Origin of the sequence: Shewanella sp. M16 (assembly GCF_018224605.1) — a bacterium.
GTDB lineage: Bacteria > Pseudomonadota > Gammaproteobacteria > Enterobacterales > Shewanellaceae > Shewanella > Shewanella oncorhynchi.
Genome location: NZ_JAGTUL010000014.1, coordinates 57,672 through 115,342 on the forward strand (window position 1 = coordinate 57,672; position 57,671 = coordinate 115,342).

The following is a 57,671-nucleotide window of genomic DNA, read 5'->3' on the forward strand; positions in this document are numbered from 1 at the left end:
TTGCTTTTGATGCGACTCATTTACCGCTTAAAGCGGTTGTACTGCTCTGTTGTTGATAAGAGAGGCGGGCTTAACAGTCTAGCTGCGCCCCTGATGAAATCCGTACCACTGTGCCTTTAAATGTGAAACACCCATGCGGATTATGGCTTACACTGGTTGGACTGAGTCATTTCTTCATCGTTTACAACAACCTTGGTGAGTATTGAAGGGGCTATCTTGCTGCTCTTATCACCCACTCGGGCTATAAGCCCTTGGCCCGACCGAGCTTGGCAAGATAGCGACAACAAGGTTAATCGTACGAAAGATGGGACAGGCACAACTCTATTCAGGATTTACAGATTACACAGTGGCTATCGAAGTTCACCATCCCCTCGGAGTTGCCGCAGGGCATTTGCGTTCGTTGCGTGATCGAGGCATGGATGCCGAGATAGCGTCAGTCGAATCAGGGACGAGCGTCTGACGCGATAGCATAAGGACGCTAAATGCCCAAGGGGCTTTCAACTCCGTTAGGGACGTCTTGGAGCATCCAAGGAGGATAGGACGAGCAGTCCTCCTTGGTCGGGTGTGGGGTGAAGCCCCACGACTTTGACTTTGCTTTTAAAAATTTAATGAGATTTGTGAATCCTTTCACATCAGACGGGGCGGCCCTACATCCACGGACTTGAACAACATCCATATTTAACAACCAGTTAGCCTTCCATGGCTCTCGTTCATAAGCTCAGAACCCCTAGATTTCTATTCACCGTGTCGGTGAGTGAATTCCATGGCGAGCCACTGTCGGAGGATGTCATATAGCGACAAAGCTTTACTCGCTCAGCACACTGCTCCAAAGCACTACCCCAACGCACTTTTCTAACTAACTTACCTGACAAGAATTTCTCCAAAACTGACTCTCACTAAGCAAGAGGCTTCAAAACCAATGTGAGCGGCTTCAAATTGTGAATAGGATGGATTTCAAAGTGATACTAGGGGATTGCGCATAAGAGATAAAAACCTTCATAATCAGCCTTCAATCGATTGATTAATTTTCACTTTATCAAGGTCACTTTCTCAAGGTAGCTATGACATTTTCGTTGTTAGATATTTCTGCATTGGTGTGGTTTATCGTTTCTTGGGCTGGCTACACCGCCTTTGCCCGTAGCAAGGCGAGAGATACCGACTGTATTGCCCGTGGTCTGCATAAGCATAGAATTTACTGGATGCTTGAGGTGATGACCCGCGGCGTGCGCGTGGGTGATGCGGCACTACTGGCCAACCTTGAGCGCAATATTGCCTTTTTTGCCTCAACAACCCTGTTTGTGCTCGCGGGTGTGCTGACCTTATTTGCCCAAGTTGAGCGACTAGAAAGTGTTATTGCGACGATTCCCTTCGCCACGCCACCGAATCATGCGTTGGTGCAAGTCAAGTTAGCTCTGCTAGTCGGCATTTTTGTGATGGCCTTCTTCCAGTTTACTTGGTCAATGCGCCAATACGGTTTTGTGAACGTGATGATAGGCGCGGGTCCTCTGGACACCGATGGCTCAAATGACAATCTCAAAGCCTATGCAAGACAAATGGCAACAGTGCAAGATCAAGCGGCACACTCCTATAACTATGGTTTACGCGCCTATTACTTTTCAATGGCGGTATTGTGCTGGTTTGTACACCCGATACTCTTTATCTCGGCCAGCTTATTTGTGGTCGCAACCTTATATCGCCGCGAATTCAAGTCCCGTGCCGTTCTGGCGATCACAGCGGCAAAAGGCCATCTGCAAATAGAGAGCCAAGTGCGGGAAACCGCCCGCAACCACAAAATAGAATCATAGCCTTGGCGGTTTAGGCCGCTGGCGTCATCTTGATTGGAATTATTGTTCTATACTCTTTGGGTTATGTTTCTATTGAATTACTGGGAGAGTGCCATGAGCGATAACTTATTAACCTTAGATGAAGTGTGCAAAATGCTAGATAAAACACCAGCGACCATCAAACGCTTCGCTCGGGAGAATTTACTCTCAAGTGTTCAAGATGGTGACGAATTAAAATTCCCCGAAGCGGAAGTTAAACGCTACCTCGCCTTTTCACAACGCTTAGGCTAAAACGCATCAAGTAACTAACGGCAAATAAAACTGAATAATCAGTATGTAAGCCGTTTGAGTTTGTGAAGGTGGCTTGAATTGAAATGTGATACTCGAATTTAAGTACACTGCTTAAGTTTAAGTCGTTGATAGCGAGTTCAAACAGACAGTGAATGCGATATGGACAGTGAAGCTCAAAGGGATTTGAACTGAGCCATAGCGGTTTGTTGCAGTGGATTGATTAGCCGAATTTAGCAGTGCAAACCATAAAACTTAAACTATGGAACTTTAAGTTATTAAGTCTCAAGCTGCTAACCCAAAAGATTCAATCCATTACTTATTATTCAAAGCCTGCTGCAACTGCCGATAAGATAACCACTCCCGCTGTGTTTCACTTAAACCCAAATCGGCGGCGAGTTGTTGTAATTGCACTTCATATTTAGGCAATAGGGTTTCATCATTGGTCATAATCGCGAGTTCAGCAAAATCCCCTAAACCTTCGATATGATCGATTGTTAGATGAAATTCACCCAGAAAATAGATACTGCGGCGCTTTTTAATTTCCAGTACACACTCATAACCTAAGGTATGCAGCATACTTTTTGCTTTTGTTGCTTCAGTGATATTCACGGCTTCACAGCGGTCTTTTTCTGGCCCTTTCACTATCCACAGCATTATCCCCGATGGCTGCATCTCACGGATACACAAGCTCTTGTGCTCACCTTTAAGTGACTGTGATGGCAGATCAAAGTAACAGTCATGCTCAAGGTTATCTTCGAGCATGACCTCGGGATTTCTCATTTGTAAGGCAGCGAAAAAAGCGTAGCGATCCAGTAAGCGATATTTAAGCTCGACCTCAAACTTACCATTAAAATGAGCATTAATTTGTGGGGCTAATGCTTCTGGCATCGCAGGGTTCATAGATTCATATCCGCTTTTAATGGGTAAAATATATCGCTATTTATAATATTGAGCGCCAACATCTTAATTCCAAAAGATTAAATCCAAAACCTTAAGCGAGTCTTTGGTACAAGGCCTGATACTCTGCACTGTCTTCAATTAAGCTCTGGTGAGTGCCAGACGCAATAATCTTCCCCAGACCGAGTAAATGAATTTGATCCATCTTCGCCATAGCAGTTAAACGATGGCTAATCATCAGCAAGGTTTTATCTTTTGCAAAATCAAACAGTAAACTTAAAATCTCTCGCTCGGTGCGTTTATCTAGCCCTTCGGTTGGCTCATCGAGCAATAGCAGCGGCGCATTACGCAGCAGTGCCCTAGCAACACCAATACGGCGCTGCTCGCCGCCCGAAAGCTGACGTCCACCTTCACCTATCCACATATCCAGCGGCTTATCACCCGTGAGTAAAGCGCTAAGCCCAACCCGCTGTAACACATCAATCAAGCGTGCGTCGTGGGCCGTGCGTTTCTCGCCTTCGATAACAGGTAGCGCTAATACTAAGTTTTCCCGCAAAGTACCTGCAAACAAATAGATGCGTTGACTAATCACAGTAATCGCATCCCTAAGACCGCGCTCGCTGTACTCTGAAAGTGCATGACCATCGAGCTTGATGTGCCCTTGCTGCGCTTGCCATTCTCGGGTAATCAGCGTCAATAAGCTCGACTTACCGCAACCCGTTGGCCCAAGTAACGCGACTTTTTGCCCCGCTTTTATCTCAAGGGACAAACCTTGCAGCACGTTTTGATCGTCTCGATAACCAAAGTGGATATCTTCAATCTGTAATGCGCCAGACTTTGCCCTCAAGCCAGTATCGACAGCAAATTGAATATCGGCCTTTTGTTCGGTGATTTCATTAATTCGCGTTGCGGCCAATACGCAGCCTGACAAATGCTGAAACGCGCCCGCGATCGGCATCATCATCTCAACGCAGGCCATAGTGGCAAACACCATAAGCGCAAACATGGGGCCCGGCGGCACGGCATCACCCACACCTTGAGCGGCTAAATAAAGCATCATGATCAAGGCTGAGCCCGTGGAGAGGATCAACATGGCTTGGCTGAGTGCAGTAATATTGGCCATCGCGCTTTGGCTGCGAAAAAGTGCAACTTCAGCATCATTCAGTTTTTGCCTGAATCTGTCGTTCGCGCCAAATAGACTGAGTTCGGCTTGGCCTTGCAACATATCCAGCAACTGCACCCGATAATGACGCTTGGTTTCGAGCATAGTCCGGCTCGGCCCGTGTCCAAGGCGATAAAATAGCAGTGGCATCACCAGCCAAACAGCGACTAAGAATAAGCAAAGACTGAGGGCAAGTTTGGCATCGAACCAAGCAAGAAACAGATACAAGAGCCCCGTCATCAGAAGGGATGCTGCCATAGGCGTGAGCAGTCGCAGGTAAAGATGATCTAGGGTATCGATATCGGCCACTAAGCGATTGAGCATGTCGCCACGGCGTAGCCCCTGCAGATTTTTAGCACTGAGCGGCAAGAGTTTACGCCACGCCCAAACGCGAAGTTCGGTCAGCAACTTAAAGGTCGCCTCATGGGTCGCTAAACGCTCGCCATAACGACTAGCGGTTCGGGCAATTGATAAGAAACGTACCCCGCCAGCAGGAGTGAAAAAGTTAAAGGACTGCGCCGTGACTATCGTCAAACCTGCAACAGCAGTAGCGGAAAGAAACCAGCCCGAAAGTGACAGTAAACCTATGCCCGCCATCAAAGTAATAATGGTCAGCAGCAAGCCCACGGACATCATCAGCCATTGACGCGAGAACAATCGAATAAAGGGGATCAGCACTTTCATTGGGCATCTCCTTTAGTGGACTCGGCGGCACTGTCGAGTGGAGCATCACTATCAAGCTGCGTCTCACTGGCGCTGGCCGATAACGGTACAAGTTCAATATCCGCCACGGACTCAACATTTTCACGCAGTAAAGTTTGGAGTAAGCCGTGTGTGTCAGACAAAGTGGTAAAGTCGCCCCGCTGTACTATCAAGCCTTTATCGAGCACAAGAATAGTATCCATTTGATCTAACTGATCTAATCTGTGGGTCACCATAATGCACATCTTACCCGCCATGGCGCGATTCAGCGCAGAACTCACCGCCTGCTCACTCTGGCTATCTAAACTGGCTGTGGGTTCATCAAGGACAAACAAACTCGCCTGCTGCCCAAGCGCCCTTGCTAAAGCAATACGTTGAGCTTGGCCAACGGATAAACCGGAGGATTGTTCACCGACTGGGGCATCTAAACCCAATGGCTGCGCCTTAACGAAGTCACTGATATTGGCCTCAGCCAGTAAGTGCCACAGCGTATTGTCGGGCAGAGTTGGGTCGGCTAAGGCAACGTTATCCCGCACAGTGCCGTGAAATAACTGTGGTTCCTGTCCAAGCCAAGCTAAGTGCTGTCGCCAATGGGCTAAGTCTAATGCGGATAACTCATGGCCATTAATCAACAAATGGCCCTTGTAGGGTAAAAATCCCAATAAGGCGTTGAGTAAACTGGTTTTACCCGCTCCGCTCGGACCAACTAAAGCTAAGCGTTCCCCCTCTTTTAACTCAAAACTCAGCGGGCCAAGTAAACGCGTGCCATCGACACTGAACACCTCAAGATTGTCGGCACTCAGCGTCTCTATGCTATTGATACGGACGTGGCCGGCAAATTCAGGTTCCGGATGTTCGAGCAAGGTAATCAAAGCTTCTGCCGCGCCTATAGCCTGCGCCTTAGCATGGTAATGAGTCCCCATGTCGCGCAGCGGTTGATAAAACTCAGGAGCTAAAATCAGAATAAATAGCCCAGTAAATAAGCTGAAAGGAATACCGCCCATGTCAGGATCTGTACTTGAACTAATATTGGCATGGGCGCCATAATAGCCAAAATCTAAGTGACCTAAGTAACTGAAACCAAAGTAAACCGCCAATACTGCAATCGATACCGCGGCAAAAAACTCTAAGACTGCCGAGCTTAAAAATGCCATGCGTAGCACCGACATAGTGCGGCTACGAAACTCTTCTGAAGCACTCGCGATCACCTTAAGCTCGGCATCACCACGGTGAAAAAGTTTCAAGGTGCTTAAGCCTTTTAATCTATCCATAAAATGGCCGCTCAATCTTGCAAGCGCACTGAAGTTTTTGCGATTAGCATCGGCAGCGCCCATGCCAACTAAGATCATAAACATAGGGATTAATGGCGCTGTGAGTAACAGGATTAAGCCTGCCGCCCAGTTAATCGGGAATACCGCCGCTAAAATGAGGATGGGAATAAAACCAGCAAGGCTGATTTGCGGAAGGTATCTGGCATAAAAATCTTGTAAATCTTCGACTTGCTCTAAGACTATGCTTGCCCAACTCCCTGCGGGTTTACCTTTAATAAATGCAGGACCTAGCTTAGTCAACTTGTCCATCACTGCCGCGCGAATATGGCCACGTAGACGCTTACCCGCCTCAAAACTGGCGCGCTCACGCCCATAAGCCAGCAAGGCACGCAGTAACATCAAGGCAATTAGCGCAATAAAATGAGGTGTATAGGTATCAATATTCACGCTGGAACTGATCGTTTGGGCATTGTCAGTTAGCGGTATAACTTGCCCTATGATCACGCCATCCAGAATCGTCGCGATAATATAAGCCTGCGCCACCATAGCGACGGCGCTTATCATCCCAAGCCATAACGACAATTTAAGGAACAGGCCACAGGCTTTTTTCTGGGCTTTAAGCCAAACAAGAAGGGATTTTTCTAACGACTTATCCATGGTGCTCCAACAAGAAAACAATTAAGCGACTCGTAGCGGGGGTCAACTATCGATAACAATTCAGTTTAAGGGGCTTGCAACAGCTAAAAAGTTCCGATAGGGACGCAGTATCGCAGGCATCTACAACAGATGAAACCCTATCACAGACTTTTGCTAGCGGACTCACAAAAACGAGCTAAAGATAAATAAATCTAGGAGTTAACGGAACTTTACCTAGTACTAGCCTGATTTTAAAAACTTAGGTAGCATGAAGCTCTTTGTATTAAATGTCCTCTATCTATGCCAAATAAAAATGCTGGTTTCACCCTGATTGAACTCGTTGTGCTTATTATTATTCTTGGCGTATTAGCCGTAGTAGCTGCGCCTAAATTCATTAATTTACAATCAGATGCCTATAAGAGTCAGCTCTCAGGTGCACTGGCTTCGATGAAATCCGCCGTCACCCTATTCAAATCAAAGTCGGAAATTGCTAACAGCGGCACCACGAATAGAGTCGTTTACGACGAAATCCGTGGCGAAAACTATCAGCCTTGGGCTGCCAGCACCATCGGTATAACGCCAAGTACAGCTTACACGACTCCGCCAGAAATTTTTAAAGCGGCAGGGCTAAATGTGAATGAGTGGTCCTATCGAATTTACACCACCAACGGCACCTATGAAGTTATCGCCACACCAAAACAAAAACTGAACCTTGCCACACCCACAGAAGCGCAAGTCGAAGCGACAAATTGCTATATCGACTATAAATGGGAGACAACGGGCGTTCCCACTTATAAAAAAGTCGACACTGGTTGCTAGGCGACCTTAACGATAAAATATCTATATAAAAACAGTGAGTTAACCTGAGGTTATCTCGCTGTTTTATTTACACACTAAACTCACTTTGTTGTTAATGCTTACGTTTACAATTAAGCATTTTTACAGAGTTAGCGCTTATTGCACTCCACCGTATTTCACTAGCACATGCCAGAGCAACTTAAGTTCATGGGCGACTTGCGCACGATTACCGCGGTCACGCCAATGCTGGGGAGAATGGTATAAATCCCGCGCCGCCACGCCTATGGCATAGGCATCGACTCTGTCTTCTATGGCAATCCGATTAGCCAGCGATGGCATAGTCGGCCCACGGAAATCACTGGGGATCTGTGCCGTATGCAGGCTAAAGCCACCATGATATTGCAGCTCAATATCATATTTATCGCAAATTTTACTTAAGCTTGCGCCAATATCAGTACCCTTAAAACTGGGGTCCGCCACCAGCATGGCGATATCTTCATCGAGGGAAACATCACCATGGATCTGCGCCTCTATATAATGGTCAAGATTATTCGATAGCGGCCGCTCGAAACGTGACAGCAAGGAAGCATTGAGCTGATGCCCCAAGTAATGGATCACATTCAGCGGCTTAAAATCGGTTTTGCCTAAGGCATAGTGACGCTCAAAACTCTCAGTCAGCAGCGCCGCTAAAATATCATCGAAACATGACAGCGTGCCCTTCTCTTTCGGATTACGATACGAGTCGAGATAACTAAAGGTTGAGCGCGCCATCGCACTCGTATGAGTCAGAAAATAGCAGCTACCAAAGCGCGGCGCAGGGCCGTCCTGCCACATCCCCAGATCGAGTGCACCGTATTTAGGCCGAGATTTAGTGCCCTTGTATACATCCCCAAAAAGCTGATTTTCCCAATGATCCCGCGGGCCACCTAACTCAGGTGACAACTGACCATTGGAAATATGCGTCTCAAACTGGCTACGGTATTGACCATCGCGCAGTAAACCTTCGGCAACCGTCATACCACGGCTATCGATTCTATCGGGGTGAAAATGCAGCGCAATTCGGCCACAGTTGAGCAATTGTTTAAGCGCGAGTTGCATCTCATGCATGGGGATATTTGACATCTGCTGCACATTTTTAATCACAGCGACGGCTTGTTCACTGCGTCCTCGTGCAAGGCGTTCAATATGCTGTATCGCTGTCATAATCCACCTATAAATGAGAGGCGTTTAACCGTTCCTACAATGCCTCATCCTAAAATAAACGTGAGATAAATCGCAAGCATGCAGAGAACTGCTCTTAAGCCACTCCATCTAAATGACTAAGTTAAACATGAATGACTCAGTTAAACGTGACCGTGAAAACACTCAATAATGCTTTCGCTCGGTTCATTGTTAAAAATTCAGCGAATAACATCAATCACGAACTGAACAGATAGCGAAACCAATTGCGTTATTAGTTAATTCTACTCCAATCGACTTTAGTTTATACCACTCTCATTATTGTAGCGTGATCTACCGCTAACTCATTCTAACTCTAGATAAAAAATGCCTATGACTTCAATTGATATTATGAAATAGGCCTAATAGTCATCTTGTTCCTTGAAATCAATTAACTTCCATAACCTCAAACTCTGCCATCTAAACTTGCGCCTAAAAGATAAGCGAGGCCGAGTGAAAGCCGCCGACAAGCGATTTATGTGCCAATATGAATGAAACCCAGCCCAAAAACCTTTATTAGATGGCACTTAAAGCCCTGATCCTGTAAGCTGCACGCCCGCCAGCAGACCTGGCTATTGACCATAAATGCAGCACAGTGTTGCCACAAGAGACCAATCTATGAGTTTTACCTCCCTGGGCTTATCGGCCCCGATACTTAAAGCCGTTGCCGAACAAGGCTACGACACACCTTCGCCAATCCAAGCTCAAGCAATTCCGGCTGTGCTTCAAGGCAAAGATGTGATGGCGGCCGCCCAAACAGGAACAGGTAAAACAGCAGGTTTCACCCTACCTATGCTCGAACTCCTGAGTAAAGGTAACCGTGCCCAAGCAGGCCAAGTGCGCGCATTAGTGTTAACTCCGACACGCGAATTGGCAGCTCAGGTTGCAGAAAGTGTTGAAACCTATGGTAAGAATTTACCACTGCGCTCAGCGGTGATATTTGGTGGCGTGCCTATCAATCCACAAATCGCGAAATTGCGCCACGGTGTCGACGTATTAGTCGCAACGCCGGGTCGATTGATGGATTTGTACAATCAAAAAGCGGTGAAATTCAGCCAGCTTGAGATCTTAGTGTTAGATGAAGCCGACCGCATGCTCGACATGGGCTTTATCCGCGATATTCGTAAAATTTTGGCCATTTTACCTAAGCAACGTCAAAACCTGATGTTCTCAGCCACCTTCTCCGATGAAATTCGTGAGCTGGCCAAAGGCCTAGTCAATGATCCAGTCGAAATTTCGGTCACGCCGCGTAACGCGGCAGCGACCACAGTAAAACAATGGGTTTGCCCTGTTGATAAGAGCCAAAAATCGGCACTCTTGATCCAACTCATCAAGCAAAACGATTGGCAACAAGTGTTGGTATTCTCGCGCACTAAACATGGTGCTAACCGTCTGGCGAAAAGCCTTGAAGAGGCAGGTATCAAAGCCGCCGCTATCCACGGTAACAAGAGCCAAACCGCCCGTACTAAAGCCTTGGCCGACTTTAAAAATGGTCAAGCTCGCGTACTGGTAGCAACCGATATTGCTGCCCGCGGTTTAGACATAGACCAATTACCACAAGTGGTTAACTTCGACTTACCGAACGTGCCAGAAGATTATGTGCATCGTATCGGCCGTACTGGCCGCGCTGGCGCATCGGGTCAAGCAGTGTCACTGGTAAGTAACGAAGAAATCAAACTGTTGAACGATATCGAGCGTTTGATCAATCGCGTATTAGACCGAGAAATGGTTGAAGGCTTTAACCATGAATTGCCTGAGTCACGTTTGGGCGGCGGGAAAAGTAGCGGTAAATCAGTACCAAGTCGTAGAAATACCCGCAGCTCAAACCAACCTAGCTCACGCGATGGTGCCCCAAGAAGCGCCGAGCATAAAGACGGTCAACGCAGCGGTCACAAGCCAAACGACAAGAACCCAAGACACAGCGGTGAAGCCAGTAGCGCCCCCCGCAGTGATGCCAAACCTCGTCCACCACGTTCAAACGATGGCCGAGCCAATAGCGCAGGCGCTAGTCGTCCAACTGAAAGCCGTTCAGGCGCTGGCGAGAATCGTGGCCAAGCGGGTGAGAATCCTTACGCCAATGGCCCAAAGAAAAACACCCGTCGCCCAAATAACGGTGCGAGTCGTCCAAGACATTCACAGGATTAATGCAAAAGCTAAGCGAACTTGCTTAGCGATTTAGCCGTATTAAGTCCTAAACAGAAACGCCCAACTCCGTATGGAATTGGGCGTTTTTGTTTGTCTTAGTTTGTCTTTATCGATGCTTAGCTCGTTATCTACGCTTTGAACAATCACTGCCTTAAACAACCTAAAACGGCAACCTAAGCTAATTCGCCTTTGTATCTGGCAACTGCTGCAGGACTTCATCCGTAAAATAGGGTTCATCTTCAACCCAAAAAATGTAGTCTAAGCCTAGGTAGTTTTGCGCAAAATCCAACAGCTCAGGCACAGTATTCTTTTTACCCGTTTTAGGATTAATCTGTCGCAAATTACCGTCTTGCACCGCCATACCTTTCACCAGTGTCGCTGGGTAATCTTTAATAAAGGCATAACTTTGTGCCATATGACTTTTACGGTAAGGCATCAGATCTGGGCCACCCACACCCATGTTGAGCGATTTGGCTTGTGCAAATAAGCCTCGCATATAGCCTTTGTCATTCCATGGCAGCCATTCGTCTGGCAAAAAGTTCAAATACACCATAGCAGTTGAATGCTGAAATGACTCAGCTAATACCTGCATATTCTCGCCAATCGCATCGATATAGGCTTTAGGATTAAAATCACTGGGGAAGGTGGTTGTTCCATCGGCGTTTTCAGTCCCCACATCAATTGAGCTTTCACTAAAGTTAATGCCCGCAATTTTCCCATCAAACTCTTGGCCAAGCTGACGCACCAATTGTTGATAACGTGCACGCACTGAGGGCTCCCACATTTTGGCTGACCAGCCATACTCATCATCCGTCACCGGTTTATTGGGATCACGCTCTGGTGCACTCAACATGCTTTGCTTCAACACGCCGCCTTGATAAATAGGATCATCGAGCAAATAGCGCGGCACATTGACTCTGGGCGTAAAGGATTTCTCTTGCAGCTGGATCCACAATTTTTTGCCTATCGAATCGAGATACGCAATATCGGCCCTAATCGTGCTGAAATCATATTCGCCCTGCTTAGGCTCTAAACTGCGCCAAGTATAAACAATCTGGGCGCCACCAAAGCGGGGATCGTGCAGCGCCTTGTCGGCACGAATGTTTTCTCCGTTAGCCTCACGATGGTTAATGTAGATGAAGTGCTGTAACGGTTGCGGCTCTGACTTAGACTCCGGTTGCGGCTCTGGCAGAATTGATGCAGCGCTCGCTGCGCTCAAAAAGATGCTTAGTAAAATAGTCCATCGAAACATAAATACTCCAAACCGATGCACGCCTTATCACCTGACAAAGCCGTTTATCTGCTCATTTATTTTTTACTCAGAATCACTTCTAACACAGGCAAGCTGAGGGACATATCAATTAAGCAGACAAATACAAAGTGTTACTTAATCGCCCAATAAGATTAGCGGTGACGTGGACAAAAGGCACAGTAACGGCGGTAATAAAACCCAACAAAAAAGGGAATAAACCTGAGTTTATTCCCTTTAAAAATAGAGCGAATTAAATCGAGGTACGATTCAACTCAAGCTAGGCCAAACTTACTTCATTGGCCAAGCGCGGTAAGATTTTCCTTTGATCCGGCCGCCAGTAATTTTGTTCAGTGCTTTCTTGGCAACCTTACGATTAACGGCCACATAGGCGCGGTAATCTGTCACTTGGATTTTACCCACCTGTGAGCCTTCGATACCGTTTTCGCCCGTCAGCGCGCCTAAGATATCCCCTGGACGCAGCTTTTCCTTCTTACCACCATCGATCTGCAGAGTGATCATGGTTGGCGCTGCAGGCGTGTTGCCGAGCAGGCTTTCAGATGGCAGTGATTCGCTGGTGATTTCGCGCTCTAAATACTCTTCTAACAAGGCAATTTTGTAACCGTCTTGGTCGTTATAGAAGGTATAAGCGGCGCCTTTACTGCCCGCACGGCCAGTACGACCGATGCGGTGAATGTGGACTTCGGTGTCGTAGGCAACGTGATAGTTAAACACGGCATCCAGTGCATCGATATCTAAACCACGGGCAGCAACGTCGGTCGCCACTAATACACAGGCACTCTTATTAGCAAATTGCAGCAGGGTTTCGTCCCTATCTCTTTGCTCTAAATCGCCGTGCAAAGCCAATACGCTAAAGCCTAAGCCTTCAAGCTCATCGGCCACTTTTTGGGTTTCGCGTTTCGTGTTACAAAACACCACAGCGCTTTCAGGCTTATGTTCTAACAACAATAATTGCAGCGCTTGCATACGCGCCTTGTCATCGTCTAAGTGATAAAAATGCTGGGCTATGCTCAAGCTGTCGTGATTACCCTCAACTTTAACCATGCTTGGGTCATACATGATTTGCTTAGCAATCGATTGAATTTGCTCTGGGAACGTCGCGCTGAATAGCAACGTCTGACGCTCACGTGGCGCTTGTTCGATAATCGCATCAAGGGCGGGTTGGAAGCCCATTTCTAACATGCGATCGGCTTCATCGAGCACTAACATGTTGAGATTGCTTAAATCTAAGCGATTGCGATCTAAGTGATCGACGATACGACCCGGCGTACCCACAATAATGTGTGCACCGTGCTCCAGCGAGCCAACCTGTGGTCCCATAGGTACACCGCCGCAAAGTGTCAGTACTTTAACGTTATGAATACCACGGGCAAGGGTGCGAATTTCCTGCGCCACTTGGTCGGCCAACTCGCGGGTTGGGCATAACACTAAGGTTTGAATGCGAAAGCGTTTAACGTCTAACTTGTTCAGTAACCCTAAGCCAAAGGCGGCCGTTTTACCCGAGCCAGTTTTACCCTGACCTATCACATCCTGCCCCGCTAAAATGGGTGGCAAACTTTGCGCCTGAATTGGCGTCATCTCGTTGTAGCCCATAGAAGAAAGGTTCTCAAGCAGTTCGGGTTTTAGCTTAAGAGTCGAAAAAGCCATTGATGGATTAGGCTTAGTATCAGAGTTGCTCAAGGTGAATATCCTGTGGTGGGTAACGAAGCGGCTGCTAGGTTACTGAAATTGCGTTACTTATCGATTAAACTGGTCTATCAAGATTCAGGTTAGTTTTAGGCTAGCTTGAGTTTAGATTTAAGCTCTAGGCTCGCTCAACCCAAAAGCACGGCTATTGTAACAACAAAGCGCGGCTTTTGCCTCAAGTCCTTAAGCAATAGACATAGCAGGCGTAAACAGCAACAAAAAAGCCCTGTAGGAATACAGGGCTTAAACTTAAATTGGCTTGGATTTAGAATTAGCTCAGCACGGCTGATTTAACAAATTACGCGATCTGGCCGAAACGCCCTTCTTGGTAATCGCGAATCGCCTGCTGAATTTCCGCTTGGGTGTTCATCACAAAGGGACCCATCTGGACGATTTTTTCACGGATAGGTTTACCCGCAAACAGTAACATCCCAGCGCCGCGCTCATCGGCTTTAAGCTTAAGCACACTTTGGCTATCGATCACTAAAAACTCGCCCTGATGATGTTGATTTGAAGCAGATGACCACTGCGAATCTTCGCCTTTACTCGAATCGCTTTTATATAAGTCACCTTGGTACAAGTACAAGGCGACAAACTCGTGTTGAGACAAATCCAACTTGGCCTCAGCGTTTGGCGCTAGGCTCAAATCAGCAATCGCAGCGTCGCCCGCTAATCCTTGGATAGCCGCACTAATCAGTGGTTGATCTTTAAAGCCCCAATCACCCGCTAAGGCTTTCAAGGTTGCACCCGTGTTATTGGTCACTTCAACGCTCGCGCTACCCGCGGTATCTTGATACTTCGCTGGACGCAGCTTGTCTTTGGCGGGCATATTGACCCAAATTTGGAATCCATGCAGACCATCAACTGCATCGGCCAGCGGCATTTCAGAGTGTACTACTCCGAACCCGGTGCTCATCCACTGCACATCGCCGGTACGAATCGCCTTCACATTACCCATTTGGTCGCGATGCTCAAAACCGCCCTTACGAATGTAAGTGAAGGTCTCCATCCCGCGATGGGGATGTGCGGGGAAGCCGCCAATAAAATCTTGTTCATCATCGGATTTTATTTCGTCGATCATCAAGAAAGGATCAAATTTAGTCGTCACAAAATCGGCGACACGGCGAATATTGACCCCATCGCCATCCATCGCGGCTTTGGCGGAAAACTGACTTAATACTTTCATTGCTGTTCTCCTATCGGTTGAGCAAAGCGATACATGAAACGCCAAGACCGTACGGCTAACACAAGACGCAAACGCTTTGCTGATGAAGGCAGAATAACAAGGAAGTTTACAAAAGAATAACGCGAAATCACGGCCTAAACATTCGAAAAAATAGAACGGTAGGCTGTTGATATCCACTCACACAGGTTTGCCATCGCATTGACTCGTCAACTTGCAGCCAGTCCGCCCATGGGGTGGACGGTCGTCTGGCTAATCACCCTAGCTCACCGTTTTGGCTTTAGCGTAACCTGTAGATTTAAAAGACATACGCAACACACTTTTTGGACAAAAGCTTCTTAGTGCGAATACTCTGATTTGTAACTTTCGGATTAAAATTTCTATGGGTAACGCTCGCCATCAGCCGAGCGAGGTATGAGCGTTGGTTGCATGGCATTGTTATAGCGCAACCGGTTCATCACGCATTTTTTCCCATGTTTGTACCATCAGCTTCTTGGTTGGTCCCCAGCGATACCCCCCCAGCGCGCCACTTTGCTGGATAACCCGGTGGCAGGGGATCAGCAAAGCAACTGGATTTGCTCCAATAGCGTTACCAACAGCCCTTGCAGACCTGGGTGCGCCGAGGGATCTGGCGACTTCGGCATAGCTGGCCACAGCGCCCGGTGGTATTTTCAACAAAGCACGCCACACAGCGATCTGGAAATTTGTTCCTGTCACATGGAGCGACAGCGGACCTTGCCGGGAAGCTGTGCCACTGCTAAAAAAGGCATCAATAACATGACGCGTAGATGCCAAATTTTCTCTGATCGAACTGAGAGGCCAATCGTTATGCAAGTCATCCAACAACTCCTCCATGCTATTGAAGTCCATAAACGCTGCCCGGCAAACACCACGCAAGGTTACGGCCACAAACATGGGCCCCAGTGGGGTAGGATGTACGCCATACTCGATTTGTACCTCCTTACCTCGATTTTTATACTCGCCGGGGGTGACTGCTTCCAGTTGCACAAAGTGATCATGCAACCTTGAACTGCCGCTTAGCCCAAGCTCATGTGAGACATCAAGCAAGGAGCGGGAATTATCCAGCAATCCTTTGCCCCGCTCCAATGTCAGCACCTGTAAAAAGCGCTTCGGCGTAGTACCAGCCCAGCGACAAAACAGCCTTTGAAAGTGATACGGACTCAAATGCACATGGGCCGCTATCTCTTCAAGGCTGGGCTGATCAATTGCCCGATCAACCAAATAGGCCATAGCACTTGCGATTCGGTCATAGTCTGACATGGGGCGGCCTCTCAAACACGATTTACAGATACACCGCCATCGACAAGCATCGCAGACCCCGTGGTGAAGCTGGAGGCATCGGAGGCAAGGTACAATGCAGATTGGGCAATTTCATCTGGTGTAGCCATCCGCTTAAGAGCATGCAAATTATGCACAAATGCCAATGCTTCTGGCGTATTGGCAAACTCACGTCCTGCCGGCGTATCAGTACCACCGGGCAGAAGGGCATTGACCCGGATATTCTGAGGCCCATGCTCTGACGCCAGCACTTGAGTCAACCCAATAAGGCCAGCCTTACTGGCTGCGTAGGCTGCCATGCCTGGCATACCTGCAGTGTAACCAACGAAGGTAGAGGTGAAAATTAACGAACCTCCTTTTCGGGCAGCCATGGCGGGCAGTTGGTACTTTGCGCCCAAAAATGCGCTGGTTAAATTGGTGGCAATAACCTGATTCCAGTCCGTGAGCGACATCACCGGGACAGGGCCCATAGCACCCAGGATAGCCGCATTGTTAAAAGCGATATCCAATCCACCAAAGTGGCTTACCGCCTTATCTACCAAAGCTTTGGCAAAAGCTTCTTCGCCAACATCACCGGCTAGTGCCAGTGCCTGCCCGCCTTCCGTGTTGATTAAGTCCACAAGGTCATCAAGCTCCTTCTGTCGCCTTGCAGCCACCACTACGGCAGCTCCTTCTCTGGCAAAAAGCTTCGCGGCTGCGTAACCAATTCCGGTGCTGGCGCCGGTAACAATAGCGACTTTGTTGGCAAGTATAGTCATCGTTATTCCTCTGGGATCTGTTTACTATAAAAGGGCATATGCCCGAACAGATGCTATATTAGGAGGCCGAACGACTACTGCCGACCCGAATCTTGCTGTATTTCAATTGCGCTATAACGCCTCATTAAAAGGCAAAAATAGTTGATTTAAATAAGCGACGCAGGACAAAAACCAACTGTTGTTGTCCTGCTTTAACGACTAGTTAGGTTGCATTTTTCTCATAAATTTGACCATTGCTGTTTTAAACCAATGAAGTGAATAATACCAAAACTTAAACAAATCAATGAACTCCACATCCAAAACTCAGGAGAACGCCCCATAGGAGAGCTGACTAAAAAGAAACCGGCAACACCGCGAAGTAAATAAATAAAAGTGATGAGAATAAGAGCTAAACGAAGTAAAGGTAAACGAACAATTACACCTGCCGCAGAAAATGCGTAAATCGACCAAATAGAGAGAACAAGAACAATACCACTGGTAATTAATGTAGGTTGAATACTACCGCGCTCAGCAAGCAAAGCCATTTGTTCACCCGCACCAAAAAAACGATACCAAGGAGCGCCAAAATAAATACAACCTATATGAAGAATGGCTACAACGGCACTTAATGCACCTGCAATAATTAAGAATACATTCATACTGCGACAGAACCTCCGTGTTAACTAACGTCCCAAGCAGGGCAACTTTTAAGCCGGCTAAAATAAGGAGCGAAGCGACAGGACCAGCTTAAAATTGTCCCGTTGACTTGGCTTGTTAGGGTTACATTGAACCTAAATTAGATTCGATTTCGTTCTTGATTGTAAAGGGATCTACCTTTTCTGGAATGAAAAAGTAATGCTCGCTGTTATCCAAGAGTTTTAAACTTAACTTGTTTAAACCCTCTAGCCCAACAATTTGATAACTAGTAATTTGGTTCCATGGAATCAATACTAGGCTCCCTCCTTTCTCACGAACAATTCCATTTGGCCCAGAGGAGATTTTTACCGGTGAAAGCCAAGTAATTATGTAGATTATCCAACCAAGACCAAACCCAAATGTTGGCGCAACCCATAAAACTTGAATAACAGCTTGAATAACATTATCTCTGGCAGCTAATGAAACTAAAGTTAAAATGAATAAGCCAACAGTCCATTTTAAACAACTAAGTAGTACAGGTCTTGAGACTAGATTTAAATTTTTCTGATGCTTAATGGAAATGCCCCATGGCTCAGTCCACTTCATAACTTTCCTATAACCCTTCGCCCAATTATGGGGCGGAAAATGCTTGGCTAAAATGAGCAACGAAGAAGCGCAAGCCAAGCTTTTTTGCGTTCCAACCATAAACCGCTTGTTATAACTCCTTGCCATCTTCGTCATTGATGATTGCTGCGAGAGCAGGGCGAACAACAGCAAGAATTAGGACTATGATCACCAGTGCACCCATAATCAATTTGACTAATTTAAAGAACCAAGGTTTTTGCCATATTTTTCCAGTTTCTTCTTCTAGTTTCTTTTGTTTGATGAATTCATCATAAGCTTTATTCAAATCAGAATGTTTAGTAACTTCGGGATACTCAATAACAATACCAATTTTAGCCAACGATACACGAGCTAGTTCTGATTGTTCTCGGTTGACGTAAAGCATATGGTTTTTAACATCGGCATAGTAATGAATATGCTCTTGATCCAATACATCTGCGATTGTAACAGAGTCAACCAAACGCATATCCTGAATTAATGGCCTATAAATTGGATCATCTTCATTTGTCCATTTAAGAACAAAAATTGCAAGGAGTACTGATATACACAAAACTACCAGTAGCTTGTGTTCTTTTGTGATTAGTTTATTAATTTCATCTCTCCCTAACATCAAAACTATAACCGAGCTTATGAGTAGTTATAACGCCGCCAACACAAGCCGAGCGTCAGCGAGGTCCAACACATGCACTTTTTATTTTGGTTTGTTTACACCTTCACAAGTAACTCCCATACAGGTTTCAATTGTTTTTGTAGATATATCTATTTGGCAGCGCTGGCTAACAGAGTTTTCAATCTGAATCATCATTGGTCTGATCTTATCAATTTCAGATTGGGAAGGATGACGATTGATATCGATGTATGTATGTCGAAACTCAGCTATGCCTTTGTAATTAGTCCGAAAATAGTAATTCCCATATAAACCATCGTAGGTATAGAGAAACCTATCAATAATTTCTGGCTGCTGTATACCACCGAAAGTTAACTCACGACCGCCTTCCTCTATTCGGTGCTCCACATCAGAAACACCAGCAACTAATTTGGTCGCCTCTAGCATACATTCAATCGGAAGGCTTACAACGCCTACGGGGGAGTATCGAGAGACACCGTATATAGTGTCACAGCCCCCTAATATAAATACACTAAAAGCAGTATAAGCTAAGGGGCAGGCTTTAGCCCATCCCAGCGAACGAAGTGAGCGATTTGAGCGACTTTTTAGGAGCTGCATACAAAACCGTGATCTTGTTTATAGCGCTTCACCAATTCTTGATCCATAAACTTAAATAGGGCGCAGACAGTGAAGCTCCCATGCTGCACCCCAGCTTGCTCATAACCCCAGTCTGTGATTTGGTCTCTCTTAAATGCGTATACATTTCCTGTCTGAACAGACGTTATAACTGATGGTTCGTTTGCTAACACCCCAGCAAACCCACCGTCAATTTCTTTAAATGGTGTAAACCAAAAGTGTTCAACACCGCTTTTGTCAGAGAGCATAACTTTAAGCTTGAAATTCTCTGCTCCTTCAGGTGGATTTCGGAAAGTTATTAAAAACTGATCAAGTGTTTGCTGAGCCTGAACTATTGCTTTATTCATTTCTTGATCTTCTTCACTGACATAAACCACTCTGTCATCAACTTTGTTTTCATCTGCGATCGTATATCCAGCGATGAGAGCGAGTGCAAAAGCGAGTTTTTTCATGGAAACCCTAACGTCTTAGTATTTATGCGCTGCGCTGTTTGCAGGGCATAAATCGCTTGTTGGACTTGGCCGCTGCCATATCCGTGTAAATCGGTATGAATGATGCTATAGGAATTTGCTTTTTTGCGGTAGCGGTTTTTTATACAGTTTGATGGGTAATTACTTGATATTGTTTTAGCTTTCTCATTCTTTTACGCTCACTTTCGACTGATTGTTGACCTTAGTTGACAGCATTTTGGCCCCACATTCAGGCTGACACTCACACCCTATCCCCTCATCGGCTTAACCCCATAAGGCTGGCTGCTGTCATTCCGCTTCGTCTTGAGGGTGTGGTTATCCTGACATGCGTACTAGCTGACTTTGGTTGTTAATCATCACTAATCCCTGCGGCCTTAACAGCCCAATAAACTGCAAATGACCTAACAGGCATTTAGGGCAGAGCACGAGCATTACTCCTTGACCAAAGAGCCATCAAATTTTGCCTACGGTTTACGTAATGACTGATGGATATAAGGGCTGACTTTTTATGGTGACTGACATTGGTAAAAAACAAAGTGCCTAACACACATCAATCCTTTGAGGAGAAAGTTTAAGTACATATGTACTCAGAAATGAATCGAATTAAGCACTGGCATGGAAGTGACCGTTGGCGGCATGGATGCCGCCGTCGAGCCTATAGGGATAATTCTTTTGAAACCAAAGGCGGCGTGTCACTGGAATGCGAGTGGTTAATGAGTTGCACACCTTTACTCGCAAAGGTACAAACGGAAAAATAAGACATAGGACAGAGGCGTCCTCAGCCAAAGCGATCCAATTGAATTGAATCTTCAACCTAGTCAGGTTTAAATACGCCAATCACTGCGCCGGTGGCTTTTTCTGTCACCTTTTCATCGGTTTGCTGTTCACGGTAATCACACTCAGTACATTCAATGGTTTCGATGCCGTTTTCCTTGTAGAGTAAAATGCTGTCTTTGGCACTGCATTTTGGGCACTTAGCACCGGCTACGAAACGCTTTTTGATTTTAGTGTTTGTCATAATAGATAAAGGACCAGATAGCAGGGCCAAGGGACTCGGCCGAAGAAATTGCCGCTATTTTGCCACACTGATGATTGAATACCAGTGTTACCTGAAAGTATGAGGCCTTAGGTCGATGTGATGCGATTCGCTAAAGATCATCCTGAAAAGTCGAATAATTGTCCGAGTTATCGGGTCAGGCTGTGGTTTGAAACTGGGTTGTACGCTATTATCTGTGCCCTGACGAATTTACGTTCTAACCAAGTTGTAGTTAATGATCAGCATCAACCAAGCGCAATTAATCCGTGGCAGCAAAACCCTGCTAGATGAGACCTCTCTCACGATTTATCCCGGCCATAAGGTCGGTTTAGTCGGTGCTAACGGCACAGGCAAATCCTCACTGCTCGCATTAATTTTAGGTCACTTAAGCCTAGATAAAGGTGAATTTAGTCTGCCTTCTGGCTGGCAAATTGCCACTGTGGCCCAAGAAACCCCTGCGCTCGACGTCTCGGCACTGGAATATGTGATCGATGGCGATAGCGAATATCGTCAATTAGAAGCCCTATTACACAAGGCCCAAGAAGATAACGACGGCAATGCCATCGCACTCTTACACGGCAAAATCGACGCTATCGGTGGTTATGCGATTCATTCGCGCGCGGGTTCATTGTTAGCGGGTCTGGGCTTTAGTGAAGCCGAGCAAAGCAATCCGGTGAAAAACTTTTCAGGTGGCTGGCGTATGCGCCTCAACTTAGCCCAAGCGCTGCTGTGTCGCTCTGATTTATTGCTCCTCGACGAACCGACCAACCACTTAGACTTAGATACCATGTACTGGCTCGAAGGTTGGATTAAGTCCTATCAAGGCACGCTGATTTTAATCAGCCATGATAGGGATTTTATCGATGAGATCGTTGATGAAATTGTCCACGTTGAAAATCAAAAACTCAATTTCTACAAAGGCAATTACAGTGCCTTTGAGCGCATTCGTGCCGAACGTATGTCGCAACAACAGGTTGCCTTCGAACGCCAACAAAAAGAACGTGCGCACATGCAGTCCTTCGTTGACCGTTTCCGTTACAAGGCGAGTAAAGCCAAACAAGCGCAGAGCCGCTTAAAGGCGCTAGAACGCATGACTGAGTTGTTGCCGTCTCAAGCCGATAGCCCATTTTATATGGAGTTTCGTGCTCCAGAAGCCCTACCCAATCCGCTGATTAAGATGGAGCAAGTCGCGATCGGTTATAGCGATAAGCCAATCCTTAGCAAGGTGCATTTAAACTTAGTACCGGGTGCGCGTATTGGTTTGCTCGGCCGTAACGGCGCAGGTAAATCGACATTAATCAAGCTGTTATCGGGTCAGTTATCGCCAATGACAGGTTTGTATGAACCTAATCCTGGCGTCAATATCGGTTACTTTGCCCAGCATCAAATCGAATTTTTGCGCCTCGACGATACGCCGATGCAGCATTTAGTGCGGCTGGCGCCTAATGCCAGAGAACAAGAGTTGCGCAACTTCTTAGGCGGTTTTGGTTTTAACGGCGATATGGCGCTCTCACCTGTGCGGCCCTTTTCTGGCGGCGAGAAAGCCCGTTTAGTGTTGGCGCTATTAGTTTGGCAACGCCCTAACCTATTGCTGCTCGATGAACCCACCAACCATTTAGACTTAGAGATGCGCCATGCTCTAACGATGGCACTGCAAACCTTTGAAGGTGCTATGGTTGTCGTCTCGCATGATAGGCATTTACTACGATTAACCTGTAGCGATTACTATTTGGTGGATCAAGGTGAAGTACGCGCCTTCGACGGCGACTTAGACGATTATCACCAATGGTTGCTCGATGCGGCGAAAGCCAACTCGAATCAAAACAGCACCAGCGACGAGATCAAACCTGCCGCTGATAAAAAGCAGCAAAAACGCCTCGAGGCCGAAATCCGCCAAAAGGTATCGCCGCTCAAGCGCAAACAAACTAAGTTAGAAACCGAGCAACAAAAGCTGAGTGAACGCCTCGCCGAGCTAGAACACTTGCTGGCCGATAGCGAATTGTATGATCAAGATAACAAAGCCAAGCTAACCTCGGTATTAACCGAGCGAACGAGCTTGACGCAAACCTTAGAAGACAGTGAAATGCAATGGCTCGAGTTGCAAGAAGAGATAGATGCAATGGAGCAAGAGGTCATGGAGCAACAATAACTCCAGCGTTCTTTTACATAAAAGTCAGTAGCAGCGGCAATACAAGGAAATAGTATGGCGGTTTTAACCCAGTTCGACAGTCAACTCTGGCAATGGTGTGATATGAGCTATGCGCAAAACAAAGCGCTCTGTCTCGAATTGCAAAATAGCTGTCAGGTGAACGTCAATCTACTGCTACTGGCACAATATTTAGATATCACTATGGATGTGTCTGGGCCGCAGCAATACAGCACGGACCAATGGCAAGCACTGATGACTGCTGTAGGTGAATGGGATGAAAGGTTTCTCACGCCCTATCGCAAATTACGTAAACTCGCTAAATCCAGCCTGAATGAGCAAGAGTATCAGCAGATGCTCGCCGTTGAGCTGATGATGGAACGTAAAGCGCAGCGAACCATCTTAAATAAACTCAATGAACTCAGCCCAAACGGCCAAGCGACAAATCTAGTGAGCTACTTAAGCCTGTTTGGACTCAGTGACATTGACGCCAACGAAATCGGCCTCATTGCGCCCTGATCTAAGTTAATCAAGTTAAAACAAGCTCAACCATGTTAGCTCAAACTCAATCAAATTAACGCTATGATCATCTGAGCCGCTAACAGCTGCGGCCTTGCGGATAGCGTTCACAGTCATCCTCGATCACCAACCAGTTCAGCTGACTCTCAGTATAAATATGGTACTTAGGCTGAACTTGATTAGCATCGTCCAGACTCGCTATGCTCAAGGTCGAATAATCAGGATATTGAGTATGTCGGTAAGTTAACGATGTACCGCACTTGTCACAAAATCCACGGCGAATAAACTCGGACGATGCAAACTCAGTCACCTGACCTTTAAGCCAAATCACTTGGCTGAGTTTAAAATCCATCCAAGCCCCAAATGCAGAGCCCGTGCTTTTTTGGCACGAACGGCAGTGGCAATAATCCGCATCAAAGGGTTCACCTTCTATCTGATAACGAATCGCGCCGCATAAACAACCACCTTCCCGTAATGTGTTTTCAGACATTCACACCCCATCAAGCTTTATCAAGCTAAGCTGCATTTTGATAAGATAACATCACCCTTTACCGTCAGTGAGCTTTTGCGCAAGTGCTGTGGCATTACGTGCCGTGATGCCATAAATAGACAGTTGCGGGTTAGCGCCAAGGCTGGTCGGGAAGATAGAGCCATCCATTACAGATAAATTCTCTAAATAGTGCGACTGTCCATAACTGTTAACCATAGAAAGCTTTTCATCTTCTCCGAAGGGACAACCGCCCATCACGTGCGCCGATGCGACGATAGTGCACAGTGGCGCGAGTGACATCTGCGCAATGCTCTCTTTGGCGTCTTTCCACGAGGACAAGTAAGGCATACCATCGCTGATCGGCAACACTTTTAAGGCGCCCGCCGAGAATTGTAACTCCGCCATACTAGCAAAAGCGCGTCTCGCGGCCCGCCAAAAGGCATCGGTCAGCGGATAATCTAAAGCAAAGCCCTTATCCGTTAAGTGTACTTCACCGCCTTGACTGTCGGGATGATAGCCATCGCGGATCAAAGCGATAGTCACTTGCAACTGATTGAATTGTGACATTAACTCAGCATGACTCGTACCATAACCTAAGGTTTTAGAGGCAATTAAAATCGGATGCACCGGCGGCACTTCGAGTTTATAACCCAGCTCACCATCGGCGCCATTGTTCCAAACAAACTCATCGGAATAGATAGATTGCGGCGCACCGCTATGGCCATTGATCGAATCGGCAAATACGCCGCCGGATAACAAAGTAGGATGTAAAAAGGTGCGTTTACCCAAAAGTTGGTGGGGATCGGGCACTTGCGAACGCATCAAAATCGTCGGTGTATGGATAGCACCCGCACTCAAAATATAATGTTTAGCCTTAAATAACAGCTCAACGTCAGTGGGTCGTAAATTCACATCCAACGCCTGCGCCTTTAACGCAAACACTTGGCCATTATGGTGCTCAATCTTAGTCACTTTAGCGCGACTGATCAGCTGCGCACCTTTCTCAAGTGCCGCGGGAATCGTGGTGACTAACATAGATTGCTTCGCATTGACCGGACAACCCATGCCGCAATAGCCAGTATTCCAGCAACCCGCCACATTGCGTTTAATCACTGTGTATTCCCAGCCAAGATTGATACAACCTTGCTTCAGGGCGGCATTATTGCGATTAGGCTCATAATTCCATTCATGAATGTTGAGCCGTTGTTCCATTTGCTCAAACCAAGGATCTAAACTCTCGCGATTAAGCCCAACAACTGATTTATGTTGCGCCCAAAAGGCTAACGCCTCGGTCGGAGTGCGAATAGAAGTGGTCCAGTTAACTGTGGTTGAGCCACCGACTGCGCGGCCTTGAAAAATTCCAATCGCCTTATCGGCGGTTTTCATCGCCGCAGCTTGTTGATACAAGTTGGGGTACGCGACCCGCTCTTCCATATTAAAATCGCTGGAGGATTTTAGCGGTCCCGCCTCAATCATGATCACGCTTAGCCCTGCTTGGGTGAGGATTTCAGCCGCCACACCGCCACCAGCACCTGTGCCGACAATAATCACATCGGCTTCAAACTGCTGGTTTTCTTGCAATTGGCTCGCATCAGTGTGCAACCAACCAGAGTTTAAACCATTCACTATAGGATCTATGATTGCCAACTTGAGTGCTCCACTGTCGCGGGTAAGATGCTTATTATTCGGCGTTTGATTAGGTTAAAAATGGACTCGCTATTTGAACAGTTCAGGCTTGGCATAATGCAGGCGGCTCCAGTGCTCAGGACAAGCGTAGTAACTTGCCATCACTAATTCCCGCAATCCGAGATAAGCCGTTTGTAACAAAGCAAAATAACTGTGGCGCCAGGTTTCTAACATATCAGTTAACTCGGCGGGAGAGCGCATCAATAGCGGCGTCATGCTCGAGGTGAGTACCAGTAAACCAAGACGATTTTCGAGCATATCGAGCAGCTCAAACAATTCGGTCTGCTGCTCATCGGGTAACACAGCAATCGACTGTTTGATGGCATCTAAAGTGCGGTTTTGCGCCGCCAACTTATGGATGGCAACATCAGGCAAGGCGCCGTCGAGCATCACAGGCAAAAGCACGCTAAACAACAAACGATAATCTTTGCCTTCGCTATCCTCGGGCAAACTAAACTCAGGAGAATAGAGATTAACCCCTAAGGCTAACGCCGCCGTACCGGCAAACGCGCCCATTATAAAGGTTCGTCGCTTCATCTCTATCTCCTAATTATCAGCCTAAATGTCGGCCTAAATATCAGCATAAAAAACAATTGTGCTACAATGGCCGCGAGTTTATACCCAAGCGACCTCAAAATACGAATTTCAGCATTTTGAGTTGGTTTGGGTATAAATTAAACACACGTTTTAATTTTCAGCAATAGCCGATACCAAGATAAACATCTATGCCAAATTCCTTTATGCCACCTTGGTGGGCCAAGAGTCCCCATATACAAACGATTTTACCCGTATTCACTAAAGTGGCCAAACCAGCATTACAGCGGCAGCGCTTAGAGTTACCTGATGGCGATTTTATCGATTTAGATTGGCAGGATGTTCCACAGTCTGGCAAACCGATCGTGGTGATCATCCACGGCTTAGAAGGAAGTGCTCAGTCCCATTATGCGCGGCGGATACTGCAAGCCTGTAAAGAACAGCAACTCGCAGCCGTCGTGCATCATCACAGAAGTTGTTCGGGTGAGGCCAATCGCCTTGCCCGCAGTTATCACAGTGGTGACACGGACGATTTACAGTTTAGTCTATCGACACTGAAAAGCGCGTATCCACAATCGCCCTTATTAGCCGTAGGTTACAGTTTAGGCGGCAATGTGCTGACTAAGTATCAAGGCGAATATCAGGATGATAGTTTATTAGCCCGCGCTGTGGTTGTCTCTGCGCCGCTGCAATTGTCAGCCTGCGCTAAACGCTTGGAAAATGGCTTTTCAAAGGTGTATCAAAGCTATTTAATCAAACAGTTACAACAGAAAATCAGCCATAAACTGAATGATCCCGACTTAGCCATCTCTATGCCGCTAAGCCAGTTACAGGTAGACCGTTTAAATACCTTCTATGATTTTGACGATAAAGTCACAGCGCCATTACACGGCTTTGACGGCGTAGACGATTACTATACGCGTGCCAGTGGCTTACCCTTTGTCAGCCGTATAACTAAACCGACGCTCATCATACATGCTAAAGACGATCCCTTTATGACCGATGAAGTGATCCCCCAATCAAGTCAATTGTCGGGCTATGTGGAATACGAACTGCATCCCTATGGCGGCCATGTCGGCTTTATCGAAGGCGGTACACCTTGGAAACCGCGCTTCTACCTTGAGCGACGGATTTTACATTTTTTACTAGGCGATCAAAGTGTTCACTCGCTTACTGCAGACCCAATCAACGGCGACAATATTACCCAAGGAAACACCGATGCTCATTCCCTATGAAACCCTGTTACAACTCCCCAAGGAAACGCTCGCCAATGTGATCCGCGAATATCTCTTCGGTCAAGTGGAGGATGGCAGCTTTGCCAGTCTCGATGAACAGGAGCTTGCTCAGGCGATAGTCCAATGTCAACAAGCACTTAAACAAGGTAAGCTGAAATTAGAGTACAGTGAAGACGATGAGTCCTTCGCGATACGCTCAGCGGATCAAATAGCACAGCAGCAAGATTGACCAGTCCTACCTCTGTACCGTATAAATAGTACTCGCGTTTTTATCGCTTCCCCATAAGCGGCTCTTTTGGTTCCTAGCTAGGTAGAAAAAATGTCAGCAAAACATCCCATTATTGCAGTTACAGGCTCATCAGGCGCGGGAACCACTACGACGACCACCGCCTTTAGCCATATTTTTCGCCAACTCGGGATCAACGCCGCCTTTGTCGAAGGCGACAGCTTTCATCATTTTACCCGCGCTGAAATGGAAGTGATGATCCGCAAATCCCAAGCTGAAAACCGCAATCTTAGCTATTTTGGCCCAGAGGCTAATAACTTTGCTCGTTTAGAACAATGCTTTCGCGATTACAGCACCACAGGCCAAGGTGAAACCCGCAGCTATTTACACACCTTCGATGAGGCAGTGCCTTTTAACCAGATGCCCGGCACTTTTACCCAATGGCGACCACTACCTGAAAATACCGATATGCTCTACTACGAAGGCTTACATGGCGGTGTGGTTACTGGTGATGCCAATGTCGCCCAGCATGTAGACTTGCTGATCGGCATGGTGCCCATAGTCAACTTAGAGTGGATCCAAAAAATTATCCGCGATACTTCAGAACGTGGTCACAGCCGTGAAAAAGTCATGGGGTCAATTGTGCGCAGTATGGACGACTATATTAAGCACATGACGCCACAGTTCTCCCGCACTCACATTAACTTTCAGCGAGTACCGACGGTCGATACCTCTAACCCATTTAGTGCCAAAGATATTCCGAGCTTAGACGAGAGCTTTGTGGTGATCCGCTTCCGCGGTATCAATAATGTCGACTTCCCCTATTACCTCAATATGATCCAAGGTTCATTTATGTCACGGGTCAACACACTCGTCGTCCCCGGCGGCAAAATGTCGCTGGCGATGGAGCTGATCCTTACACCTTTGATTAAAGATTTGATGGAAAAACGTCAGCAACTTAATACCCCAGAAGCGAACTGAAACCTTGAGGATTTGTGGGCAAGTTTGACTAAAGGCTAAGGAAATAAAGTCTTTTTTTGCAATGGATTAAGTTTTATTTAAGCCACTAGCGCTAATCTTGTCGGCATCGGGATTTCAGGCGAAAGAACGATAGTTGGCATACTCTTGGGAGTTAATTCCCCCATCTTGATCTGTTGATTTCCTTGAGTATGTCAACAACCTCTCAGAAAATAGGTTCTAGGCTTTAGATTCTAGGAAAACAGAACGTTCGTAAACTCACTCATAGAACGCTGCACTTACCGAAAGGGCAAAGCCTGTTCCGTAAATCGTGAGTCAAAAAGTGACGTTATGTAGCAGTTTGCTGCGTGCCGTTATCCGTAGCCGCAACGTGGCGTTCTAGCAGCAGCGTTTTTTGCTGCGCCCTAACAGGCCAAAGACCGCCCTAGATTTTTATACATCACCATACACTCTAAGGCTATTCCTCTGGGCGAACAGTAGATAGATTCCTCCTCTAAACCTTCACCACCAAAACCACAGTGGCGATAGAAATCCACCGCATTTAAAGTTGACTCCAATCTGAGTTGGGCTATCCCCTGATTAAAAGCCATCGTTTCAATAAATTGTAGCAATACCTTGCCGACACCTAACCCCATAGCATTGGGGGAAACAAACAAGGCTTCTAACTGGGCATAGGGTTCATCCAACATGGCCGTGCCGACCACAGTCTTAAGCTGCGACTCGTCAGAGGACAACTCTGCCACATAAAAATGTGCATCGACGATACGGCTAAATTGCTCGGTCAGTTCGCCCTCGGTCCAAATCACCAGATCGCCCGCATCATAAAATCCAGCGCAGCCCTTATTAATAGCTGCATTACGGATATCCCAGCAGGCCTGAGCATCCGCTTTCGTTGCTTTTCGTATAGTTATCATCATGTTTTCCAATTAAAAATGCTCAGCCATAACATGCCATGAAGCCGCTAAAACGCCAAGTAAACGAGTGATCTCATCTTTCAACCAATAAAAAACCGCCCGTAGGCGGTTTTAATCAAAGCCACAGAACCTTAATGGATCTTTAGCTAACATATCTGATTTAGTCTTAGCGCTAGACTTAAATCTAGGCTTAGCCTTTAATCAATTCACTAATAGTCAATACGCCATGGGTCGTTGCACCCGCGCCCCACATGGCAGAAGCTGAATCTTCAAAAGCGCCTGCTAAATCAACGTGTAACCATTTAGCTTCGGGTGACACGAAACGCCATAAGAAACCAGCGGCATTAGAAGCACCACCTGCACCACCGCCTTTCATTGCGCGGCTGTTTGCGGTGTCAGCATAGGCAGATGGACACATTTCTTTGTGCCAAGGATCCAGCGGCAGCGGCCATACGCGCTCGGCAACGCTAGTGGCTTTTTGCTGGGCCAGTTGCAACACATCCGCCTGTGGCGAGAAAATCGCGTTGTAGTTAGAACCCACCGCCATCACAGCGGCGCCTGTAAGGGTCGCTGCATCGATAATAAAAGGTGCGCCTGTAGCAGAAGCGGCTTGTAGGCCATCGGCCAACACTAAGCGCCCTTCCGCATCTGTGTTCACCACTTCAACTGTTACACCATTTTTGTAGGTCAGAATATCACCTAACTTATAGGCGCGGCCGCTGATCAAGTTTTCAGCACAACATAAGAAGAGTTTAACGCGTTTGTTGAGGCCAGATTTGATCGCTAAACCAAGTGCTGCAGTCACAGTCGCCGCGCCGCCCATATCGCATTTCATGCCTAACATGCCTTCAGAAGCCTTGATGCTGTAGCCGCCAGAATCAAAGGTAATCCCTTTACCCACAAGCGCCACAGACACAGGTGCATCGGCGGCTAATGGGTTAAAGTCTAACTCTAACATTGCCGGTGGACGCTCACTGCCGCGACCAACGGCATGGATACCAATCCACTGTTCTTCAAGCAGCGCTTCGCCTTCGATAATCCGATAACTCACCTTGTCGCCACCAACGTCAGCCAACCATTTTGCCGCTTGTTGGGCAAGCTTCACTGGCGACAGGTTTTCAGGCGTATCGTTGATCAGTTGACGGGCAAAGGTTGCCACATCGAGTCGACGTTGCAATTCTGCTTGCACAGACTCATCACCACACCAATGGATTTGATAGCCTGGTTTTGCCGTCGCGAAACCTTGGGCAAATACCCATTGGCTATTGAGATCCCAAAACTGCCCAGCTAATTCCACACTGCTAATGCCTTGACTGCGCAGTTTACGGGCCGCCATTTGAATTTGACGCAGCTCATCGCCACCCGCTAAATGAATTTGCGCACCATCGGCAGTATAAGTCACATCAGCCTTGCCCCAGTGCGCGGCGGGTGCTTCTTTAGTTAATTGCACTTTCATCAATTCAGTTACTTTTAGTTCACTCATTAGGGATCCTTATTTTTCGATTCGTTTTAGAATAATCAATCAGAACAATCAATCAGCAATCAGAACAAACTTTATGGCGGCAGTTTACTGCTAGCAGGCGATGACGCAAAGCAATTGGCTAAAGTAACTCAGGTAAAATCTGTAAACATTTGCGAAATTTGCTAGGCTTTGCGACCTAGAACAGCCGAGATAGGTCTACCTATGGAATTTACACCGCCACTACAACAGGGCATTTTATTGCGCCGCTATAAGCGTTTTCTGGCCGATGTGCAGCTAAGCGATGGCAGTGAGATCACCCTACATTGCCCCAATACGGGTTCTATGCGTAATTGCCTGTATCCCGGTGAAACCGTATGGTTTTCTACCTCTGATAACCCTAAACGTAAGTACGCCCATACATGGGAACTGATGACCACGCCAGATGCAGGCTTAATCGGTATCCACTCGGGTCAGGCCAACACCTTAGCCGAAGAAGCCATCAATAAAGGTATCATCAAGGAGCTCACGGGTTATGACAGCCTAAGCCGCGAAGTTAAATATGGTGATGAAAATAGCCGCATCGATATTCTGCTACAGGGTGCTCAAAAACCCGCCTGTTATATAGAAGTCAAAAGTTGTACTTTGCTCGAAGATGGCCAAGGTTATTTTCCCGATGCTGTAAGCCTACGCGGTCAAAAACATTTACGTGAATTGATGCACATGGTGAGTCAAGGCTACAGAGCCGTATTGCTGTTTGTGGTGCAGCACAGTGAAATATTCAGTGTTGCCCCCGCCGCACATATCGACCCTGAATATGCTAAGTTACTGAAAATGGCTGTGTTAGCCGGCGTTGAAGTGCTAGCCTATCGCTGTAAAATCTCCCCTACAGAGATTCACCTAGCCCAAGCCTGCGATGTACGAGTATGATGTTAAGGCTGAGTTAAATTTGATTTCATTTGAATTAGCGAACATAGTCAAAAAATTCAATCAAAGCAGAATGAAAAGTTTGCCTCGATGTGAAGATTCTGCTATAGATAGCGGCCGTTCTTAAGGACGCCCTACAAACGCAAATGATTACAGGAGATGCGTTATGCCTGAAGGCACCAAAAAACTTGGCGTACTCGCTATCGCAGGTGTAAATCCTTACCAGGAAAAGCCGGGTGAGGAGTATATGAACGCTAAGCAACTGGGTCACTTCAAGACAATTCTTGAAGCTTGGCGCAATCAGTTGCGTGAAGAGGTCGACCGTACTCTTAGCCACATGCAGGACGAAGCCGCAAACTTTCCCGATCCTGTTGACCGTGCAGCACAAGAAGAAGAGTTCAGCCTCGAACTTCGTGCTCGCGATAGAGAACGTAAGCTGATCAAAAAAATCGAAAAAACACTGCAAAAAATTGAAGAGGACGATTTCGGCTTCTGTGATTCTTGCGGTATCGAAATCGGCATCCGCCGTCTCGAAGCGCGTCCAACAGCCGATCAATGCATCGACTGTAAAACGCTTGCAGAGATCAAAGAGAAACAAATGGCTGGTTAATCAAGCATACTGGGCGGGGATTTCCCCGCCTATTTGTTTCTAGCAACTCGTAAACTCGACGAGCTTAAGCCAAGCTCACTCCAATTTACCCCGATTCGCTTTTCTCTTGGTATCCCTCTAAAATACATCCACTTTTACCGTCGCGACTTTAAAACGCCATCTAGTTGTTATGTCAAAGCCATTACATTCCGATTTATCCAGCCAGCCCTATGTCGGCCGCTTTGCGCCTTCGCCTTCGGGTGCCTTGCACTTTGGCTCGCTTATCGCCGCCCTTGGCAGTTATCTGCGTGCCCGCTCGCAACAGGGTAAATGGCTAATTCGCATCGAAGATATAGACCCACCGCGGGAAGTCAAAGGCGCCGCCGATGATATCTTACGCACCTTAGAAGCCTATGGATTTGAGTGGGATGATGTGCCTCTGTATCAAAGCCAGCGCACAGCGGCTTATCAAGCGCAAATTGACTCGCTACTCGCCCAAGATAAAGCCTATTTCTGCCAATGTAGTCGCAAGCAAATTCAAGCCATGGGCGGCGTCTACGATGGCCGCTGCCACCGATTGCCACAAACCCAGTCTGCAAATCTTGTTAGGTCGGGTGCGGTGCGAATCGTCAACACGGCGCAAGTGCAAGAATTTGATGACAATCTAATGGGCCATATTTGCGTTGATAGCCATTTTGCCGCAGAGGATTTCATAATCAAACGCAGTGATGGTCTGTACGCCTATCAATTGGCCGTGATACTCGACGATGCTTATCAAGGGGTCACCGAAGTGGTTCGAGGCTGCGACTTAATCGAGGCCAGTTGTCGCCAACTGAGTTTGTATCAAAGCTTTGGTTTAGCCGCACCGCAATGGCTGCACTTGCCGCTCGCCTGCATAAGTAAAGGCTTTAAGCTCTCAAAACAGAATCATGCACAGGCAATTGATACGCTTAATCCACAGTCGAGCCTTAATGCGGCACTGGCATTTTTAGGCCAAACACCCGTCGAAACCCGCGGCTCTGTGGCACAAATGCTCGCTCAAGCCGTGGATCAGTTTCAATTATCCACTATACCGCAACAATCTGAGATACTGATCGAGCCCTGATATACTCATTAGGCCGCATTTGGTATATGATAGCCGCCAGATTTTTAATCAAATAACAGATCATATTTCGAGGTGTCCCATTTTTCGCCGTATCAGCCAATTCTGCAAACAGCTATTTGAAGACGCGCCTAAAACGACCGCTCCGACTCCAGCTCAGATTGAACCAACAACGCCAGAACAAAATTCCGGTGCTTTGAGTTTAGAGTTAGTACCAAGAGATGCCCATACCATCTCGCGCAAACAAATCAGCGAGAATGCCCTTAAGGTATTATACAGACTGAATAAATCTGGCTTTAAAGCCTATTTAGTCGGCGGCGGTGTACGCGATTTACTCTTAGGGATTGAACCGAAAGATTTCGACATAGTGACCAATGCAACACCGGAAGAAATCAAAAAATTATTCCGTAATTGCCGTGTTGTCGGTCGCCGTTTCCGCTTAGCACACATTGTTTTCGGTCGCGATGTGATTGAAGTCGCCACCTTCCGTGGTCACCACGGCGAAAGTAATGAGAAAGTATCTAAAGCCAATGCCGAAGGGCGTTTGCTGCGCGATAACGTCTATGGCGAAATCGATGAAGATGCCGAGCGCCGCGACTTTACCGTCAATGCCCTCTATTACGATATCAGCGATTACTCGATTCGCAGCTATGGCGGCGGTATGGCCGATCTCAAAGCTGGCACCCTAAGATTAATCGGCGATCCTGAAACCCGTTACCGTGAAGATCCGGTGCGTATGTTAAGGGCGGTGCGTTTCGCCACTAAGCTCAACATGGGTATCGAAACAGTCACAGCAGCGCCGATTAAACAATTAGCGCCACTGCTCAAAGATATTCCGGCAGCACGCATGTACGAAGAAGTGTTAAAACTCTTCTTTGCAGGCAAAGCCTTAGCCAACTTCGAATTAATGCAAGAATACAAGCTATTTGCGCCGCTGTTTCCGCAAGTGGCCGCTCTGCTAAAAGATGATCCTAAAGGTACGACCATGAAAATGGTGCAAGCCATCATGAAGAGCACAGATCAAAGAGTTAACGAAGATAAGCCGGTCACACCTTCATTCTTCTATGCTGCGCTTCTCTGGTATCCACTGCGTCAACGCGCCGAGGATATCGCGGTTGAAAGTGGCCTAACCTTATATGATGCCTTCTTTGCCGCCATGGGCGATGTGATGGAGCAGCAATGCCAAACCATTAGCATTCCACGCCGTTTTAGTACACCGGCAAAAGACATTTGGCAGTTGCAGTTACGCTTCGATCGTAGCCAAGGCACCCGCGCCTTTAAACTGATGGAACACCCTAAGTTTAGAGCCGCATACGATTTGCTCTTGCTCAGGGGCGAAGTCGAAGCGGGTAATGTCGCTAAAAGTGCCGCTTGGTGGCAACAATTTGTCGAGGCCGATGAAACAGAACGTTTAGCCATAGCGCGTAGCGGCAGTAAATCGCCAAACCGCAACCGTAATGCCACCCAACGTCGTCGCCGTCCTCGTGCACCTAATGCCGATGGTTCAGCGCCGACGAGCGCACCTAAAGCGAGTGGCACACCTAAAGTTAAAACGGCTGAATAATGCCCCGCGTCTACGTCGCATTAGGCGCAAATCTTGAAGATCCCAAGGCTCAATTGGACAATGCCGTGACGGCATTGTCCGCCTTAGCCTTAGGCAATAGTCTCGTCGTTTCTCCCTATTACCATTCGACGCCCATGGGCGATGTCGTGCAACCCGATTATGTTAATGCGGTAGCGAGTTTCGATACTGATCTTGCGCCATTAGCTTTACTCGATGCACTGCAGCATATTGAAAACACCCAAGGACGAATCCGCCTAGAGCGTTGGGGGCCTAGAACCTTAGATCTCGATTTACTCTTGTATGGTAATGAGAACATTGACATTCCTAGACTCAAAGTGCCCCACTACGGCATGAAAACGCGCAGCTTTGTGCTCGTGCCTTTAGCCGCAATTGCACCGGATCTGATTCTGCCGTGCAACACTGCCATCGACAGTCTTATCGATACAAAAATGTTGGCCGAGTTACAACAACTGGGCATTGATCATTGAAGTCCGTCCTCAGTTAGCTTATAACACCACTTCTATTTGGTTTGAAGATCATCCATATGTCTAAAATTACTAGCTCAACCCTGTTGAAATACAAACAGGAAGGTAGAAAATTCACGGCACTGACAGCCTATGATGCCAGTTTTGCCAGCGCGTTCGATAGCGAAGGTGTCGATGTGCTGCTGGTCGGCGATTCTTTGGGAATGGTTCTCCAAGGCCATGACGATACCCTGCCCGTCACTACTGCAGAAATCGCTTACCATACTCGCTGTGTTCGTCGCGGTATCGAACGTGCCCTGCTGATCGCCGATATGCCCTTTATGAGTTACGCCACGCCAGAACAAGCCATGGTCAACGCCACTGAGTTAATGCAAGCTGGCGCGAACATGGTCAAAGTCGAAGGCGGCCACTGGTTACTCGAAACCGTCACTAAGCTCACCGAACGCGGTATTCCTGTGTGTGCCCACTTAGGCTTAACGCCTCAGTCGGTTCATGTGTTTGGTGGTTTTAAAGTGCAAGGCCGCGATGCCGAAAATGCCCAGCGCATCCTCGACGAAGCTAAGGCTTTAGAAGCCGCGGGGGCTCAACTACTCGTAGTGGAATGTATCCCTGCGCCTCTCGCTGCGGCGATCACTCAAGCCTTAACGATTCCAGTCATTGGAATTGGCGCAGGCGCATCGACCGACGGTCAAATCTTGGTGATGCATGATGTGTTAGGTATTTCAAGTGGTTACATTCCACGTTTCTCGAAAAACTACCTAAAACAAACCGGTGAAATTCGTTCTGCGGTACGTGCTTATATCGACGAAGTTGCCCAAGGAACTTTTCCTGGCGAAGAACACACTTTTAACAAATAACAGATTTATGCAAGGTAAGGCTCAATGATCACTAGCGCCCATATTGATGATATTCGCACTCAAGTGCGTGCATGGCGTGCCAAGGGCGAGACTGTCGCTTTTGTGCCGACCATGGGCAATCTCCATCGGGGACACATCACCTTAGTGAAAGAAGCGGCTAAACGTTGTGATCATGTGGTGGTATCGATTTTCGTCAATCCAATGCAATTTGGTCAGAACGAAGATCTCGATGCCTACCCACGCACACTCGCCGCCGACAGCGAAGCCCTCACCGCCGCTGGCGCTGAGTTGCTGTTTACCCCAACGCCAGCCGTGATGTATCCCAAGGGCTTAGCGCAACAAACCTATGTTGAAGTGCCAGGTATTTCAGATCTGCTCTGCGGCGCTAGCCGTCCGGGGCATTTTCGTGGCGTTGCGACAATCGTCTGTAAACTATTCAACATAGTACAGCCCGATGTGGCACTCTTTGGCAATAAAGACTATCAACAGCTATTAGTCATTGAAACTATGGTTGAAGACTTGTCATTACCGATTGAGATTATCGGTGTTGATACCATACGTGAGGACTCAGGTTTAGCCATGAGTTCGCGCAATGGTTATCTCACCACCGCAGAAAAAGCCGCGGCACCAGCGTTAAAACAGGCAATAGATGCTATGGCTGCAGGGATCAAACAAGGTCAGAGTGTTGATGCTGTCACCGAGCAAGCGAAAATCAGTTTAGTGGCGGCGGGCTTTACGCCGGATTATCTGGAAATTCGTCATGCCCACACGCTTGAGAAAGCGCAGAGCCAAGACCAAACCTTAGTCATTTTGGCCGCCGCCTATATAGGTAAAGCGCGACTTATCGACAACTTAAGGTTCGATCGCTAATCTCTTAAGCGTTATCAATAAATAAAAAGGAGCAGTCGCTCCTTTTTATTTACCTAATGCTCGACCAGAAGCTATTTTCTTCTTTAGAATCAATCCAAGCGCCAAAAATTTGAAGCGTCAAAAAACTGGTTTTATCCCTAAATTTACGCCATAGTATGATGCAGATGTTAACTTAAGGTAAATGATTAGCGGCAGACATTGACGAGTGAATTTGACCTTATAATGATGTATGGCTAATCCTTTAATTTATTGGGCTTAACAGCCCGTCGACCTAACAATAAACGGTTAAAAAGGCATAATAATATAAACGTCATAATCACTATTTATCATGCTTAATCAAACAATTAAATCATAATAGCTATGCAAGTGTACAAAGGATTTGTGGCCTCATGGCAAGACTGATACTCACCCTAATTTGTGTTATTTTGCCCACTGCAATACAGGCAAATACCATTTATAAATGCCGTAAAGATGACAAAATTGTCTTTAGCCAAACCGCTTGCCCGCAGGAATTTAGCCAACATAAAATCGAATACCAGTTAGGGATAACGACTGAAGTAGACTCTGATAAAAGGGATATTCCTGTCGATCCCTTACACACTCTACTGAATAGTCGAACCATTTCTAAAGAAAAATTATTGCAGTTACTCGATGGCGAGATATATCGTCTTAAGCAGGAAAATAGCTATTTTGAAATTCTGCGCGCCAGTGAATTGCAAAAATTAGAACGTAAACGTTATTGGCAAAATAAAGAGAAAACCGATCCTGAATACATTAACGAAATGGACGATATCAATACTCGCTTCAATGCGTTAACTGTGAGTAATAACAGTGCGATGCAACAACTGAAAGACCGTAAAAGCCAAATCAGTACCGAAGCATTCCATGAAGAGTTAAAAGAACCAGAAAAGCACTGATCTCGCATAAAACAGTAGTATTAATCTTCTCTCTACCCCATTAAGGAATTCAATCATAATAATGGTTAATTTTCCGCTCACAGTAATGTCCCTTTGTTTAACCTAGAATTCATTACCTCAAGGACAAGAAGCCTGTTGTTGCAAAGGGTAAATGACATAGGTTGCTACAGTTAATTAAACTCCTCACCAGTTTCTCGCTGGCACAAACGCATACTTTTTTATCAAGAAAATGCAAACGCGATAGTCGATGTATTTCCCTTCACTTGTTATTGCATTGTTTAAAAATCAAATACTCGCTTCACAACAAATACGACTTAACTACTAGGACAACTAGACTAGACCCCTTAAATAAAAACACGTCAATAAACATATAAAATCTATTTAATCAATACGATATAAATACAGCTATCATTTACCTTCCGTTAATCCTTTCTAGAATAAATACCCGTTTGGCCAATTGCGACATATTAACGGGACTCGTATCTTCAGGTCTGAATTTGGGATGCAAGTTGCTTTAAGCAGCCCAAGATATTTGATGCAAGGAGTCACCCGTGCCAAATACCTCTATACGCTTTTTGGTGCCGCTGATCTTGCTCTGTAGTTGTATGACTTCAGCACAAGAGCTGAATGTCAACGAGTTACCCGTAACCCTTCAGGCATTACTGGAACGTTCCGGTCGCGATAACCTTATCGAGCTGGTTCAACAAGGCACTGCCAACCAAGGATTACTGTTCCAGTCAGGCAGCGATAACAAGGCCGATGTAACACAAGTAGGCAATGATAACGATGCGCTAATCACACAGATTGGTTCAAACAATGAAGTCCAACTACTGCAAGTCGGCAGTCAAAATACGGCTTCAGTGACACAAATTGGCAATGACAATCTCGTGCAACTGAACCAACTAGGAAGCGGCAACTTTTCGATTCAACAGATTGCGGACGGTGCTGCAATCTCAATAACTCAATATTAAACAGGGAGCGTCACATGAAATCACAAGCTAAAAAATCACTTATTGCTTTGGCCATTGCAACAGGTTTAAGCGGTCAAGCTTTTGCTGCCAGTACAGTGAGCGAAATTAGCGTAGTACAGTCAGGCCAAGCCCAAGACACTTTAGTCTCACAAACGGGTGGCCTTAACGCCGCAGCGGTTGTACAAACAGGTAGAGATCAAACCGCAACCGTCATCCAAGACGGTGTGTGGCATGAAGCGGCTATTAATTCAACGGGTGATGATAACAAGGTCCAAATAACGCAACAAGTTGACTGGCATGTGGCAAGTGCAAATGTTGTAGGTGACAACAACAATGTAAATGTGTCGCAAGATGGTTTCTTTAACCAAAGCAGTAGCGATGTTACTGGCAACGATAACACGGTATTCGTTAACCAATTAGGCGAAGTCAACGAAAGCCAAGTTGAAATCACTGGCGCTGAAAACAGCGTGTTTGTTGAGCAAGAAGGCGACGCAAACTTTGCAGTATTCCGCGTTGAAGGCAGCAACAACGACGGTAAAATCACACAAATCGGTGACAACAACCAAGCGGGTTTAATTGCCCTTGATTTAACCGCTAACGTGGGTAACAACAACGACGTTTCTGTTAATCAAGCGGGTAACAATAACTTTGGCGCAGCGAAAGGTATTGCAGGTAATGACAACACAGTAGACATGGTCCAAAAAGGTGATAACCATGTTGGCTTCGTTTACGCACTGGCCGGCAGCGAAAACGATATTTCAATGGATCAAAAAGGTAACGGCAACACGGCTTATCTTGCTATGACAACGGGTGATGACAACAGTGTCGATATTACCCAAAATGGCAGCAGCAACACTATCGGTGATACTTTAGTGGCAGATATCCAAGGTGATGATAACGATATTACTATCACTCAAAAAGGCGATGTCAACGGTGCAGAGTTCCAAGTATGGGGCGATAGCAACGACGTTGACTTGAAACAAAAAGGCGATGCGAACTTCGCAACCTTTGGTGCATACGGTGCAGATAATGACTTCGATTTATCTTCTAAAGGCGATAACAACGAAATCATTGCTTTCGCTGATGGTCAAGATAACAGTATTGAAGTTAGCCAAGAAGGTGATGAGAACTTTGCTTATGTAGATGCCGTGGGTAACGATAACGAAGTTGATGTTGAGCAAGATGGCGCTGAGAACGAAACATTAATTTCTGTTGCTGGCAACAACAATGCCGATGTCAGCGCACTTCAAAGTGGCGATCTTAACGTTATTGACCTGATTATTGAAGGTGATGAAAACACCGCGCAAATTACTCAATCAGGTAACGGTAACTGGGTAGGCGGCGATAGCGACACTTCATTTGCATCAAATTCATTTGGCGTTAGCGGTGACAATAACAGCCTGTCAATCACTCAAACGGGTAATGACAACTTAGTGTTAGGTTCTCAAGCGGGCACTAACAACAGCATCAACGTGAACCAATCAGGCAATATGAACGTTGCCACTGTAGTGCAATACTAGTCAATACTGTTAAACCACCACAGCTAAACTCTTTAGTGGTGGTTTATAAAAAGGGTATTAAACAAAAAGCGGGAATGTTTAAATAAACATTCCCGCTTTTCTATGTTGATATGCTAGTAATCATTAACATTAACCACTCAAAGCGAAAAACTAACGACCAATATCTTTAACTGACTAACTGCACAGCTCAAAGTGAGTTTGATAGGTTTGCGCCCAACGTAAAAGCTCAACCCGATTACGAGACTGGGTCTTGCGGAAAATAGAAGAAATATGCGCCTTCACTGTATGTTCGCTGATACATAACCTATGAGCGATTTCTTTATTCCTCGCACCACTCGATACGAATTGAATGATAGTGCGTTCACGGGATGTCAGCATCTGCAGCATAGCCACAGTATCAGAGGGCATTTCATTATTACCTTCTAACTTTTGTACGACACGGCGAAACATTTTGCTTAGCAAAGTTCTATCGTACCAAAGTTCCTCTGCCACCATTTTACGTAAACCCGTTAACATCAGATCCATACGTTGATCGGCAAATAAAATACCTCGAATGCCGAGCAACATTGCAGATTCTTGGTCTAAGGAGTCTCGCTCAACTTGATACAGCGCCACAGGAAAATGTGACACTAATCGCGAAGCTAACAGAGGTATCCCTTTGTTATCTAATGCAGAACCTTTTTGGGTGATCAGATAAAAACTACGGCGACTCTTGTCTAAATCCAGTTCTGCCGCATGCTTTACTATACGCGTTTTCAAACCTATGGATTCAGCGAGTAACGCTAAATGACATGGCGCGGCCATTTGGTGTAAAAAAACCAATTCATTAATTGTGCTCAATGACTCTCCTCCCTGAAAAGTATTCTCTATTGCAAAATGGTATGTTTGACTCGTCTTTTTAGTTAGATGTTTTCAACATTCCATTAACCTAGTTAATTCTGACTAGTTAACGATTGAAAAACATCACCCAAATGTACTATTCCCTATTTAATGCTAGTAGGTTCGACTAACTCACCACAATAAAATGGAATAACAGTCAAAAATACCGTTTTACTTGGCCAACGCCCAGCACCTAATACTTTCCAACTATGACGTTATAAACCCAAAGTTGCAACACAAAGAAAACACAATAACAACACTAAAGTATGACAACTCAATGTCATCACACTCACACCATATATTTCAGGGAAGAAAGTCTTACAACTCGAACAGAGAGCATCACCCACTTTTAGCCGCTAAATCCTCTGCTTGAGTCTCGCGATTTGTTTATCTTGAAAACGAGACAGTAAAGCTAACGCGACAATTGCACCAATGAGGGCAAGAAACATGTCAGATTGGGTATCCCATACATAGCCTTGAGTCCCTAAAAAGGCTTCAGCCCCTTCGCCAGTTGCCACGGCAACCCACCATTCGATCAGTTCATAAAACGCCGAAAAAGCGAGTACAAAACAAGTGGCAAGAAACGCACACCAAGCCCCAGGTTTAACAGCTTGATTACGCAACATAATTTCACGGGCGAGCATGGCTGGGATAAAACCTTGCGCAAAATGACCCACTTTATCGTAATTATTACGTTCTGAACCCATCCAATCGGCAATCGTGTCGAATAACGGCACTTCAGCGTAAGTATAATGAGCGCCTACAAACAACACACAGCAGTGTATTAAGACGAGAAAATACACTAAAGGTGTCAGTGGAAAACGTTTGCGAGTAAAGAATAAAATCGGTACAGCAATCAATGCAGGCAAGGCTTCGAGCCACCACGTGAAAGGATCTGCGGGTTTTATCGCCGACCACACCAAAACTGAGAGGTAAATACCGCACCATGCGATTTTGTTATTCAATGTTTCTTCCTCTTATGCGATATTGTTCTAAATTTAGAATATTAACTTTAGCCATCTAGCCCTCCACACTGAGCAAAAAAAGTGTTACTTTGGTGGGTGAAGGTTGTGAGCATATCATAAGAAACATTTCTATTAATTAGAGGGTACCCATATCATGGCGAAACATTCGCTGGACAAGGATAAGATCAAGATCCTGCTGTTGGAAGGCGTCCACCAATCTGCGGTCGATGTATTTGAACGTGCGGGATACACCAATATCGAATACCACAAAGCTTCCTTAAGCGATGAAGCCTTACTTGAGTCCATTAAAGATGCGCATTTTGTGGGACTTCGTTCGCGTACCCAATTAACTGCTGAGGTGCTGAAACGTGCCGAGAAGTTAATCGCGATAGGATGTTTCTGTATTGGAACCAACCAAGTCGACCTTGCCACCGCCGAATCCCTTGGTATCCCAGTATTTAACGCTCCCTTCTCAAACACTCGCAGTGTTGCAGAACTCGTGATTGGCGAAATCATTATGTTGATGCGGGGTATCCCTGAACGCAACGCTATCGCTCACCGTGGCGGCTGGATGAAAACCGCAGCTGGCAGCTATGAAGTGCGTGGTAAAACCTTAGGTGTGATTGGTTACGGCCATATTGGTACTCAGCTTGGCATTCTGGCGGAAACCTTAGGTATGCGCGTCGTGTTCTTCGATATCGAAGACAAACTGCCACTAGGTAACGCACAACAAGTCCATTCGTTGGAACTCCTATTAGCACAAGCTGATGTAGTAAGCTTACATGTCCCTGAAACTCCACAAACAAAAGACATGATAGGCGCTGCCGAGTTTGCAGCAATGAAAAAGGGCAGCATCTTTATCAACGCATCACGCGGTACTGTAGTCGATATTGAAGCTTTAACCGTTGCGTTAAAAGAACGTCACCTCGCAGGTGCAGCAATCGATGTATTCCCCGTTGAACCACAATCGAATGACGATGAATTTATCAGTCCTCTACGCGGTTTAGACAATGTTCTACTCACGCCGCATGTGGGCGGTAGCACGGCCGAAGCCCAAGAAAACATTGGTATCGAAGTCGCGGGTAAGCTCGCTAAATACTCAGACAACGGCTCAACCGTTTCTGCGGTTAACTTCCCTGAAGTGTCATTACCAACACATAAAGGCACCTCGCGCTTGCTGCATATTCACCAAAACCGTCCGGGCGTGTTGATCAAGATCAACCAAGCCTTCTCGGAAAAAGGCATCAACATCGCCGCCCAATATTTGCAGACCACCGCAGAAATTGGTTATGTCGTGATGGAAGTAGACACAACTCAAGCGGAAGAAGCCTTAGTTGAACTCAAAGCCATTGAAGGTACATTGCGTACTCGCGTGCTGTTTTAAACTTTAAACTCCACTCGCTTTAAGCCTATCGACTAAAGCACACATATTAAGGCGCACAGATCATTCACAGATATGTGCGCCTTATGCTTTTGAGCCAACTGGAATTCCGTTACAATCTAGCCTCTCACATCGTCTTCATTTTCAGGATCTCGCTATGACTATTTCAGTTTCTACGCCCCATTGGGATCTGGACGCTACCTTGCCTCCACTTATGCTTGCCAACTTATCTCATTTGGGCCTCATCAAAGTCGTTGGAGAACAAGGCCGCAGTTTTATCCATGGCCAAGTGACCACAGACATCAGCTCATTGGCCACAGATCAATGGCGCTGGGGCGCCCATTGCGATCCTAAAGGTAAAATGCTGGCCAGTTTCAGAACCTTTGCCATTCAAGATGCACTCTTTATGTTGATGCCAAAGGATGCCATCGAAGTCGATTTACCCCAGTTACAAAAATATGCCGTTTTTAGTAAAGCCACCCTAAGCAATGCATCCGCTGAGTGGACTCTGCTCGGGGTTGCCGGTGAACAGGCAAGCCAATTCGTGAACAAACATTTTGGTGACATTCAGCAAGAGCTCACACTCATTGAAAATGGTGCGATTTTAAAAGACGCTGAACGTTTTATTTTAGTATTAACACCAGATGCCGCAGCGGCTTTAGTTGCGCAATCGGAACTGAGTGTATTTGACGCCAGTGCATGGCAAGCGTTAGAGATTGCAGCAGGTTACCCCAACCTTGCCGCCAGCCATGCCAGTCAGTACGTACCGCAGATGTGTAATCTACAAGCGGTTAACGGTATCAGCTTCAATAAGGGCTGTTACATGGGACAAGAAACCATAGCGCGAATGAAATATCGCGGTGGTAATAAACGCGCCCTGTATATTTTGCGCGGTCACACCAATCTTCAAATCAACCTAGCATCAGGCCTTGAAATCGCGATGGAAGACAGTTTTCGCCGTGGCGGTCAAATCATTGAGTTTGTACAGCGCGGCAACCAAGTCTTGTTAACCGCCGTACTTCCTAATGACACGGCTAATGATACTCAACTACGTTTTGCCGACGATGAACAATCACATTTAACGATCCAAGCCCTACCCTACTCATTAGATGAAGCGTAATGCTTTGATTTAATATGATTAATATAAAATATTGAAGCAGAATAAAGGCGCCAATGGCGCCTTTATCTTAGTCAATGCACTTCGAGCATCAATTTTCTAAATAAGTATCTCGAATGGCAATTGCTTCTGGCAGGATTTGCTTGAACTCCTCCACCAGCTTAGGATCGAAATGTTTTCCCGCTTGATTTTCAAATAGCTCCATAGTTGCTTCAATCGTCCAAGCCTGCTTGTAAGGCCGTTGCGAAGTCAGCGCATCGAACACATCAGCAATCGCGGTGATACGCCCTTCAAGGGGAATTTCTTCACCTACCAAGCCATTGGGGTAACCTGAACCATCCCACTTCTCATGGTGAGTTAAGGCGATACGACGGGCCATTTGCAATAACGGATCGCTATGTTCACCAATAATTTCTGCACCTATGGCGGCGTGCTGCTGCATAATTTCCCATTCCTGCGCATCAAGTTTCCCAGGCTTTTTCAGCACAGCATCGGGCGTACCGATTTTACCAATATCGTGCATAGGCGCCGCGTTAAAAATCAAGTCACAAAAGGTTGTCGGTAAGCCGAGCTTTATCGCTAAAATGCGGGCGTAATGACTCATGCGCACAACATGTAGACCTGTCTCGTTGTCTTTGTATTCAGCGGCACGGCCAAGACGACGGATAATCTCGAAACGGGTTTCTTCTAATTCGTGAGTACGAACTTTAACTTGTTGTTCGAGTAGACGTTTTTGATCATAGAGCGCAAGATGCGTTTTAACTCGCGCTTTAACGACAGGCGCACTGACAGGCTTAGTAATGTAATCCACCGCGCCCAATGCAAAACCTTGGGCTTCATCAGCAATTTCAGATAAGGCGGTCACGAAGATCACCGGAATATGGCTGGTCAGCGGCTCTTGCTTTAGCAGCTTGCAGACTTCATAGCCATTCATACCAGGCATCATGACATCGAGAAGAATCAAGTCAGGCCGCGATTTTGTCACTAACGCTAATGCCCTTGGCCCATCGATCGCCACTTTGACTTTATAATCATCACCTAGAATACCAATCAAAATATCAATATTCTCAGGTGTATCATCGACGACTAATATTGTTGCTTTTTCCATTAACAACTCCACTCAATGTCAGGCATTATAAATTCGCGCTACCGCTTTCTATCCTAACTGTGTAATCACATCGTCAATTAAGTCGATTGCCTCATCAAACTGATACTGGTTAATCATAGATAAAGCGGGGCTTAATGTTTGCCACATTGCACTACTCACCTTCGGCTTTAACGCATCAATTTTTGCCACAGCACTGGCATCGGCTTCATCTAGATTCTGACGTAAGACCCGTAATGCGGCTCTCAAGTCCTCATCTGATAGCAAGTCCACCGCTTGAGGCTCGGCTTGATTCACCGCTGCTGGTTTGGCGTGTTCAATCGCATCACAGATAGAGGCCACTAGCGGTTGAATTTGAACTAACTCATCTTCATAGGGCGCTTTCTCTGTTAAATGCAACTCAAGCAAACGCGCTAATTCCACCAATTTTGCCGAACTTAAATTACCCGCTAAGCCTTTAAGGGTGTGGGCGATACGCACGGCATCGTCGACTTGATTCGCCGCGATGGCTTTGCGAACCTGCTCCACCACATTACGTTGACTGCTCACGAAACGATCAAAGATTCGTTGATAAAGACGCGTCGAATGCTGCACCAGTTGCAAACCTCTATCAATATCCAACTCAGGGTGTTCTGGCCACTTGAGCAATACCGTTTTATCAGCGCCATTGCTGACTTCCCCCTGTGCGCTGGACGAAGTTAACTGAGTTGAGGCTTCCGCCCTTATCGCAGCAGAAATTCCAGAAGATCCGAGGTATTTCAATAGGGTTTGATAGAGCACATTCACTTCTATGGGCTTGGCAATATGGTCATTCATCCCTGCCCTAAGACACATATCTCTATCACCAGCCATCGCATTAGCAGTCATAGCGACGACAGGTAAATTTGCCAACTCAGGCCTTTTCCTTATCGCTTTAGTGGCTTGATAACCATCCATCACCGGCATTTGGCAGTCCATCAACACTAGATCGAAATGCTGTTGAGATAGCTTATCTAAGGCGATTTGGCCATTGGTCGCTATGGATAAAATAATCCCCACTTGCTCTAAAAACTCGCTGGCGACTTCGAGATTCATCTCGTTATCTTCCACTAATAAGATACGTTTCCCTTGAAGCGGCAATAATAACTGCGGCGCCAGCTCTTCAGTGCGGCGTCTCACTGGCAATATGCCTTCACGGCCAATCGCATTCATTATGCCATCGAGCATGCGTGAGGCGCTGATGGGTTTACTGATGTACCCCGCCAGTGCTAATTGCTCAATTTGAGTGATAAATTCATGATTAGCATGGGCGGATACCATCAAGATCTTAGGCTGAGACTTAGCCTGTAGTTGGATCTGACGAGCGGTTTCTAACCCGTCCATATTGGGCATTTTCCAATCGATTAATGCCACTTCATAGGTCTGCAGTAAACAGCGGCTTATTGCTTCTTCACCTGAACGAACCGTATCGACTCTAAAGCCCATACTTTCGAGCGTTGTACGCATTATGTCTCTGGCGGTCGCGTTATCATCTACCACCAGCACAGACATGCCCTCAAGCTCTTGCTCAAGCACTAATTTTTGGCCCTCGGAAATTTGTAACTTCACAGTGAAATAGAAGGTGCTACCATGACCAAATTGACTTTCGACACCAATATTGCCCCCCATGAGTTCAACGAGTTGCTTGCAAATAGCCAAGCCTAAGCCTGTACCACCGTATTTACGGGTGGTTGAAGTATCCGCTTGGGTAAAGGATTTAAATAATTTTGCTTGCTGCTGCTCAGTTAAGCCTATGCCGCTGTCACGCACGCTAAAACGCAGCACGACATCATCATCTTGCTGCTCAACTAAGCTTAGCGACAATAACACCTCACCCCGTTCGGTGAACTTAATGGCGTTATTCATCAGATTAATCAACACTTGCCCTAATCGCAGCGAATCCCCTAACAGATAACGAGGCACGTTGGGCGCAACGGCAAACAATAATTCAATCTGTTTGTGGGCGGCTTTCTCAGAAAACATATCGCTGAGATCTTCCAACATAGTGTCGAGCTGAAATGGCACAGATTCTATGTCGAGCTTACCCGCTTCAATCTTAGAGAAATCCAGAATATCATTGATAATTGATAGTAAAGACTGCGATGCCCGCTCAATCTTCTCTACATAATTTTTCTGTTTTTGATCAAGCTCAGTCTGCAAGCACAGCTGCGACATGCCGATAATGGCGTTCATCGGGGTGCGTATTTCATGGGACATATTAGCCAAGAAGTCACCTTTGGCTTTACTGGCGGCATCGGCTTGCTCTTTGGCAAGTAACAGTTCATCGGAGAGCAATTTAAGCTCTGTCATATCGACCATGCTGATCACAGCCGATTCAAATTGTCCTTGGGCATCTAACAATGCCGACACATTGACCGTCATCCATAAAGGCGCACCAGAAGGACGAATAAAACTGCGCTCGCCGCGATAATGATCAATCTTACCTTCAACCAACTCCTGAAATTGCGCCTTGGCAATAAGCTTATCTTGCGCGCTAAGGACCTCAAAAATTGCGGTATTGCGTAAACTCTCCCGTGACCGCGCCATATCGGCACAGAATTGGTCATTACAATCTAAGATAACGCCTTTAACATCCACATTGACGATACCAATGGTCGCACCATCGAACAGTGCCTTAAAGTGCGCTTCACTGAGGGCTAACTCTTGTTCTATGCTCTTGCGTTGGGTGATGTCCATTACATACCCATTCCAAGTAATAGCGCCATCCTCTTCAACATGGCCGCTCGCACCCGCCTCCATCCAACGTATGCTGCCATTGGGATGGCGATAACGAAACTCGCGGATCCATTGAAACCTATCTTCACTCTTACCCGAAAGTGCCCGCACGACATCCGGCCTTTCGTCATCAAAAATCCGCTCAGCGATGATGTCAAAATTACTAATAAGATCATCACGATGTAGACCCAGCATTTTCATTGCCGCACCAGAGAGAAAGGTAAATCTGCGATCAGTAGGCGAGTGCCACAACAATTGGTACACGGTACAAGGAATAGACTCTGTAATATTGGTCAATTGCAGGCGCGAAGCCTCCAACTGCCCTATAGCAAGCTTACTCTCTGTGATGTCATCAATACTGCCGTCGAACCAAAGTGGAACGCCCTCTTCGGTATAACTTGCCTTACCTTTCTCATGCACCCAGCGCACACTGCCATCGCGATGGCGGATACGATATTCCACTTCAAAGGTAGCTTGAAGTGCGAGTGCTTTATCCATTTCCTGCAGGCAGAAGCCCCGATCTTCCTCGATGATCAAAGAGATATAAGTACGATTCTGATTATTGATAAATTGGCTTGCGGCATATCCCGTAATTTCACCAATATTGTCACTGATATATTCCATTACCCAAATATCGCCAATACGTAAACGATATACGGCGCTAGGGATATTGGAGACCAATCCACGAAAACGCTCCTCACTCTCCCGAATTTTAAGTTCAACCGCAATTTTATCCGTCATATCGCGAATCGAAGCTGCAACTTGCTTTTGTCCATCCGCATCCGCAGGGAGCATACTCAGCGCAATTTCCGCAATAAATTCATTACCATCGGCTTTTAAAGCCCGAACATGACGCGCATTTGCCATGCCTCTATCGCGGCCTTCGCGAAGGAATTGTTGTCGCTCAAGAACATGTCGGGTTCCCAATTCTTGTGGCAGTAACTGCTCAACTTTCAAACCCAACATAGCCCCTGTATCAAATCCAAAAAGCTGCTGGCAACGACTGTTAGTAAAAACGATTAACCCCTGTTGGTCGACAATCAACATGGCCTCAGGCGCAGCCTCAAGCACGGCATTTGACCAAGCCGCCGCCGAAAACTGCTCAGTAACATCGGTAAATAACATTTCCACCGACATTAACTCACCAGTATCTGATAATAATGGCTGCATAAAGACATCGAGCCTTCTTAAATACCCTTTTTCATCCAGCATTTCCACTTGATGCGAAGGCACATTCTGGCCCTTTAAGGCTAAATCGGTATATTCCCAATTCTTCTCATTGAGGGGATTAGCCGAGAAGAGCCTTTGATATTTGCGCTTGAGCAAATCAGGGGAGATCCCCAGCACCTTAGTTACCCCCTCACTAACCTGGGCGAGTTGGCCATTAGGTTCGAGGGAACAATAGAAAGATTTATCACTCATACCATCAATTAGGCGCGCAAAGCGATTACCGCGGGAATCAAGAATGGCTTGTTCACGTTCTGCAAGTAATTCCGCCATTTGATTGAAGGTATTACTCAGCGTCACAATCTCACTTACGGCACCTTTAGGTACAATAAGCTGCTGAGTTTTACCCTGTCCAAAGGACAAGATACCCGACTCGAGTAGCTCTAACGGCCGAGTTAACCGTTTCGCCGCCAGATAACAAGTCAGCAATAATAAGAGGGTTAATAAGCTTAAATTGAGGATGATAGATGCCAGATCATCAAGCAGAGAGTTGAATAAATCTTGTTCTGGCGCTAATACAATCACACGCCACTTTAAATGCGGTACAGTCGCAATACTCGCAAGATAAACAACATCTTGGTTATCGACAAACCTTGCTTGACCATCAAGCCTTTTATCCTGTAGCGTCCAAAAATCGGCATTTTTATCTTTATTCTTATCGAGCCACTGGGCTGAAGTCGTTGCCAGTACTTTTTCTTTATCTATATGATAAATCAGCCGCCCTTGATCGTCTAAAACCACCAGACGATTTGGTGCAATCCCCAATTGTTTTGGCAATCCATCTAAAGCTAAATCAACCGTGGCGACCCCAAAATAATTGTCTACCTCACCAAAAGGAGCTGAATAGGTCAACATCAGAATATTTCCCGCCCCCTCATCAAAGTATGCCTTTGACCAATAACCGTTCGCTTGATTGATAGCCTTGCTCCACCAATCCCAAGTGCCATCGGTATAGTCGTAGCCTTCAGCGCCAATATCGAGATAATGGAGATCGTCGCTGCCACTGGTGTCGCGGTAAACATAGGGAGAAAAGAGCTTGCGATTAGGAAAGGTGTTCGGTTTAAATGCGACTGCGGAGCCAAAAAAATCAGGATTACGTTTGACTCGATTCATCAAGACACTTTTAACACTCTCAGTGTCATTCATGTCTTCTTTACTTGACAAAAAACCAATAAAATCAGCAAGACCTTGGGTTTTGGCCTGCGCATGCTCGAGCAGAAACTGCAGACGAGAAGCCGAATGACTCGCCTCTTGTGTCAGGCTATGGTAAAGCCGATTCTCTGAGGAGATATAACTAAACCAAGCGTTTACACCATAGACACTCGCCATAATTAAAATGAGAGGCAAGGCTATGTGGGATAAAATCCTACTGCGAAAAGTACGAAGTTTACTTTTTTCCATGGTGTCGCCCTAAAGCCCCCGATTTTATAAGCACTGCATTTAAAAATAGCACTTATAAAGTAAACGAAGAATTTAGTGGCGACAATGTCAAAGTTAAAATAATGTGAAGTAATTTATTGTTTTAACAATACTAATAAGCCGTCTCTAAGAAGCCGTCTCTAAGGTTTGATTAGGTAAGATACGAGCAAAATAACTTTGGGTTTCGGCGATAATGATATGCCTCAAGCCCACAATGGCGATCAAGTTAGGGATAGCCATCAAACCATTAACCGTATCGGCCAACAACCAAATCACATCCAGTTTGATAAAAGCACCACCGGCAATCAGCACCAAAAACACCACTTGATACATGCGTAGCCCGCGCTCACCGACTAAGTAATACCAACAGCGTTCACCATAATAATGCCAGCCCAAAATCGTTGTAAACGCAAAACACACTAGCGCAATCGTCACCAAATACTGACCCACAAGCGCTGAACCTCCCAGAGTAAAAGCAGCACTCGTCATCGCGGCACCCGCAGTCTCACCACTCCATACCCCAGTGATAATCAGCACTAAGCCCGTCATAGTGCAAATGATAATAGTATCGAAGAAAGTACCCGTCATGCTGACGAGACCTTGCTCAACGGGTTCATTGGTCTTAGCGGCAGCGGCGGCAATGGGTGCACTACCAAGGCCAGATTCGTTCGAGAACACACCTCGGGCAATACCGATTTGAATAGCCTGTGCGACTGTTGCCCCTAAAAATCCTCCCGCTGCCGAGAGTGGCGTAAAGGCAGATTCAATCACTAAAGCTAAGGCGGGTAAAATCTGCTCAGAAAATCCGACTAAGATCCACACGCAGGCCAGCACATAACCAATCGACATCGCAGGCACAAGTTTTTGCGCCACATTTGAAATGCGCTTTACGCCACCCAAAGTGACTGCAGCAACTAACACAGTCAACACGGTCGCGGTCAACCAAGTCGGCACCTCAAAGGCAATAGTCAGTGCATCGCTGATGGCGTTAACCTGTGCAAAAGTACCGATACCGAAAAAGGCCACACCAACCCCAAAGAGAGCAAACAATTTCGCCATCCAAGGTAGACCAAGGCCGTGCTCGATATAATACATAGGGCCACCCGCAATCTGCCCACGAGCATCGGTGGTACGGTACTTTACCGCCAACATACACTCAGCATATTTAGTCGCCATGCCGAAAAATGCCGCCAGCCACATCCAAAATAACGCACCTGGCCCGCCCATTTTTATTGCCGTCGCCACGCCGACAATATTACCGGTACCGATAGTGGCGGACAGCGCCGTACAAAGCGCGGCAAAGGAAGATAAATCCCCATGACCTTTGGCGGGTTTAAACAACAATCCCATCGCCATCGGCAGACGAAATACTTGGATAAGCTTGAGACGCACAGTGAGGTAAACCCCTGTACCCACCAGCAAACAAAGGGTAATTGGGCCCCAGACGATGCCATTAATACTGGCAAGTAAAGCTTGAAAACTCATGATATTCCTCGAATATTAAACAACAAAATTAATAAACGGAGGAGGAAAAGAAATGGCTGTGACGCGCCGCAGTCGGACGCTATAGCGAACTATTTTGACCTAATCTCGGCCGAGAATCGCCTAAGCTGAACGCTAAAAGCGTAGCAAGCGAGAGCTCTACACGAGTGCTTTCAATAAGAGCAAAAGTGCTCCATCTCAAGCAAAAGAGTAAAAATAGCCCACGACGACAAACGACAGGGACTGTGCAGTCATCCTCTCCTCTGTCCTTTTGCCTGAGCGTTTCGCATCGCAGGTTATACAATAACACCACGACACTTTCGCCTTCGGCGCCACCTGATTGCACAATGAGTGCAACTGGTAGTCTCTCCAGAGGCTCGTCCAGTAACAGTCCACGCCTATCGGCACCTGAAAGAGTGCTTTGTTTTTATAAGAAGACTCGCTTCTGTAAAACCAAAGTTGCCTCGTCGGTGTGGGGTCAATTCCCCACTCTCCTGCTACCTTCATCCGAACGGATTGCTAGATTGAGACATACTCCCAAGCTAACAGGACGCACAGAATGCAACAAATGCGGCGTCAGCTCAAGCCGTTTGCTCACAGTTCGCAGAGGATTTAATCCAGTTGACTATTTTTACACCAAATGACGATTTATGTTTTGTTACCCCGTGGATGATCCTATTACAAGAAAAATCAGTATCTATCTGAATAGAAAATGCTTTATCTTGAACATAGAATGGCAATGCTAAATTACGGCCACTAAATAAGTTGCCACCGCAGTTTGAAACACTGCTTACCACACCCGCCGCCAATGGATATAAAGGAGTTGCTCAATGGCCGACGTCGCTAAGCTTAACCAAGTCACCAAAGGCTTTCGCGATGGTGAGCAATATCATCAAGTACTGCAAGCGGTTAATCTACAGATCCACAGAGGTGAAACCGTGGCGCTTACAGGTCCCAGCGGCAGCGGTAAGAGCACCTTGCTCAATCTAATTGCCGGTTTTGAAATGCCAGACTCGGGTGAAATCTTGCTAGAACAAGCGTCCACCTCTACTTGGCAAGATAAAGAGTGGAGCCGTTTCAGACGTAATTCCTTAGGTGTCGTGTTTCAGCAATTTAACTTACTCACGCCACTCAACGTGAAAGACAATATCGCCTTCTCCTTAAGTTTAACCGCGCAGCCATGGTCGCCTTGGTGTGACTATCTGGTTGAAAAACTAGGGCTCTTGCCATTACTTCACCGCCAAGTTGAAGCACTGTCAGGCGGTCAACAACAGCGTGTCGCCATCGCCCGCGCCTTAGCCCATAAACCGACCTTGCTACTGGCCGACGAACCTACGGGTAACTTAGATGATGTATCAGGCAAACAAGTAATGGCATTACTGTGTGAACTGGCACGGGAAAGCCAAACCAGTATCTTAATGGTCACCCACAGCGAAGAATGCGCCGCCTTTATGCAAAAACGTTGGCACTTATCCCAAGGTGCAGTCGCTATCTATGAACAATAAACCGTTCACTAAGGCGACTCCCACAGAACTTAAGCAAACAGAACTTAAACAGGCTGGGCTTAAGCAAACAAGGCTAAAGTTAACTTGGCTGAGGCTGACGTGGCTTAGCCTAAAGGTTTTTATCGCCCATTATCGCCATGCGCCTATACAAGCAGGTGCCATTCTGCTCGGTATCGCCTTGGCAGTGACTCTGCTGATTGGGGTTAAAGCAACCAACGACAATGCAGTGCGCAGTTATAGCGATGCGACTGAGTTACTGAGTCAACGCGCCGATGTGCTACTCACGCCGCCCCTAGGACAAAACACTTTAGATGAATCTGTCTATTTCGCCTTGAGACGAGCCGGATTAAGTCAGAGTCTCGCCGTCGTAAGTGGCAAAATCTCCGGTAAAAACGGTCAGTTCTGGCAACTGGAAGGCAGCGATTTGGTCGCCGCATTAACACTACAAAAATCGAGAAGTAACGCTTCGACTGACACACAATCAGCCACCTCGCCACAGATGAATGACTTACCGCTTGCCGATCTCCTCAACGGCGCAGCCACAGTAATCATGAGCCGCAGCCTAGCTGCCAAAGTGGCGCCCGACGGTAAACTTGTTTTAGAAAATAGCACCTTAGATGTCATTGTAATTGATGACAGTTTTGGTCTCGGCAGCGCCATCTTGACCGATATGTCCCTCGCCCAGCGATTACTAAACATGCAAGGCAGATTGAGCTATATCGCCATGTTCAGTGAGCGAGAAAACCTACCTAAACTAAAATCCCAACTCGACGCTTTAGGGATTACGCCGCAAAAGGCCAGCTTTAGCCAGCAAGATCAAGGCCAAGCGCTGATAGCGCTGACCCGCAGTTTTCACCTTAATCTTAATGCCATGAGCATGTTAGCCTTCGTTGTCGGCCTCTTTATCGCCTATAACGGTGTGCGCTACAGCCTAATGAAGCGGCAAAAATTGTTAGTACAGTTATTACAACAGGGAATTGAGCGCCGCGCCTTGATGACGGCACTGATGTTCGAATTAATTTTGTTAGTTGTCATAGGCTCAAGTCTGGGCTTTATCAGTGGTTTGCAACTCAGCCACTGGCTGCAACCTATGGTCGCCATGACCTTAGAGCAAATGTATGGCGCCCACTTACTCCCCGGTATTTGGCAATGGACTTGGCTTTTTGAGGCAATTGCCCTCACTTTAATTGCCGCGCTCGCCGCTTGCTTGCCCTTGTATTTAGATCTTACGCGCCAAGCATTGGCACAAGGGGCGAATCGTTATCAGCAAATGCAGGCACACCGCAAAACCCATAGCATTCAATTTGCCTTAGCCTGTGGCTTATTGACCTTAGCGGCGTTGCTGTTTCCCTTCAGCCAAAGCTATAACATCAGCTTAGTGTTGCTCGGTATCGTCGCTATCGCTATTCCCTTATTGTTACCACAATTATTGCATTGGGGCGTCAGTGCGTTAATGCCCTTGGCACGTCCTGGATTATGGCAATATCTTCTCGCCGAAACCCGTGAGCTTATTGCACCTCTTTCCCTTGCTATGATGGCGATCTTACTGGCGCTCAGTGCCAATGTGTCGATGAACACCCTCGTTGGAAGCTTCGAGCAAACCCTGCGAACTTGGCTAGAAACTCGCTTGCATGCCGATCTCTATATCCGCCCACCGAGCCAGCGTATCGACACTATTCAAACCCAATTGATACACGATCCTAGAGTCAGCGGTCTTTACCAGCAGTGGCAAATTGAAGCCCTGCTTTCACTGCCAGTTTCGACGGATAATCCGAGCGAGCAGACAATTCCGGTGAGCCTACTCAGCCGCGATGAATTTTCGACTCGGCACACCAGTGCGCTTAAGGAAAGCCTGCCCACATTGTGGCAATCCTACTTTAATGCACCCGTTGTATTGGTGAGCGAACCTCTTGCCATCAAATACCAATTACAGCTTGGTGATACTGTGTCATTGGATGTGCTCAAGAAAACAGGTAACAGCAAAGCCATTATTGGCGGCATTTATTATGACCACGGCAATACCCGAAACGAGGTCATTATCAGCCAGCCACTTTGGCAACGGGCCCATTTACCTGTACTGCCAGTCAGTTTAGCGGCAAGTTTTCACGGTAAAGAGCAAGGCAGTAGGATAAGTGAAGCAGAACTGGATCAACTACAAGTCCAACTGGCGACTGAGTTAGGTTTATCCCAAGCACAAATCTACAGCCAAACTAAGATTAAAACCCAAGCTATCGCTATGTTTAAACGCACTTTTTCCATTACCTTAGTGCTGAATAGTTTAACCTTGATTGTCGCCGCGATTGGCCTCTTTAGTGCCTGCTTAATGTTGACTCAGGCAAGGCAAGCGCCACTGGCACGGCTGTATTCCCTCGGCGTCAGTCGTAATGCTCTGCGCGGTATGGTGTTTATGCAGATGTTGATTGTGGTGCTGATCACTTGCCTGCTCGCTATGCCAACGGGCGCGCTACTAGGTTACCTGCTTATTAATAAGATCACCTTGCAAGCCTTTGGCTGGACGATAAAAATGATTTGGGATTGGCAAGCTTACGGCCATGCAATATTGATTGCCTTAACCACCTGCACCTTAGCCGTACTCTTACCGCTGTATTGGCAAACCCGCAAACCACTGGTCGCCAGTCTGCAACAGGAGACACTGTGATGAAGACACTCAGTATTATATGGGCAGTGGTTGGGTTAATGCTTATCGGCGGCTGTGACAAAACGCCATCGACTCAAAGCACTCAATCTAAATCCATGGCC

General features: G+C 46.6%; 50 protein-coding genes and 1 riboswitch (1 of these 51 only partly in view). Of the genes, 25 read left to right on the plus strand and 25 right to left on the minus strand.

The window, feature by feature from the left end:
- Positions 1-304 precede the first annotated feature (304 nt).
- The 3 genes from KFE26_RS11235 (at position 305) to KFE26_RS11245 (ending at position 2,075) form a co-directional block, all read left to right on the plus strand.
- Entirely contained in the window at positions 305-460 is a 156-nt protein-coding gene (locus KFE26_RS11235; protein WP_212600437.1) for a hypothetical protein, read from the plus strand.
- Positions 461-1,061: 601 nt separating this feature from the next.
- Positions 1,062-1,805 (plus strand): DUF599 domain-containing protein, encoded by a 744-nt coding sequence (locus KFE26_RS11240; RefSeq protein WP_131524297.1) that lies wholly within the window; start codon positions 1,062-1,064, stop codon positions 1,803-1,805.
- 93 nt (positions 1,806-1,898) lie between these two features.
- Positions 1,899-2,075, plus strand: a complete 177-nt coding sequence (locus KFE26_RS11245) for a helix-turn-helix domain-containing protein (protein ID WP_006082937.1) — start codon at positions 1,899-1,901, stop codon at positions 2,073-2,075.
- 312 nt (positions 2,076-2,387) lie between these two features.
- On the opposite strand, the gene cyaB is transcribed toward KFE26_RS11245, so the two are convergent.
- From cyaB to cydD, 3 genes are all read right to left on the minus strand, one after another.
- Positions 2,388-2,975, minus strand: a complete 588-nt coding sequence (cyaB, locus tag KFE26_RS11250) for a class IV adenylate cyclase (protein WP_212600438.1) — start codon at positions 2,973-2,975, stop codon at positions 2,388-2,390.
- A 91-nt stretch (positions 2,976-3,066) separates the two neighbouring features.
- The gene (cydC, locus tag KFE26_RS11255) at positions 3,067-4,818 is read right to left on the minus strand and encodes a heme ABC transporter ATP-binding protein/permease CydC (RefSeq protein WP_212600439.1); all 1,752 of its coding nucleotides are present in this window, start codon (positions 4,816-4,818) and stop codon (positions 3,067-3,069) included.
- On the minus strand, positions 4,815-6,764 hold the full coding sequence (gene cydD / locus KFE26_RS11260; protein ID WP_212600440.1) for a heme ABC transporter permease/ATP-binding protein CydD: 1,950 nt from the start codon (positions 6,762-6,764) through the stop codon (positions 4,815-4,817). The genes cydC and cydD overlap by 4 nt, the downstream gene beginning before the upstream one ends.
- A 279-nt stretch (positions 6,765-7,043) precedes the next feature.
- On the opposite strand from cydD, the gene KFE26_RS11265 reads away from it, so the two are divergent.
- On the plus strand, positions 7,044-7,562 hold the full coding sequence (locus KFE26_RS11265) for a type II secretion system protein (protein ID WP_212600441.1): 519 nt from the start codon (positions 7,044-7,046) through the stop codon (positions 7,560-7,562).
- A gap of 135 nt (positions 7,563-7,697) precedes the next feature.
- Here the strand turns inward: KFE26_RS11265 and KFE26_RS11270 are convergent, their stop codons facing one another.
- Complete coding sequence (locus KFE26_RS11270) at positions 7,698-8,744, minus strand: DUF3626 domain-containing protein (RefSeq protein WP_212600442.1); 1,047 nt, start codon at positions 8,742-8,744, stop codon at positions 7,698-7,700.
- 633 nt (positions 8,745-9,377) lie between these two features.
- On the opposite strand from KFE26_RS11270, the gene KFE26_RS11275 reads away from it, so the two are divergent.
- Entirely contained in the window at positions 9,378-10,904 is a 1,527-nt protein-coding gene (locus tag KFE26_RS11275; RefSeq protein ID WP_212600443.1) for a DEAD/DEAH box helicase, read from the plus strand.
- Positions 10,905-11,082: 178 nt separating this feature from the next.
- Here the strand turns inward: KFE26_RS11275 and KFE26_RS11280 are convergent, their stop codons facing one another.
- The 11 genes from KFE26_RS11280 to KFE26_RS11330 form a co-directional block, all read right to left on the minus strand.
- Complete coding sequence (locus KFE26_RS11280; protein ID WP_212600444.1) at positions 11,083-12,156, minus strand: hypothetical protein; 1,074 nt, start codon at positions 12,154-12,156, stop codon at positions 11,083-11,085.
- Between the two features lie 288 nt (positions 12,157-12,444).
- Positions 12,445-13,821, minus strand: a complete 1,377-nt coding sequence (gene dbpA, locus KFE26_RS11285) for an ATP-dependent RNA helicase DbpA (protein ID WP_011847678.1) — start codon at positions 13,819-13,821, stop codon at positions 12,445-12,447.
- Between the two features lie 337 nt (positions 13,822-14,158).
- Positions 14,159-15,046 carry a pirin family protein gene (locus KFE26_RS11290; RefSeq protein ID WP_212600445.1) on the minus strand — a complete coding sequence of 296 codons (888 nt, stop codon included), beginning with the start codon at positions 15,044-15,046 and terminating at the stop codon, positions 14,159-14,161.
- A gap of 435 nt (positions 15,047-15,481) precedes the next feature.
- Complete coding sequence (locus KFE26_RS11295) at positions 15,482-16,324, minus strand: bifunctional transcriptional activator/DNA repair enzyme AdaA (protein ID WP_212600446.1); 843 nt, start codon at positions 16,322-16,324, stop codon at positions 15,482-15,484.
- An 11-nt stretch (positions 16,325-16,335) separates the two neighbouring features.
- Positions 16,336-17,100 (minus strand): SDR family oxidoreductase, encoded by a 765-nt coding sequence (locus KFE26_RS11300; RefSeq protein WP_212600447.1) that lies wholly within the window; start codon positions 17,098-17,100, stop codon positions 16,336-16,338.
- A gap of 218 nt (positions 17,101-17,318) precedes the next feature.
- Positions 17,319-17,738, minus strand: a complete 420-nt coding sequence (locus KFE26_RS11305) for a hypothetical protein (RefSeq protein WP_212600448.1) — start codon at positions 17,736-17,738, stop codon at positions 17,319-17,321.
- Positions 17,739-17,859: 121 nt separating this feature from the next.
- The gene (locus tag KFE26_RS11310) at positions 17,860-18,321 is read right to left on the minus strand and encodes a hypothetical protein (RefSeq protein WP_212600449.1); all 462 of its coding nucleotides are present in this window, start codon (positions 18,319-18,321) and stop codon (positions 17,860-17,862) included.
- A 109-nt stretch (positions 18,322-18,430) separates the two neighbouring features.
- On the minus strand, positions 18,431-18,949 hold the full coding sequence (locus KFE26_RS11315) for a hypothetical protein (RefSeq protein ID WP_212600450.1): 519 nt from the start codon (positions 18,947-18,949) through the stop codon (positions 18,431-18,433).
- A gap of 81 nt (positions 18,950-19,030) precedes the next feature.
- The gene (locus tag KFE26_RS11320; RefSeq protein ID WP_212600451.1) at positions 19,031-19,564 is read right to left on the minus strand and encodes a hypothetical protein; all 534 of its coding nucleotides are present in this window, start codon (positions 19,562-19,564) and stop codon (positions 19,031-19,033) included.
- On the minus strand, positions 19,552-20,034 hold the full coding sequence (locus KFE26_RS11325; protein WP_212600452.1) for a YegJ family protein: 483 nt from the start codon (positions 20,032-20,034) through the stop codon (positions 19,552-19,554). The genes KFE26_RS11320 and KFE26_RS11325 overlap by 13 nt, the downstream gene beginning before the upstream one ends.
- An 832-nt stretch (positions 20,035-20,866) precedes the next feature.
- A complete protein-coding gene (locus KFE26_RS11330) occupies positions 20,867-21,070 on the minus strand; it encodes a YheV family putative zinc ribbon protein (protein WP_212600453.1) in 204 nt (67 codons plus the stop codon).
- 253 nt (positions 21,071-21,323) lie between these two features.
- Between KFE26_RS11330 and KFE26_RS11335 the strand changes: the two genes are divergently transcribed.
- Positions 21,324-23,237, plus strand: a complete 1,914-nt coding sequence (locus tag KFE26_RS11335) for an ABC transporter ATP-binding protein (protein ID WP_212600454.1) — start codon at positions 21,324-21,326, stop codon at positions 23,235-23,237.
- Between the two features lie 54 nt (positions 23,238-23,291).
- Entirely contained in the window at positions 23,292-23,753 is a 462-nt protein-coding gene (locus KFE26_RS11340) for a TIGR02444 family protein (protein ID WP_212600455.1), read from the plus strand.
- A 79-nt stretch (positions 23,754-23,832) separates the two neighbouring features.
- On the opposite strand, the gene KFE26_RS11345 is transcribed toward KFE26_RS11340, so the two are convergent.
- The 3 genes from KFE26_RS11345 to KFE26_RS11355 all read right to left on the minus strand — a co-directional run bounded on the left by KFE26_RS11345 (position 23,833) and on the right by KFE26_RS11355 (position 26,466).
- Positions 23,833-24,243 carry a GFA family protein gene (locus KFE26_RS11345; protein WP_212600456.1) on the minus strand — a complete coding sequence of 137 codons (411 nt, stop codon included), beginning with the start codon at positions 24,241-24,243 and terminating at the stop codon, positions 23,833-23,835.
- Between the two features lie 51 nt (positions 24,244-24,294).
- The gene (locus tag KFE26_RS11350) at positions 24,295-25,890 is read right to left on the minus strand and encodes a GMC family oxidoreductase (protein WP_212600457.1); all 1,596 of its coding nucleotides are present in this window, start codon (positions 25,888-25,890) and stop codon (positions 24,295-24,297) included.
- Between the two features lie 69 nt (positions 25,891-25,959).
- Positions 25,960-26,466, minus strand: a complete 507-nt coding sequence (locus KFE26_RS11355; RefSeq protein WP_105251529.1) for a TAT leader-containing periplasmic protein — start codon at positions 26,464-26,466, stop codon at positions 25,960-25,962.
- Between the two features lie 188 nt (positions 26,467-26,654).
- On the opposite strand from KFE26_RS11355, the gene KFE26_RS11360 reads away from it, so the two are divergent.
- The 3 genes from KFE26_RS11360 to KFE26_RS11370 all read left to right on the plus strand — a co-directional run bounded on the left by KFE26_RS11360 (position 26,655) and on the right by KFE26_RS11370 (position 28,905).
- Entirely contained in the window at positions 26,655-27,698 is a 1,044-nt protein-coding gene (locus tag KFE26_RS11360) for a hydrolase (protein ID WP_212600458.1), read from the plus strand.
- On the plus strand, positions 27,682-27,927 hold the full coding sequence (locus KFE26_RS11365) for a YheU family protein (RefSeq protein ID WP_212600459.1): 246 nt from the start codon (positions 27,682-27,684) through the stop codon (positions 27,925-27,927). The genes KFE26_RS11360 and KFE26_RS11365 overlap by 17 nt, the downstream gene beginning before the upstream one ends.
- A gap of 90 nt (positions 27,928-28,017) precedes the next feature.
- The gene (locus KFE26_RS11370) at positions 28,018-28,905 is read left to right on the plus strand and encodes a phosphoribulokinase (protein ID WP_011847692.1); all 888 of its coding nucleotides are present in this window, start codon (positions 28,018-28,020) and stop codon (positions 28,903-28,905) included.
- A 401-nt stretch (positions 28,906-29,306) separates the two neighbouring features.
- Here KFE26_RS11370 and KFE26_RS11375 read toward each other — a convergent pair whose 3' ends face one another.
- Positions 29,307-29,816: a GNAT family N-acetyltransferase gene (locus KFE26_RS11375; protein ID WP_212600460.1), complete on the minus strand. Its 510-nt coding sequence runs from the start codon at positions 29,814-29,816 to the stop codon at positions 29,307-29,309.
- A 190-nt stretch (positions 29,817-30,006) separates the two neighbouring features.
- Positions 30,007-31,299, minus strand: a complete 1,293-nt coding sequence (pepB, locus tag KFE26_RS11380; RefSeq protein WP_198572876.1) for an aminopeptidase PepB — start codon at positions 31,297-31,299, stop codon at positions 30,007-30,009.
- 201 nt (positions 31,300-31,500) lie between these two features.
- Here pepB and sfsA point away from each other — a divergent pair, with 201 nt between their 5' ends.
- The 10 genes from sfsA to KFE26_RS11430 all read left to right on the plus strand — a co-directional run bounded on the left by sfsA (position 31,501) and on the right by KFE26_RS11430 (position 41,077).
- Positions 31,501-32,205 (plus strand): DNA/RNA nuclease SfsA, encoded by a 705-nt coding sequence (gene sfsA / locus KFE26_RS11385; protein WP_212600461.1) that lies wholly within the window; start codon positions 31,501-31,503, stop codon positions 32,203-32,205.
- A 163-nt stretch (positions 32,206-32,368) separates the two neighbouring features.
- On the plus strand, positions 32,369-32,812 hold the full coding sequence (gene dksA, locus KFE26_RS11390) for an RNA polymerase-binding protein DksA (protein ID WP_006082967.1): 444 nt from the start codon (positions 32,369-32,371) through the stop codon (positions 32,810-32,812).
- A 169-nt stretch (positions 32,813-32,981) separates the two neighbouring features.
- The gene (gene gluQRS / locus KFE26_RS11395; RefSeq protein ID WP_212600462.1) at positions 32,982-33,896 is read left to right on the plus strand and encodes a tRNA glutamyl-Q(34) synthetase GluQRS; all 915 of its coding nucleotides are present in this window, start codon (positions 32,982-32,984) and stop codon (positions 33,894-33,896) included.
- A gap of 19 nt (positions 33,897-33,915) precedes the next feature.
- Positions 33,916-35,457, plus strand: a complete 1,542-nt coding sequence (locus KFE26_RS11400) for a polynucleotide adenylyltransferase PcnB (RefSeq protein WP_212600463.1) — start codon at positions 33,916-33,918, stop codon at positions 35,455-35,457.
- A complete protein-coding gene (gene folK / locus KFE26_RS11405; protein WP_212600464.1) occupies positions 35,457-35,945 on the plus strand; it encodes a 2-amino-4-hydroxy-6-hydroxymethyldihydropteridine diphosphokinase in 489 nt (162 codons plus the stop codon). Before KFE26_RS11400 ends, folK begins: the two co-directional genes overlap by 1 nt.
- Positions 35,946-36,001: 56 nt before the next feature.
- Positions 36,002-36,799, plus strand: a complete 798-nt coding sequence (panB, locus tag KFE26_RS11410) for a 3-methyl-2-oxobutanoate hydroxymethyltransferase (RefSeq protein ID WP_028761774.1) — start codon at positions 36,002-36,004, stop codon at positions 36,797-36,799.
- Between the two features lie 24 nt (positions 36,800-36,823).
- The gene (gene panC / locus KFE26_RS11415; protein ID WP_173497277.1) at positions 36,824-37,669 is read left to right on the plus strand and encodes a pantoate--beta-alanine ligase; all 846 of its coding nucleotides are present in this window, start codon (positions 36,824-36,826) and stop codon (positions 37,667-37,669) included.
- A 389-nt stretch (positions 37,670-38,058) separates the two neighbouring features.
- Positions 38,059-38,586: a DUF4124 domain-containing protein gene (locus KFE26_RS11420; RefSeq protein ID WP_212600465.1), complete on the plus strand. Its 528-nt coding sequence runs from the start codon at positions 38,059-38,061 to the stop codon at positions 38,584-38,586.
- Between the two features lie 551 nt (positions 38,587-39,137).
- A complete protein-coding gene (locus tag KFE26_RS11425) occupies positions 39,138-39,557 on the plus strand; it encodes a curlin (protein ID WP_105251518.1) in 420 nt (139 codons plus the stop codon).
- Between the two features lie 14 nt (positions 39,558-39,571).
- Entirely contained in the window at positions 39,572-41,077 is a 1,506-nt protein-coding gene (locus KFE26_RS11430) for a curlin (RefSeq protein ID WP_212600466.1), read from the plus strand.
- 174 nt (positions 41,078-41,251) lie between these two features.
- On the opposite strand, the gene KFE26_RS11435 is transcribed toward KFE26_RS11430, so the two are convergent.
- Together KFE26_RS11435 and KFE26_RS11440 are read right to left on the minus strand one after the other, a co-directional pair.
- Positions 41,252-41,917: a helix-turn-helix transcriptional regulator gene (locus tag KFE26_RS11435; RefSeq protein WP_014611267.1), complete on the minus strand. Its 666-nt coding sequence runs from the start codon at positions 41,915-41,917 to the stop codon at positions 41,252-41,254.
- A gap of 395 nt (positions 41,918-42,312) precedes the next feature.
- Positions 42,313-42,921 (minus strand): DUF2238 domain-containing protein, encoded by a 609-nt coding sequence (locus tag KFE26_RS11440; protein ID WP_105251516.1) that lies wholly within the window; start codon positions 42,919-42,921, stop codon positions 42,313-42,315.
- 154 nt (positions 42,922-43,075) lie between these two features.
- Between KFE26_RS11440 and serA the strand changes: the two genes are divergently transcribed.
- The gene (gene serA, locus KFE26_RS11445; RefSeq protein WP_105251515.1) at positions 43,076-44,305 is read left to right on the plus strand and encodes a phosphoglycerate dehydrogenase; all 1,230 of its coding nucleotides are present in this window, start codon (positions 43,076-43,078) and stop codon (positions 44,303-44,305) included.
- Positions 44,306-44,459: 154 nt separating this feature from the next.
- Positions 44,460-45,422, plus strand: a complete 963-nt coding sequence (gene ygfZ / locus KFE26_RS11450; RefSeq protein WP_212600467.1) for a tRNA-modifying protein YgfZ — start codon at positions 44,460-44,462, stop codon at positions 45,420-45,422.
- 88 nt (positions 45,423-45,510) lie between these two features.
- On the opposite strand, the gene KFE26_RS11455 is transcribed toward ygfZ, so the two are convergent.
- The 3 genes from KFE26_RS11455 to KFE26_RS11465 form a co-directional block, all read right to left on the minus strand.
- Positions 45,511-46,527 carry a two-component system response regulator gene (locus KFE26_RS11455; protein WP_028759378.1) on the minus strand — a complete coding sequence of 339 codons (1,017 nt, stop codon included), beginning with the start codon at positions 46,525-46,527 and terminating at the stop codon, positions 45,511-45,513.
- A 48-nt stretch (positions 46,528-46,575) separates the two neighbouring features.
- Positions 46,576-51,906, minus strand: a complete 5,331-nt coding sequence (locus KFE26_RS11460) for a PAS domain S-box protein (protein WP_212600468.1) — start codon at positions 51,904-51,906, stop codon at positions 46,576-46,578.
- A gap of 144 nt (positions 51,907-52,050) precedes the next feature.
- Positions 52,051-53,409 carry a sodium:alanine symporter family protein gene (locus KFE26_RS11465; RefSeq protein WP_212600469.1) on the minus strand — a complete coding sequence of 453 codons (1,359 nt, stop codon included), beginning with the start codon at positions 53,407-53,409 and terminating at the stop codon, positions 52,051-52,053.
- Between the two features lie 250 nt (positions 53,410-53,659).
- A riboswitch (glycine riboswitch) is annotated at positions 53,660-53,789 on the minus strand.
- Between the two features lie 447 nt (positions 53,790-54,236).
- Between KFE26_RS11465 and KFE26_RS11470 the strand changes: the two genes are divergently transcribed.
- The 3 genes in view from KFE26_RS11470 to KFE26_RS11480 are tightly spaced (each overlapping or abutting the next) and all read left to right on the plus strand, a layout consistent with a single transcriptional unit that may run on beyond the window.
- Entirely contained in the window at positions 54,237-54,911 is a 675-nt protein-coding gene (locus tag KFE26_RS11470) for an ABC transporter ATP-binding protein (RefSeq protein WP_212600470.1), read from the plus strand.
- On the plus strand, positions 54,901-57,570 hold the full coding sequence (locus tag KFE26_RS11475; protein ID WP_212600471.1) for an ABC transporter permease: 2,670 nt from the start codon (positions 54,901-54,903) through the stop codon (positions 57,568-57,570). Before KFE26_RS11470 ends, KFE26_RS11475 begins: the two co-directional genes overlap by 11 nt.
- Positions 57,570-57,671: the 5' portion of a lipocalin-like domain-containing protein gene (locus tag KFE26_RS11480; RefSeq protein WP_212600472.1), read on the plus strand. Its footprint extends 1,098 nt past the window's final position; only the first 102 of its 1,200 coding nucleotides appear in the window; it begins with the start codon at positions 57,570-57,572; its stop codon lies beyond the right edge, outside the window. Before KFE26_RS11475 ends, KFE26_RS11480 begins: the two co-directional genes overlap by 1 nt.

What these genes read in the sequence shown, in the direction of transcription:
- cyaB (WP_212600438.1), bottom strand. Translation starts at nt 2,975, where the DNA reads ATGAACCCTGCGATGCCAGAAGCATTAGCCCCACAAATTAATGCTCAT.
- KFE26_RS11290 (WP_212600445.1), bottom strand. Translation starts at nt 15,046, where the DNA reads ATGAAAGTATTAAGTCAGTTTTCCGCCAAAGCCGCGATGGATGGCGAT.
- dksA (WP_006082967.1), top strand. Translation starts at nt 32,369, where the DNA reads ATGCCTGAAGGCACCAAAAAACTTGGCGTACTCGCTATCGCAGGTGTA.
- KFE26_RS11455 (WP_028759378.1), bottom strand. Translation starts at nt 46,527, where the DNA reads ATGGAAAAAGCAACAATATTAGTCGTCGATGATACACCTGAGAATATT.
- KFE26_RS11240 (WP_131524297.1), top strand. Translation starts at nt 1,062, where the DNA reads ATGACATTTTCGTTGTTAGATATTTCTGCATTGGTGTGGTTTATCGTT.
- panC (WP_173497277.1), top strand. Translation starts at nt 36,824, where the DNA reads ATGATCACTAGCGCCCATATTGATGATATTCGCACTCAAGTGCGTGCA.
- KFE26_RS11340 (WP_212600455.1), top strand. Translation starts at nt 23,292, where the DNA reads ATGGCGGTTTTAACCCAGTTCGACAGTCAACTCTGGCAATGGTGTGAT.
- KFE26_RS11305 (WP_212600448.1), bottom strand. Translation starts at nt 17,738, where the DNA reads ATGAATGTATTCTTAATTATTGCAGGTGCATTAAGTGCCGTTGTAGCC.
- KFE26_RS11430 (WP_212600466.1), top strand. Translation starts at nt 39,572, where the DNA reads ATGAAATCACAAGCTAAAAAATCACTTATTGCTTTGGCCATTGCAACA.
- KFE26_RS11310 (WP_212600449.1), bottom strand. Translation starts at nt 18,321, where the DNA reads ATGAAGTGGACTGAGCCATGGGGCATTTCCATTAAGCATCAGAAAAAT.
- KFE26_RS11265 (WP_212600441.1), top strand. Translation starts at nt 7,044, where the DNA reads ATGCCAAATAAAAATGCTGGTTTCACCCTGATTGAACTCGTTGTGCTT.
- KFE26_RS11345 (WP_212600456.1), bottom strand. Translation starts at nt 24,243, where the DNA reads ATGTCTGAAAACACATTACGGGAAGGTGGTTGTTTATGCGGCGCGATT.
- KFE26_RS11270 (WP_212600442.1), bottom strand. Translation starts at nt 8,744, where the DNA reads ATGACAGCGATACAGCATATTGAACGCCTTGCACGAGGACGCAGTGAA.
- KFE26_RS11360 (WP_212600458.1), top strand. Translation starts at nt 26,655, where the DNA reads ATGCCAAATTCCTTTATGCCACCTTGGTGGGCCAAGAGTCCCCATATA.
- ygfZ (WP_212600467.1), top strand. Translation starts at nt 44,460, where the DNA reads ATGACTATTTCAGTTTCTACGCCCCATTGGGATCTGGACGCTACCTTG.
- KFE26_RS11295 (WP_212600446.1), bottom strand. Translation starts at nt 16,324, where the DNA reads ATGTCAGACTATGACCGAATCGCAAGTGCTATGGCCTATTTGGTTGAT.
- KFE26_RS11420 (WP_212600465.1), top strand. Translation starts at nt 38,059, where the DNA reads ATGGCAAGACTGATACTCACCCTAATTTGTGTTATTTTGCCCACTGCA.
- sfsA (WP_212600461.1), top strand. Translation starts at nt 31,501, where the DNA reads ATGGAATTTACACCGCCACTACAACAGGGCATTTTATTGCGCCGCTAT.
- KFE26_RS11375 (WP_212600460.1), bottom strand. Translation starts at nt 29,816, where the DNA reads ATGATAACTATACGAAAAGCAACGAAAGCGGATGCTCAGGCCTGCTGG.
- KFE26_RS11325 (WP_212600452.1), bottom strand. Translation starts at nt 20,034, where the DNA reads ATGAAAAAACTCGCTTTTGCACTCGCTCTCATCGCTGGATATACGATC.
- KFE26_RS11320 (WP_212600451.1), bottom strand. Translation starts at nt 19,564, where the DNA reads ATGCAGCTCCTAAAAAGTCGCTCAAATCGCTCACTTCGTTCGCTGGGA.
- KFE26_RS11245 (WP_006082937.1), top strand. Translation starts at nt 1,899, where the DNA reads ATGAGCGATAACTTATTAACCTTAGATGAAGTGTGCAAAATGCTAGAT.
- KFE26_RS11370 (WP_011847692.1), top strand. Translation starts at nt 28,018, where the DNA reads ATGTCAGCAAAACATCCCATTATTGCAGTTACAGGCTCATCAGGCGCG.
- panB (WP_028761774.1), top strand. Translation starts at nt 36,002, where the DNA reads ATGTCTAAAATTACTAGCTCAACCCTGTTGAAATACAAACAGGAAGGT.
- gluQRS (WP_212600462.1), top strand. Translation starts at nt 32,982, where the DNA reads ATGTCAAAGCCATTACATTCCGATTTATCCAGCCAGCCCTATGTCGGC.
- KFE26_RS11465 (WP_212600469.1), bottom strand. Translation starts at nt 53,409, where the DNA reads ATGAGTTTTCAAGCTTTACTTGCCAGTATTAATGGCATCGTCTGGGGC.
- KFE26_RS11470 (WP_212600470.1), top strand. Translation starts at nt 54,237, where the DNA reads ATGGCCGACGTCGCTAAGCTTAACCAAGTCACCAAAGGCTTTCGCGAT.
- dbpA (WP_011847678.1), bottom strand. Translation starts at nt 13,821, where the DNA reads ATGGCTTTTTCGACTCTTAAGCTAAAACCCGAACTGCTTGAGAACCTT.
- KFE26_RS11365 (WP_212600459.1), top strand. Translation starts at nt 27,682, where the DNA reads ATGCTCATTCCCTATGAAACCCTGTTACAACTCCCCAAGGAAACGCTC.
- folK (WP_212600464.1), top strand. Translation starts at nt 35,457, where the DNA reads ATGCCCCGCGTCTACGTCGCATTAGGCGCAAATCTTGAAGATCCCAAG.
- cydC (WP_212600439.1), bottom strand. Translation starts at nt 4,818, where the DNA reads ATGAAAGTGCTGATCCCCTTTATTCGATTGTTCTCGCGTCAATGGCTG.
- KFE26_RS11335 (WP_212600454.1), top strand. Translation starts at nt 21,324, where the DNA reads ATGATCAGCATCAACCAAGCGCAATTAATCCGTGGCAGCAAAACCCTG.
- cydD (WP_212600440.1), bottom strand. Translation starts at nt 6,764, where the DNA reads ATGGATAAGTCGTTAGAAAAATCCCTTCTTGTTTGGCTTAAAGCCCAG.
- KFE26_RS11235 (WP_212600437.1), top strand. Translation starts at nt 305, where the DNA reads ATGGGACAGGCACAACTCTATTCAGGATTTACAGATTACACAGTGGCT.
- KFE26_RS11280 (WP_212600444.1), bottom strand. Translation starts at nt 12,156, where the DNA reads ATGTTTCGATGGACTATTTTACTAAGCATCTTTTTGAGCGCAGCGAGC.
- KFE26_RS11330 (WP_212600453.1), bottom strand. Translation starts at nt 21,070, where the DNA reads ATGACAAACACTAAAATCAAAAAGCGTTTCGTAGCCGGTGCTAAGTGC.
- KFE26_RS11315 (WP_212600450.1), bottom strand. Translation starts at nt 18,949, where the DNA reads ATGTTAGGGAGAGATGAAATTAATAAACTAATCACAAAAGAACACAAG.
- KFE26_RS11300 (WP_212600447.1), bottom strand. Translation starts at nt 17,100, where the DNA reads ATGACTATACTTGCCAACAAAGTCGCTATTGTTACCGGCGCCAGCACC.
- serA (WP_105251515.1), top strand. Translation starts at nt 43,076, where the DNA reads ATGGCGAAACATTCGCTGGACAAGGATAAGATCAAGATCCTGCTGTTG.
- KFE26_RS11275 (WP_212600443.1), top strand. Translation starts at nt 9,378, where the DNA reads ATGAGTTTTACCTCCCTGGGCTTATCGGCCCCGATACTTAAAGCCGTT.
- pepB (WP_198572876.1), bottom strand. Translation starts at nt 31,299, where the DNA reads ATGAGTGAACTAAAAGTAACTGAATTGATGAAAGTGCAATTAACTAAA.
- KFE26_RS11475 (WP_212600471.1), top strand. Translation starts at nt 54,901, where the DNA reads ATGAACAATAAACCGTTCACTAAGGCGACTCCCACAGAACTTAAGCAA.
- KFE26_RS11355 (WP_105251529.1), bottom strand. Translation starts at nt 26,466, where the DNA reads ATGAAGCGACGAACCTTTATAATGGGCGCGTTTGCCGGTACGGCGGCG.
- KFE26_RS11460 (WP_212600468.1), bottom strand. Translation starts at nt 51,906, where the DNA reads ATGGAAAAAAGTAAACTTCGTACTTTTCGCAGTAGGATTTTATCCCAC.